A 56147-nucleotide genomic window follows, 5' to 3' on the forward strand; every position below is an offset into this window, starting at 1 on the left:
CGTCGAGATATCGACCTTGGTAAAGTAGCCGAGCGCATCAAGACGACGCTTGGCGCGCGTGATCATTTCCTGGTTGAAAGCATCGCCTTCGTTCAGGTCGAACTCGCGGCGGATGACGTAATCGCGCGTGCGGGTGTTGCCGCGGATTTCGATACGCTCGACATAGGCGCGCTCACCCTGGTCGACGAGATATTCGATGCCGATGGTATGACCAGACAGATCACGGTTGCCGCGCGGCGTGATACGGGCGAACGGATAGCCGGCAGCCGCGACGCGCTTGGAAATGTTCTCGATCGAAGTCTGAATATCCTTGGCGCTGTAGACATCGCCCTTGTGGGTGATGACAAGGCCCTTCAGCTCGTCGGCATTGATACCCTCGACGGTCGAGATGACGTTGATGTCGCCGTAGGTGTAACGTGGGCCTTCATCGACGTTGAAATTCAGCGTGTACTCGTTGCTCTGCTCATTCAGCGTCGCATCGGCACTGACGACGCGGAAGTCGGCATAACCGTGATTGTAGTAGAACTGACGCAGCTGATCCTGATCGCCCTGCAGGCGCTCGGGGCTGTAGACGTCCTTACGCGTCAGGAACGAGAGGAAGTTACTCTTCTTCGTGCCGATGACCGAAGCAAGGCGACCGCTGCCATAAGCCTGGTTGCCAGAGAAATTGATCTTGTCGATCTTGGTACGCTCGCCTTCGTTGATGACGAAGGCCACGTTCAGACGGCCCGGCGCGACCTCGGCGGTCTGCGTCGTCACCTGCACATCATTACGACCGATGGATGCATAGGCATCCTTGATGGTCTTGACGTCAGCCTGAACGGTCGCCTCGTTATACGGGCCTGCAGCGTGCGTCTGCACGACGCCCTGAAGCTTGTCGTCCTTGATCTTGCGGTTGCCGTTGAAGACAACAGCGTTGATGAGCTTGTTTTCGCTGACCGATACGACCAGCGTGCTACCCGAAACGGTAATGTGGACATCGGAGAAATATCCGGTGGCATAGAGCTGCTTCACCGAAGCATCAATGTCACTGGCGGAGAAGCTCTTGCCGGGCTTGATCGTGATATTATCCCGGACGGCCGTCTCGCCGACGCGCCCAGCACCGCGAACGTCAACCCGCTGAATAACAGCTGCCTCAGCGACAGAAGCAGAGGCAAGGGTGATCACACCAGCGCCCGACGCAACAACACCTGCAGACAGCGCTACCGCCGACACTGCGTTCAAAAATTTTGAACCAGCCTTCATTTCACTTCTTACCTTTTTTCAATCGTCCCCAGCCTCGAGCGAACCCGATTCCGGCCACGTGTGTCGTTTTACCCGCTTTTGACATACAAGCAAGGGAGCACGTTAATTTCTGTTTACTTCATTTCAAAGCGTGGCCCATTCGCCACTACGGCTTTGAAACATCGTAAATAAATCGTAATTTTCCTCTCGTCGCCCCACTAGCCTATTCGGGAACTAATATCGTTCCAGGTCGCAAACACCATGAGCGAGAGCACCATCGCAAATCCAATCCGGAAAGCGATATCCTGCGCCCGTGCACCCAGAGGTTTTCCCCTTACGGCTTCAATCGCATAGAACATCAGATGGCCGCCATCAAGTACCGGGACCGGCATCAAATTTAATAACCCTATTGAAACAGAAAGTATGGCGGCGAATTGGAGCACCGCGGCAAAACCCAGGGTTGCCATCTGCCCCGACAGTTGCGCAACCCGAATAGGTCCTCCGAGCTGATCGGCCTTCATGTACCCGCCGATGACGTTGCCGAGATATTCAAAGGTGCCGGAAACGATACTGCCGGTCTGTTTCACCCCTTCGGAAAGCGCCCGCAGCGGCCCATAAGCCTCGTAACGCAGCTTGATCGGCTTCTGTCCGTCGCCGATCCCGATCGTGGCAATCTCCGTCCGAGCGCCGAAGACATCGGTCTCTTCCGACTTTTTCGGCGTCACGGTCACGTCGCGTGTCTGACCGTTGCGTTTCACCGAGAGCGAGATGGGCTTGTCGGCATGAGCTGCAGCATAACGCTGCACTTCGCCGACGGAGCCGATCGCTTTTCCATCCACAGAAAGAATGCGGTCACTGAGTTCCAAGCCTGCCGCCTGGGCCGGGCTGTCAGCACCGATCGACGCAATCAACGGATCAATCGGCGCGATGCCGATGCTGCCGACATCCTTCTTATTGCCGGATGCATCCGTATCCGGCAAAGCTTCGGGCGTCATCGTGAAATCGCGGATCATCCCATTACGCTGAACTGTCAGCACGATGCTCTTGCCAGGGTGCTCGGCGATGTAGCGGCCGATATCGTAATAGGTGGCAACATTATTGCCATCAACGGCAATCAAGCGGTCTCCCGCCTGCACGCCGGCCTTTGCCGCCGGTCCGGCCGACTCCACCGCAGTGACGACCGGATCGACCAGCGCAATTCCGATGCGACCCATTTCCATCTTGTTGCCGAACTGATCCGTGTCCTCCACCAGCTTTGGCACGATTCGGAAATCGCGATTCTGACCGTCGCGGTCGACAGTCAGTACGATAGTACGGCCCGGGCGCAGGCCGACATAGCGCTGCACTTCATCGAAAGTCGTCACTTTGTTGCCATCGACAGCGACCAGGCGGTCGCCTGATTCAATGCCAGCCTCCGCGGCCGCGCCGTCACGCGTCACCATGGCAACGACAGGATCAGCGACCGTGCGGCCGTAGACGCTGAAAAGAACGGCAAAGATCGCAATTGCGAGCAGGAAATTGGCAATCGGGCCTGCTGCCACGGTTGCAGCCCGCTTCCAGAGCTTGGCGCCGGCGAAGGATTGAGCGCGCTCCTCCTCCGTCATCGCCGAGAGCTGATCCACATCGGTCTTGCTGGAGGCATCCTCATCACCGAAGAATCGCACATAACCGCCGAGCGGAATGAGGGAAAGCTTCCAACGGGTGCCGTGCCTGTCGGTAAATCCGGCAATCTCCGGCCCGAAGCCGATCGAAAAAGCCATAATACGGATGCCCGACCAACGGCCCACCAGGTAATGGCCCATTTCGTGCACAAAAACGAGCAGCGACAGCACAAAAACAAACGTAATGACGTTGTTCGTCAAGAAACCGATGAAGCCAGCCGCGCTACCCATGCAACGATCCTGTTCGTGTTAGAGTGGTTCAAGCTTTCACGGAAGCTCCGAACTACTCCATCTTTCTGTTTTCTCGCAATTCCGGACGGAAAACCGCTGAGCGATTTTCCTGGAATTGCTCTGGTATCAGACCCCGAGCAGAACGCCGCCCAATGAAAAGGTCTCGCCGCCCATTGTCAGCGATATTACGATAGCCAACAAAAACGCCGCAAAACAAGCAAAAATTAGTCCATCGACCCGATCCATGACACCGCCATGTCCGGGAATCAGATGGCTGGAGTCTTTCACGCCAAACTTGCGCTTGATAAATGACTCGAATAGGTCACCGATCTGGCTGCAGACCGAAAGTACCAGGGCAAGGACGGGAATCCACAGATCTTCAGCTGAAAAGAAGCTCCAGACGACAGCGGCTCCCGCAACGACGGCTGCGACGGCGCCGCCGATTGCGCCCGACCATGTTTTACCCGGCGATATGCGTGGCGCAAGCTTCGGCCCGCCGATAGCGCGGCCAACGAAATAGGCAAAGATATCGGTCGCCCATACTACGGCAAAGATAAACAGCATCAGCACGAAGCCGCGAAAATCGTCATCGCGAATCTCGGCAAGGGCAATCGCCGTCAGTCCGGAATAGAATATACCGCCCGGCAGCCACCAGCTCTTGCCGCGCGCGGCGACCATGATCGCCGTGACAGCGACGAAGGCAGCAAGAACCTCTATGGAATAGACGGATTCGCTCAACGCGGTCGCGCCGGCGATCAATACGAGCCCAAGCCAGCCGAGCGCGTTTCCCTGAGGATCGCGGCCATGCAGATCTGATATCGTCGACCATTCATAATAGACGAGCAGCCCGATCACGGCAGACAGCAGGCGAAAGCCTGTGCCGCCATACCAGGTAGCAGCAAGAACGACGACAGCGAGAATAATGCCAGAGATAATGCGCAGCTTGAGTTCGCGGCTCATCAGGACCCCACGGCCGCCGCCTGCTTGGCGGAAAGGCCGCCAAAACGCCGGTCGCGAGCAGCATATTTCTCCAGCGCCGAGAAGAAGAGCTCGCGGCTGAAATCAGGCCAATAATCCGGCACGAACATGAATTCCGAATAAGCGGCCTGCCAGAGCAGGAAATTCGAGAGCCGCTCCTCGCCGCTCGTGCGGATGATGAGATCCGGATCGGGAATACCTGCCGTGTCGAGACGGGCATCGACCAAGTCCGCAGTGATGTCCTGCGGGCGCAGCCTTCCGGCTTCGACATCCTTGGCAAGACTTACGAAGGCACGCGTGATTTCGTCGCGCGAGCCGTAGTTGAAGGCAATGACCAGCGTCAGGGCCGTATTGTTCCTGGTGGTCTCCTCCGCCTCGAGCAGCAGGGGCAGGATATCGCCACGCAGACCGGTACGATCGCCGATGACACGGATACGTACGTTCTGGCGATGAAGTTCGGCAAGGTCCCGACGGATGAAGGCCTTGAGAAGGCCAAGGAGATCGCTCACCTCCGCCTCGGGCCTGCGCCAATTCTCCGAAGAGAAGGCAAACAGCGTGAGATATTTTATGCCGATGTCGCCCGCCGCCCGCACCGTCTCCCGAACCGCCTCCACGCCCTTGCGATGACCCATGGTGCGCGGCAGGCCGCGCGCATTGGCCCAGCGACCGTTGCCATCCATAATAATGGCAACGTGTTCAGGTACGGCAGACAACGTAGGAGCTGACATATGGGTCCGGTTTCGTTCAGCGGAAAGATGCTATGGTCTGGTAATCTAGGGCGCGGTCGCGGCTTTCAATATTGCGAAAAGCTCGACACTCCCCAGCGTACGATCAGACGTGCATGATTTCCTTTTCCTTGTCGGCTAGCAAGCGGTCGATTTCCGAAATCGTCTCATCCGTCATTTTCTGCACACGTTCGGACAACGAGCGGCTCTCGTCCTGACCGATTACGCCGTCTTTTTCGGCCTTTTTGAGGCCATCCATGCCATCGCGACGCACGTGGCGAATCGCTACCTTCGCCTTTTCGGCATATTCATGGGCGACCTTCACCAGCGAACGGCGCCGCTCTTCGTTGAGTTCCGGCAGCGGGATGCGCAGGTTCTGGCCATCGACGATCGGATTGAGGCCGAGATTGGATTCGCGGATGGCTCGCTCGGCGGCGCTGACCATCGACTTGTCCCATACCGACACGGTCAGCATGCGCGGCTCCGGCACGGTGATGTTGGCCACCTGATTCAGCGGCATGCGCGAGCCATAAGCTTCGATCGTCACAGGATCGAGAATGTTGGCGGATGCACGCCCGGTGCGCAGTGAGGCGATATCGCTCTTGAATGCCGCAATGGCGCCATCCATACGGCGCTTCAGTTCCTTGAGATCGCTGGCTTCACTCATGTCTATGCTCCCCTGTAATGAGGCGACACCGGGGCTGACCCGGCGTCACAGGAATATCAATTGTCTGATACGATGGTCTTGCGGCCGCCGCCGGTCAAGATTTCCGCGAAACCGCCCTTCTCGTGAATGGAGAAGACGACGATCGGAATGGAATTTTCGCGTGCAAGCGCAACGGCTGCGACATCCATGACCGCCAGCCCCTTCTCGAGCACTTGACTATGGGTCAGATGCTCAAAGCGCTCGGCATCGGGGAACTTCTTCGGATCGGCGGAATAGATGCCATCGACCTGAGTTCCCTTGAAGATCGCTTGGGCGCCCATTTCGGCGGCACGCAGCGCTGCGGCAGAATCGGTTGTGAAAAAGGGATTGCCGGTACCGCCGGCGAAGATCACCACGCGGCCGAGCGAGAGGTGGTAAAGCGTGGCGCGCTGCGAGAAGCTCTCGCAGATTTCCGGCATGGAGATGGCCGAGAGCACGACGGTATCGATATCAAGCTTGCGCAGCGAGGTCGCCAGGGCCAATGCATTGATGACCGTGCCAAGCATGCCCATGTGGTCGCCGGTCACGCGGTCCCCACCCTTGGAAGCCACGGCTACCCCGCGGAAGATGTTGCCGCCGCCGACGACGACACCGACCTCGACACCCATTTCGCGCGCCTGCGCAATGTCGCCGGCAATCCGGTCCGCGACGGTGACATCAATACCGAAACCCTGACTGCCCATCAGAGCTTCACCGGAGGCCTTGAGCAACACGCGCTTGTAGATCGGCTGGGACATCGTAGCTCCTTGAAGTGATCACCGGGGAATGATTGTGAAAGCCGGATACACGAAGGGCACCGCGTTGTCACGCGATGCCCTGACGTTTTCCCTGATATGGTTTCACCAAACCGGGATATGTCTCTTTTCGATCGGGCTTTTCTGCACGTCTTCAAACTGCGGAAAAGCCGTATCGTTTTGTTTCCTTACGCATTCCGAACGGAAAACCGTTAGGCACTTTTCCTGGAAATGCTCCGATCAGCCCTTGGCGACAGCTGCAACTTCTGCGGCGAAGTCGCTTTCTTCCTTCTCGACGCCTTCGCCGAGCAGCAGACGGGCCATGCCGGTGATTTCGATCGAGGCGCCGGCAGTCTTTTCAGCTTCCTTGAGGGCAGCACCGACCGTCAGGTCCGGATTGATGACGAAAGCCTGCGAGAGAAGAGCGACTTCCTCGAAGAACTTACGCATGCGGCCCTCGACCATCTTTTCGATGATGGCTTCTGGCTTGCCGGATTCGCGGGACTGTTCAATGAAGACGTTGCGTTCGCGCTCGGCGACGGCGGCGTCGACTTCTTCGGCACGGATAGCCAGCGGGTTGGTAGCAGCAATGTGCATGGCAATCTGACGGCCGATCGACGTCAGAACGGCCTTGTCACCGACCGACTTCAGGGCGACGAGAACACCGAGCTTGCCGATACCGTCACCGGCAGCGTTATGGATGTAAGTCGCCACGACGCCGTGCTCGACTTCCAGCTTGGCGGCACGACGCAGCGTCATGTTCTCGCCGATGGTTGCGATCGCGTCCTTGATGGCGTCGGCGACCGGCTTGCCGGATGCGGGATAGGTCGCAGCCGAAATAGCTTCAACCGTGCCGTCGGTGGACAGCGCAACTTCGGCGATACCGCGAGCGAGATCCTGGAAGGCATCGTTGCGGGCAACGAAGTCGGTTTCGGAGTTGAGCTCGACAACAACGGCCTTGTGACCGGCGCCGGCAATGGCGATCAGGCCTTCAGCGGCGGTGCGGCCGGACTTCTTGTCGGCCTTGGAGATGCCCTTGGCGCGCAGCCAGTCGATCGCGGCTTCGATATCGCCGTTCGTCTCGGTCAGCGCCTTCTTGCAGTCCATCATGCCCGCGCCAGACTTTTCGCGCAGTTCTTTCACCAGTGCAGCCGTAATCTCGGTCATAAGCTTCCTCTTGTCGGTTCATACGGTGCGGCGAAGGGCGTCAAGCCGAAGCGGCACCGATTTGAGGGACGAAATGTACCCGTAAGTATGACAGCGTTATGAAGCAGCGTCATACTGTGGAATTCTGTTTGGAACATGCCTGGATTTTCCGTCCAGGCGAGCAGTTACCAAAAACGCGATAAGGCCGCTCGAACTTGTTAAGTCGCAAACGGCCTTATCCCGGATGTCATTGCGCTTAGGCGGACAGTTTATTGTCCGCCTCTTGGCGCGATCAGGCTTCGGTGCCGTCCGCCAGGGTCGGCTCGACCGGAGCTTCTTCGGAAGCGCCGAGGTCACGGCCCGATGCGCTCTGCTGGCGAGCGATACCGTCGATGGCAGCGCGCGAGATCAGGTCGCAGTAAAGAGCGATGGCGCGCGAGGCGTCGTCGTTGCCCGGGATCGGATAGTCGATCAGGTCCGGATCGCAGTTCGAGTCGATGATTGCGACGACCGGGATGCCGAGGCGCTTGGCTTCGTCGATCGCGATCTTTTCCTTGTTGGTGTCGATGATGAACATCAGGTCCGGCGTGCCGCCCATGTCCTTGATACCGCCGAGGGCCTTGTCGAGCTTTTCGCGCTCGCGCTCAAGGTTCAGACGCTCCTTCTTGGTGAAGCCCTGGGCTTCGCCGGAGAGGATTTCGTCGAGCTTGCGCAGACGCTGGATCGAGTTGGAGATCGTCTTCCAGTTGGTCATCATGCCGCCGAGCCAGCGGGCGTTGACGTAGTACTGAGCCGAACGCTTTGCGCTGTCGGCGATCAGTTCAGACGCCTGACGCTTGGTGCCGACGAACAGAACGCGGCCGCCACGGGCAACGGTGTCGCTGACAACCTGCAGAGCGCGGCTCAGCAACGGAACCGTCTGGGCGAGGTCGATGATGTGGATGTTGTTACGATCGCCAAAAATGTACGGCTTCATCTTCGGGTTCCAGCGGTGCGTCTGGTGGCCGAAGTGAACACCTGCTTCGAGAAGCTGGCGCATAGAAAAATCGGGCAATGCCATGCCTTTGTATCCTTTTCCGGTTGAACCTCCGCAAGGCGAACAGCATCCTCTTCGAGAATGCCACCGGGCGGAACAATCCGGATTTCTCCCGGACAATCCCATGCCTTACGTGTGGAATGCGGGTGCCCATACATTCGATTCGCGTGGAATGCAAGGCTTGAGGCTCAAAATAGCCGATTCTTATCTCAATTCGTCCCGCAGCGGGCTACTGGCAGGCCTTCGTACCGAGAACTTCAAGCTTGGTGAGCTTACCGGTCAGCACGAAGTCACCATAATCCATGGTGAGGTCGCGCGTAATGCCGTTCTCGTAGAGTTTAAAGGACATACGGTAAACGGGTACGGCGTCGCCCGTGGACTTTTCGTTGAAATAAGCCACGGTCACCGGCCAGAAAGGTGTCTTGGAGAAGGCGCCAGCCTTGTCAGCATCGGGATCATCGGTGGCCGGCGTCTGTTCCTTGCCGACGACGGTGGTGGCGATCAGCGGCTTGTCGCCGTCATCCGAACCATCGAAGACCTGCGCCTCGAAGAAATTCTTGCCGAGCTTCGCGTTATGGATGATGTCGAGCATATGCTCCGTCGGGAAACGGCTCTCGATGATCTGGACCTGCTTGTTGTGCGGCTGCGTGAGGTCGACCTTGATGCCCTTCTGGTCGTCGCTTGCGGCGCCGCGCACATCCTTGTCGAGCTGGCTGTCGGTATAGGACTTGGTCTCGAAGCGAAACAACCGCTTGCCGAGATCCTCGAAGGTCGTTGTCTGCTGGTCGCTGACGCGAGTGGAATCGCCGGTGTCGATCTTCGTCACGAAGCGGAAATTGGTGGTGAATCCGGTGCAATCGGAGCCTTCGAACTCATAGACCATACGGCCGACCATGCCGGAAATGCCGGAGCGATCGGAGGCATCCTTCAGTTCGAGATCATAGACGGCGCGATGCGCGATCAGCCCGCTCGGACCGGCCGCATGGGCTGCCGAAGCCCCTAGGGACAGAATGCTCAGGCCCGAAAAAACGGTAGCAGCAAGACTCGAGCGGAACATTCATTATCTCCTGTTGGACTCGCACGCGATGTTATAAGAACGCTTTCGGCTGAAACGAGGCTGCCGATCCTAAGTGACCGAATTTAGTCTTGATGCCGGATTTTTGAAGTTTTTACAACAAAACGGGAGATGAAAATGTCCGACGCTATCGAGGGCCGCCTGCAGGAACTCGGCATCGTTCTGCCGCAGGCTGCAGCACCGGCCGCCAATTACGTTCCCTATGTCATCAGCGGCAATCTTCTCTATCTGTCGGGCCAGCTGCCGATGGAAAACGGCAAGATCGGCGTGACGGGCCATCTCGGCAAGGATGTCGATGTAGCCGGCGGGCAGCGGGCGGCAGAGCTCTGCGCCATCAACATTCTCGCCCAGGCGAAAGCTGCCCTCGGCGGTGATCTCGGCCGGATCAAGCGGCTGATCAAGCTCAATGGCTTCGTTGCCTCAACGCCCGATTTCGTCGAACAACACCTTGTGATCAACGGCGCATCCAATCTTCTGGCAAACGTACTGGGCGAAGCCGGCAAGCATGCGCGCGCCGCCGTCGGCATGGCGGCCCTGCCGCTCAATGCCGCCGTTGAAATCGATGCCATTCTGGAAATTGCATAATGAGCAAGCTTGCCTGGCTGACCGAGCGCCCCGTCGCTCACCGCGGCTATCATGACATGAACAAAGAAGTCTGGGAGAACACGCTTTCCGCCTTCAGCCGCGCTATCGAAGCCGGCTTTGCCATTGAGTGCGATCTCCACTACGCCTCGGACGGCGTTCCCGTGGTCTTCCATGACGACGACCTCCAGCGCGTCTGCAATCTGCCGGGCGAAGTGCGCGAGCGCACCTCGGCGGAACTCGGCCTCCTTTCTATCGGCGGTACCAAGGACAAGATCCCGACGCTGAAGCAGCTTCTGCAGCTCTGCGGCGGCAAGGTGCCGCTGGTGCTTGAGTTGAAAGGACGCGAAGGCGATGACGAAGGCTTTGCGGAATCCGTTCTCGAAGTGCTCGAAGGCTATAAAGGCCATGTGGCCCTGATGAGTTTCGACCATTGGCTGCTCAAGGACCTCAAGGCGCTGGAAGCACCCTACCCTGTGGGACTGACGGCCGAAGGAAACAAGCCTGAGACGTTTTTTCAGCATGACGAAGCCATGCATCTTGGGCTAGACTTCATTTCGTATTTCTACGGCCACTTGCCGAACCCCTTTGTTACGGCGCAACGCCAGCGCGGTATTCCGGTCATCACCTGGACCGTGCGCGACGAAGCGGCCCGCAAACATACATTTGCCAACGCAGACCAGATGACCTTCGAAGGTTTTGATCCGCGCCTGGCCTCGTAAATCGGCATCGATTGAAGGAGAGGCTTTGCGCATACCCAAATTGCCGCTGCGCCGACAGCACGCCCATTGGGCGGATGGCGCAGCGGTGAGAGCCCCTCCCTTCCTTCCAAGCGCAAGAGTTTGATGACAGACGAATTATCCATTCGAGTCGAACGATCCTTCAGGAACATCGCCCCGGAAAGCTGGTCGAAGCTCGCCGGAGCGTCCAGAACCGGCAGCGTCCTGCCCTACAATCCCTTTGTCTCGCACGCCTTCCTGTCATCGCTGGAGGAGTCCGGTTCCGCGACCGACAAGACCGGCTGGCTCGGCAGTCATCTGCTGCTCGAAACCGACGGCGGCGAATTGCTTGGTGCCGTCGCGGGCTACCTGAAGAGCCATAGCCAGGGCGAATATGTCTTCGACCACGGCTGGGCCGATGCTTTTGAACGGGCCGGCGGCCGCTATTATCCGAAGCTGCAGTGCTCCATTCCCTTCACGCCCGCCACGGGACCGCGGCTGCTCGTCGCTGAGGGACAGGACCGAAGCGTGCTGCAGCCGGCGCTCGCCGAAAGCCTGAAAGAGGTCACCCGACAGCTCGGCGTTTCCTCGGCGCACATCACCTTCCTACCGGAAGACGAGGTTTCTGTTTTCGAAACCGACGGCTATCTGCATCGCACCGACCAGCAGTTTCACTTCATCAACGAGGGCTATGCCGATCACGACGCGTTCCTGGAGACGCTAGCATCGCGCAAGCGGAAGGCGTTGAAGAAGGAGCGGCGCGCGGCGGTCGAGCACGGCATCACCATCGACTGGCTGACCGGCAGCGATCTGACCGAAGGCATATGGGACCAGTTCTTCACCTTCTATATGGATACCGGCAGCCGCAAATGGGGCCGCCCCTACCTCACGCGGAAATTCTATTCGCTGATCGGCGAGCGTATGCCTGACGATATCCTGCTCGTCATGGCGAAGCGCGAAGGACGTTACATCGCCGGCGCCATCAACTTCATCGGCGGCGAGACGCTTTACGGCCGCCATTGGGGCTGCATCGAGGATCATCCCTTTCTGCATTTCGAAGTCTGCTATCATCAGGCGATCGATTTTGCGCTGAGTAAAGGCTTGAAGCGCGTGGAAGCCGGGGCACAGGGCGAACACAAGTTGGCGCGTGGCTATCTTCCCGTCATCACGCATTCCGCGCACTATATTGGTCATCAGGGCCTGCGACGCGCCGTTGCGGACTATCTGAAGCATGAGCGGGAACAAGTGGAGGAGATGAGCGAAATCCTCACCGAGCACAGCCCCTTCCGCAAAGGTGAGCGGCAGGATATCTAACCGTTCGGCATAAACACAAACGCAAGACGAGGAGACACCGGATGACCAGCCCCGCCTATGACGACAACAATATCTTCGCAAAGATCCTGAAAGGCGAGATCCCTTCCTACCGCGTCTACGAGGATGAGCACACAGTCGCCTTCATGGATGTGATGCCGCAGTCGCCGGGCCATACGCTTGTCGTGCCGAAGGCGCCCTCCCGCAATATTTTCGACGCCGATCCGGCCGCGTTGCAGCAGGCTATCACTGTGGTACAGAAGATCGCCGTCGCCGTTCGGGAAGCCTTCGACGCGGACGGCGTCTATATCGCGCAGTTCAACGAGCCCCCCGCGGGGCAAACCGTCTTCCATCTGCATTTCCACGTTATTCCGCGCATCGAGGGTGTCGCGCTGAAGCCGCATTCGGGCAAGATGGAGGATGGCGCCGTGCTGGCGGAAAACGCTAGAAAGATCATCGAAGCGCTGGCTTGATGCGCCGAGCTCCTCAAGTCTTCTCTGAGATTTTTCTTATAACCATATAAAAACGGCTGCATTATTTCTAACGCAGCCGTTTTATTTTTTTCAAATCACCGATCGGCGACTACTTACTTACGCGGAACCTTCGGAACCGTGCCACCGCCCTTGCGCGGTGACTTGCCTTCGGACTCGCCGCTTTCACCTGATGTCGCAGCTTTAGCCGAGCGGCGGCTATCGGCTGCCGTCGCAGCCTTACCGACGCGGCTTCTGGCCTTGACTGTCGTGTCGCCGTCATCCTCTTCCACCTCGGCCGGCACATCGCCCACTTCGGCTTCCGGCTTCGGCCGGATCGGAGCGGTGTCGGCGATCGCCTCGAGCAGGATGCCGGTCGAGCCGTCTTCCTTCTTGCCGACCGTGACGGTGACGACGCCGCCCTTCTTCAGCTTGCCGAAGAGGATTTCGTTCGCCAGCGGCTTCTTGATGTTTTCCTGGATGACGCGCGCCAGCGGACGGGCGCCCATCTTGTCGTCGTAACCCTTCTCGGACAGCCATGCGATTGCGTCCTCATGCAGGTCGAAGGTAACGTTCCGTTCGGAAAGCTGCGCTTCCAGCTGCATGATGAACTTCTGCACGACCTTGTGGATAACGGTCGTCGGCAGCGGCGCGAAGGGAATGACCGCATCCAGACGATTGCGGAATTCCGGAGTGAATAGGCGGTTGAGAGCCTCTTCATCCTCGCCGGTCCGCTTGGACGAACCGAAGCCGATCGCAGCCTTGGCCATTTCCGAAGCGCCCGCATTGGTCGTCATGATCAGGATGACGTTGCGGAAGTCGATCTTCTTGCCGTTGTGGTCCGTCAGCGCGCCGTGGTCCATGACCTGTAGCAGGATATTGAAGATATCCGGATGCGCCTTCTCGATTTCGTCGAGCAGAACCACGCTGTGCGGATGCTGATCGACGCCATCGGTCAGGAGGCCACCCTGGTCGAAGCCGACGTAGCCGGGAGGTGCACCAAGCAGACGGGAAACCGTATGACGCTCCATATATTCCGACATGTCGAAACGCAGCAGTTCGACGCCGAGCGAGGAAGCAAGCTGCTTGGCGACTTCCGTCTTGCCGACGCCGGTGGGGCCGGAGAAGACATAGCAGCCGATCGGCTTGTTCGGTTCGCGCAGGCCGGCACGTGCCAGCTTGATCGAAGTCGAAAGTGCTTCGATCGCCGTATCCTGGCCGTAGACGACCGAACGCAGTTCCTGCTCGAGGTTGGCGAGAACCATCTCGTCATCCTTGGAAACCGTCTTCGGCGGAATGCGGGCCATGGTGGCGATCGTCACCTCGATCTCGCGCTCGGTGATCAGCTTGCGACGCTTCGAGGGCGGCAACAGCATTTGCGCGGCGCCGGTTTCATCGATGACGTCGATCGCCTTGTCCGGCAGCTTGCGGTCGGAGATATAGCGGGCCGACAACTCGACCGCCGACTTGATGGCGTCGTTCGAGTAGCGCAGGTGGTGATACTCTTCGAAATAGGGCTTCAGGCCCTTCATGATTTCGATGGCATCCTCGATGCTCGGCTCGTTGACGTCGATCTTCTGGAAGCGGCGGACGAGAGCCCGGTCCTTCTCGAAGAACTGACGGTATTCCTTATAGGTGGTCGAGCCGATACAACGGATCGCGCCGGAGGAAAGGGCCGGCTTCAGCAGGTTCGACGCATCCATCGCGCCACCGGAGGTGGCGCCCGCACCGATAACGGTGTGGATTTCGTCGATGAACAGCACGGCACCCGGATACTCTTCGAGTTCCTTGACGACCTGCTTCAGGCGTTCTTCGAAATCGCCGCGATAACGGGTGCCGGCAAGCAGCGTGCCCATATCCAGCGAAAAGATCGTGGCATCGGCCAGAGCTTCAGGCACCTTGCCTTCTACGATCCGCTTGGCAAGACCTTCGGCAATGGCCGTCTTGCCGACGCCGGGATCGCCGACATAGAGCGGGTTGTTCTTCGAGCGGCGGCACAGCACCTGGATGGTGCGGTTGACCTCAGAGTGGCGGCCGATCAGCGGATCGATCTTGCCGCTCTTGGCCTTCTCATTGAGGTTGACACAATAGGCCTTCAGCGCATCCTGCTGCTTCTTGCCATTCCCTTCCTCCTGCTCGCCGCGGGAGGTCGGCTTGCTCTCGGATTCGCTTTCCTCGGCGCCGCGCGGCGTGCGGGTCTGGGAGGAACCCGGGCGCTTGCCGATGCCGTGAGAGATGTAGTTGACCGCGTCGTAGCGGGTCATTTCCTGCTCCTGCAGGAAAAAGGCAGCATGGCTTTCCCGCTCCGCGAAAATCGCGACGAGAACATTGGCGCCCGTCACTTCCTCGCGGCCGGAAGATTGCACATGGATCACGGCGCGCTGGATGACGCGCTGGAAGCCGGAGGTCGGCTTCGAGTCCTCATCATAGCCCGTGACCAGGTTGGAGAGTTCATTATCGACGTATTCAGTCAGAGTCTTACGGAGCGCGTCGAGATCAACATTGCACGCGCCCATGACAGCTGCGGCATCGGCGTCGTCTACCAGCGCCAAAAGCAGATGTTCCAGCGTGGCATACTCGTGATGCCGCTCGTTCGCGTAGGTCAGTGCCTGATGCAGCGCCTTCTCAAGACTAGGCGAAAATGTTGGCACGTTCAGATCCTCACTTCTTTTCCATAACACATTGCAGCGGATGCTGGTGCTGCCGGGCAAAATCCATCACCTGGCTCACCTTCGTTTCGGCTACTTCATATGTATATATCCCGCACTCACCCACGCCATGGTTGTGGACATGAAGCATGATACGGGTGGCGCCTTCGAGATCCTTTTGGAAGAAACGCTCCAGGATATGGATCACAAAGTCCATGGGCGTATAGTCGTCATTCAGAAGCAGCACGCGGTACAGGTTCGGTTTTTTGGTTTTGGGCTTGGTGCGTGTAATCACCGAGGTCCCACGGTTTCCGTTGTCCCCGTTCCTTTCGCTGTTGTTTTGCATCCGGATCGGCTCAGCGATCATTTCATTCATTCCTCAAATCATCCGGCAGAAGCTATCGCATTCCGACTTGGCACTGGGGGTTGGGTTCTTCACTTGGTCGGGCCGGATATCCGAACCTCTAACTTAGTTCATATTGGCGGGATTTTAAGCCCCTTGCGGGACACTGCAATCATAATTCGCTGACAAAGCGGGCTGCGGTCAAAAAAGTCGCTGCATATCTTCGCCTTTGGTTCGATGCACCAAAACGCAAAAGACCGGCCACGCATCGCGCAGCCGGCCTTTTTGGAAATTTTGCCTTTCGGCGAAAGCTTAAGCGGCGGTCGCCGTAGCTGCTGCCTTGCTGGCAGCCTTCGTTGCAGCCGCGACGGGCGCCTCGTAGGGCTTGTAGGCGTTCTTGGCGAGATCGGCATACATTTCACCGAGCTTGGTGGCTTCGGCAACGAAATTTTCGTAGGAGGACTTCACATAGCTGCTCTGCAGTTCGAAGGCAGCTTCGAAGCTCTTGACGCCGGCGAGCGTTTCGAAGTGCGCAACACCATCCTGGAAAGACTTCTTGGAGTATTCAGCAGCTTCGGCGGCGATCGCCTGAAAACCCTTGGTGACATCGGAATAGCTCTTCAGCGCCGTGTCCATGGCTTCCTTGCCCTTCTTGTTTGCTTCATCGAAATTGAACATGCTTCTCCGTCCCTTGTTGGCCGACCGGTGGCCGGTTTACAGGGGTAAAACTTAAATGCAATGCACAAATAGTCAAGTAGTCTTGTGCGTCGCAATAACCCCTTTTAGTTGTATTTTAGATAACACCCTAATGCCGCTAGTGATGAGTGCAGCGCATCATTTTGTTTTTTCTAAAATATATCATCGGGTCTGCAACCACAGGCTTTGATTAAAATATTGGCATTTGGTCAGAAAGAAGCCGCAAGAGATCAAAACGGTGGCGGAATGATCAAATTGACAACTGCAAAAGAAAAAGGCCGCATTTCAATGAAATACGGCCCGAATACTCGATTACTATACGAGATCGATGGAATCAGAGATCGACGTCCAAAATGGCCATCGAGAAGTTATAGGAGCGGTCGCCATCTTCATCGTCGATATAGACGACACCCAGAAACTCTTCCCCGAGATAGACTTCCGCAGAATCGTTCTTGCGCGGGCGGGCCTTCACCACGACCTGAGGGTTGAACGTGCGCTTGAAATAGGCGTCGAGCTTCTTAATTTCTTCAGGCTTCACAATGCTTCTCCGTGAGGATCTCGGTTGGCCGCTTCTTGCATAGGAAAAGCGGCGGTGTAAAGACCGGAACCGCGCATACCCCATCAGCGGCAGCACAAGCCTCCGAAAGTCACACGGGATTTTTCTAGATTCCCGCGCCCATGATCTGATCCACGACCAATTGCTCGGCCAACAGCTGGTCCATCGAGCGAGAAGGTTCCGAACACCCTGCTTCTCCGACCACCTTGGCCGGAACGCCGGCAACGGTGGTCTTGGCGGGCACTTCCTTGAGCACCACCGAGCCTGCGGCGATACGTGAGCAATGGCCGATCTGGATATTGCCGAGAATCTTGGCGCCCGCGCCGATGAGGACGCCATGGGCGATCTTCGGATGGCGGTCGCTGCCCTCCTTGCCGGTGCCGCCGAGCGTGACCCCGTGCAGGATGGAGACGTTGTCGCCGATCACGGCCGTCTCGCCGACGACAAGACCGGTCGCGTGATCGAGGAAGATGCCCTTGCCGATGCGCGCGGCGGGATTGATATCTGTCTGGAAGACGCTGGAGGAACGGCTCTGCAGATAGAGCGCGAAATCGCGGCGGCCGCGATTATAGAGCCAATGCGCAAGGCGATGTGTCTGCAGCGCATGGAAACCCTTGAAATAGAGCACCGGCTCCAGGAACCGCAGGCAGGCAGGGTCGCGATCATAGACGGCCTGGATATCGACGCGCAGAATCGATCCCCACTCCGGCCAGTCTGCCAGCATTTCCTCGAAGGTTTGCCGCAGAAGGATGGCCTGCAGGTCCGGATGGTCGAGCCGCTCGCAAATGCGATAGATAACGCATTCTTCCAGCGAACGATGGTTGATGATCGTCGAATAGAGGAAGGCAGCAAGGAGCGGGTCCTTTTCGGCAGCGGCGCGTGCTTCCTCGCGCATGCTGTCCCAGATCGGGTCCATGACCTTCACTGCGCCCAAGCCCTCTACCTGGCGAATATCCATTGCTGCGACCATTGGCGGTCTCCCGATTTTCTGTCAGGGGTGCATTATATAGAATAAAAGCCACACAAGACAAATGGGTTGGTCGCATATGATTTTCGAGCATGACTTTGCCGGCGGTCTCATTCGCGCGACATGCAGCGATGGCATAGGCATGATCGCGATCAGCAACCCCGACAGAAAGAATGCGGTGACGGCCGCCATGTGGCGTGCGATCCCGCAAGCAGCGCGCATTCTAACCGATGAAGCCCATGCACATGTGATTGTTCTGCGCGGCACGGGCGCGGATTTTTCAGCCGGCGCCGATATCAGCGAATTCGACAGCGTTCGCAAGAATTCCGAGACCGCAGTCGCCTACGAGGCTCTGAACAGCCGTGCTTTCGAGGCGATTCGCCACTGCCGCGTGCCGACGATCGCCGCAATCCGCGGCATCTGCTATGGCGGCGGCTTCGGGCTCGCGGCCGCCTGCGATCTGCGCATCGCCGAAAAAGGCGCACGGTTTTCCGTTCCCGCCGCTCGCCTCGGCATCGCCTATCCCGCCGACGCCGTGCAGGATATCGTCAACGCGCTCGGGCAGCAGATGGCGAAGGTTGCCTTGTTTACCGGGGCCTCCATGTCGAGCGAGAAGATGGCTGCCGTCGGCTTTCTTCTGGAGGAAGTCGAGGCAAGCGTATTCGATCAGGAAGTATCCGCCCTCGCCCATGCCATCGCCGCCAATGCGCCGATCGCGCTGCACGCTTCGAAACTCGCGATCCGGGCCGTCATCGAGCAGGATGGCGACCTGTTGCGCGAGGCGGAAGTAATCGGCGCCGAGACTTTCGACAGCGCCGATTACGCCGAGGGCCGTGCCGCCTTTGCCGAGCGGCGGAAGCCGCATTTCACCGGCAAGTGACCTGAAACCTAGCGCTTGTCCAGGCGCTGGTAGAATTCCAGAACCGCCGCTTTGAAAACCTTGTCGCCGACGGCGAGCATGTGATCGCGGTTCGGTATGTCGATGGCCTGCGCATTCGGCATCAATGCGGCCAGCTCCTGGCCCGAGCCGGCAATATCGTCCTTGGTGCCGACGGCGATCAATGTCGGTGCCTCGATCTTCGCCACATCGTCCCGTGAAACCAGATCGCGCGAGCCCTGGATGCAGGCGGCCAGCGCCTGACGGTCGCTTTTCGTCTGTTCGGCAAAAGCACGGAACATGCGCCCGCGCGCATGGGTGACATCATCGAGCGACGACGCCACCAGCGCATCCGCAATCGGATCCCAATCGCCGACGCCCTCAACCATGCCAATGCCGAGACCGCCGAGAACCAATGAGCGGACACGATCCGGATGAGCGATCGCCACGAAGGCCGAAACGCGCGCGCCCATGGAATAACCCATGACATGCGCCTCTGAAATGCCCAGATGATCAAGGAGTGCCACGGCATCCTCTGCCATGATCCAAGGGTGATAGACATCGACATCGTAAGGTTTGTCGCTCGAGCCGTGACCGCGATTGTCGATGGCGATGACGCGACAATCCGCCTCGCCGAGCGTCTTCAGCCAGCCGGGATTGACCCAATTGGTAATCGCCGTGGAGGCGAAGCCGTGGATCAGCAACACCGGCGGGCCGTTCGGATCTCCTTCGTCGAAAAAGGCGAGCTTCAATCCATCTCGGACAAAGTGGAGCATCTTGGGAGCATTCAAATTCATGGCTTCGTCTTTATAAATTAGGTCCTCTTGGCGGCGGACCATATTTTATCGGCGATATCAAATGAACCCTGCGCCTGCGAAAATCTCTGCATCAAGCCGGACTTTCGCACTACACAATCGGGAAGAAGGATTATAAAGAGGGGCTACCAAGTCTGGCGCAACATTCATGCCGCTCACGGCAAGACGCATTCGGAGATCATCATGGCCGGCCACAATATTCCCCATTTCCAGAACGACGGCGGACATCGCGTCATCGAAATCGGCGTGAAGGAATTCATGTGCACTGGCGCTTCGGTTCCCTATGATCATCCCCACATCTTCATCGATCTTGGCGACGAGAGCGAGAAGGTATGCTCCTACTGCTCGACGCTCTATCGCTACAATCCGTCGCTGAAGGCGGATCAGACCAATCCGGCCGGCTGCGTCTTCCATTTCAAGGCTGCCTGACGCCATAGCGTCCGATCGGACACAAGAAAATGCCGATCAAAGCAGCCGCAATCATCGGCGCCGGAATAGCTGGATTGACGGCGGCGCTGGCGCTGGCGCGACATGGCATTGCCTCCGACATTTTCGAACAGGCAGAGGCGCTGACCGAGGTTGGCGCCGGCCTGCAGATTTCGCCAAATGCCTCCCGCGTTCTCGATACGCTCGGCGTTCTCGACAAACTTCGATCCTTCTGGCTGGAGCCGGAGGAAGTCCGGCTCGTGTCCGGCTCATCCCTGCGTCCCGTTGCGTTGGTTCCCTGTGGAAAATTTGCAAGAGAGCGATGGGGTGCGCCCTACGGGACCGCGCATCGGGCGACCGTGCAAAAGGCGCTTCTGGATGCGGTGACGGGCAATACCCTATGCAGGCTGCATCTCGGCCGGCTCATCGACATCAAAAACAAGCTGGCGCTGGAAGAGATCGCTGGAAAGAAGTTCGATCTCGTCATCGGTGCCGACGGCGTCTGGTCGAAAGCGCACGCGATGGTGCCAGGCGCGCCCTCGCCGCTCTTTTCGGGCAATATTGCCTGGCGTTTCTCCATTCCTGAGGCGGTCGCCCCTTCCGTCCTGAGCAAGACAAGCGTTACGGCCTTCCTCGGGCCATCGAGCCATCTCGTCTGCTATCCCATTCGGGAAACTGCCGCCTTCAATATCGTCGCGATCGTCTCCGGCAGCGGCACCAGCCGCGATTGGGGCATAGCCGGCAACAGAACGCAACGTGAGCAGATGCTGCGCGGCTTTTCCGGCTGGAACAGAACGATCCTGCAAATGCTCGAAGCCCAGGAGCAGGCCAGCTTCTGGCCGCTCTACGAGATGAAGGCGGGCCGATGGCATAATGGCAGCGATACGATTCTGATCGGGGACGCCGCGCATGCGATGATGCCGTTTGCGGCCCAGGGTGCGGCCATGGCAATAGAGGACGCCTTCGAGCTTGCCGGCATGCTTTCGGGACGCGAGCCCGCGGAAGCTTTCGAGCTCTACGAGAGGCATCGAGCCCCGCGGATATCCCGCCTGCGCCAGCGCGCCGCCTTCAACCAGTTTGCCTATCACGCACGCGGCCCCATCCGCTTGGCGCGCGATCTCGTCCTCTCGCTGCGCCCGCCGCAAAGCCTCGCGGCGGACATGGATTGGATCTACGGCTATCGCGCCATCGGCTGATCAGACCTGCCGGACGGCAGCAAAGCCGTTTTCGATATCCGCCTTGATGTCGGCGACGTCTTCCAGGCCGATTTGCAGCCTGATAACAGGCCCCTCCGTCGGAGCCTTGGTCACGCGCCGGTCACTGAGGTTGACGTGCAGTGCAAGGCTCTCGAAGCCGCCCCAGGAATAGCCGAGACCGAAAATGCGCAGAGCATCCAGGAAGGCATGCGCCTTCACCTTGAATTTTTGCGGATCGCCGACGGCCAGAACGAAAGAGAAAATTCCGCTCGCTCCCTTGAAATCGCGCTTCCACAAGTCGTGGCCCGGGAAGCTCGGCAGGGCCGGATGCAGCACGCGCGCAACTTCTTCCCTGCCCTCGAGCCATTGTGCGATCGCAAGCGCGCTTTCCTGATGACGCTCCAAACGCAGGCCCATGGTACGCAAGCCGCGCAGGACCTGATAGGCATCGTCAGGCGCGCCGCAGAGACCGAGCTGCCCATGCGCGGCGATCAATTGCTTCCAATGCGCTTCATTGGCCGAAACGGTTCCCATCAAGATATCAGAGTGGCCGGCCGGATATTTCGTCACGGCATGAATGGAAACGTCGACGCCATGGTCGAGCGGCTTGAAATAGAGCGGCGTCGCCCAGGTATTGTCCATGGTGACGACGCAGCCATGACGATGAGCCGCCGCCGAAATAGCCGGAATATCCTGCATTTCGAAGGTGTTGGAGCCCGGCGCTTCAGTATGGACCAGCCTAGTGTTCGGCTTGATCAGCTGTTCGATGCCGGCACCCACCATAGGATCGTAATATTCGACCTCGATACCGAGGCGCTTCAGCATCGTATCGCAGAAGAATCGCGTGGGGCCGTAGACCGAATCGACGATCAAGGCATGATCGCCAGCAGACAGATAAGCGAGAAACGTCACCGTCACCGCTGCAAGCCCCGAGGGAACGATTACCGTTCCAGCGGAGCTTTCTAGCGCATTCATCGCCTCGCAAAGCGCATCCGTAGTCGGCGTTCCACGCGTACCGTAGGTGTATTTCTGGTCATGCGTCTCCATCACCCGCGCATTGGGAAACAGCACCGTCGAAGCATGCACCACGGGCGGATTGACGAATCCATGGAAATCGAACGGCGAATTGCCGATGTGAGACAAACGCGTGTTGATGCCGGCGTTCTGCAGGAAGTTGTCTTTGTCTTTCATGTCCGGATATGCCTTTGGCGCTGCGAGAAAGTGGATTTGTGGCGACCAAGCTCCGCCTGGTCAACCCCGGTGCTTCCAATGCGCTCACATTATTCGAAGGCTAAAATAACAAAAATGAGAGAAGAAACCGCATTTTCGCGCAGTTTTTTGGCAAAACGTCGCTCATTTTGACGCCAAATGCCCAGTTTTCGGCCGGGGCGAGCGAAAATGCCGAATAAATCCGCAATAATTGGGGCGATCTCTTGACCGCTACACCTTTTACGACTGTGATAGCGCCACTCGCTCCGGGAAGGAAGGAACGTGGTTCCCAAGGGACCTGCTTCGGAGGCGATACTCTTTTAATTATAAAACAAATAGACAAAGGTAGGGAAAATGAAAAAGTTTGCTCTCTCCGTATTCCTCGGAGCCGCAGCATTGGCTTACACCGTGTCCGGTGCGTCGGCTTCGACGCTCAGCGACGTGAAAGCCAAGGGCTTCGTGCAATGCGGCGTGAATCCTGCTCTTCTCGGCTTTGCGCAGCCTGATGCGGCCGGCAACTGGGCCGGCTTCGACATCGACTTCTGCAAGGCTGTAGCGTCTGCCGTATTTGGCGATCCGAGCAAGGTGAAATACACGCCTCTCAGCGCCAAGGACCGCTTCACCGCGCTGCAGTCGGGCGAAATCGACGTACTTTCCCGTAACACCACCTGGACTATCAACCGCGATACGGCGCTCGGCCTCAAGTTCCGCCCCGTCACCTATTATGACGGCCAGGGCTTCATGGTCCGCAAGGAACTGAACGTGAAGTCCGCGCTCGAGCTGTCGGGTGCTGCCATCTGCGTCCAGTCCGGTACGACGACCGAGCTGAACCTCGCCGACTATTTCAAGACCAACAACCTGCAGTACAATCCCGTTGTCTTCGACAAGCTGGAAGAAATCACGACGGCCTATGATTCTGGCCGTTGCGACGTCTTCACGACGGACCAGTCGCAGCTTTATGCCGTTCGCCTGACGTTGAAAAATCCGGACGATAACGTCATTCTGCCTGAGATCATCTCGAAGGAACCGCTTGGCCCGGCCGTTCGTCAGGGTGACGACCAGTGGTTCAACATCGTCAGCTGGACGGCCTATGCGCTTGTGAGCGCCGAAGAGTTCGGCATCACCCAGAAGAACGTCGACGAAATGAAGAATTCGGCCAATCCGGACATCAAGCGCTTCCTCGGCGCGGAGCAAGGTTCCACGATCGGCACCGACCTGGGCCTGACCAACGATTGGTCCTACAACATTATCAAGGGCGTCGGCAATTACGGCGAAATCTTCGAGCGTAATATCGGTGCAAGCAGCCCACTGAAGATTGCCCGCGGCATCAACGCTCTGTGGAACAAGGGCGGCATTCAGTACGCCCCTCCGGTGCGCTGAGGCTTAAGAGTCCAAGCCTAACTTAAAGAGAGAGGCGGCTTCGCCTCTCTTCCCTCAAGAAAACAAGCCTGAAACGGGCACATTGGGGAAAATTTATACATGGCAATTACTGCAAACTCGCCCGAAGGCGAGCGTTCAGCTTTATCGGCAGCGTTGTACGACCCTAAAGTTCGGGGCGTGTTCTACCAGGCCGTCACGATCATTATCCTTGTGGCCTTCTGCTGGTTCATCGTTACGAACACGATGGATAATCTGCGCGCCTTGAACAGATCTTTCGGCTTCGACTTTCTCGAAGGTCGCGCCGGCTTCAACCTGGGGCAAGCGCTGATCCCCTATTCCAGCGATTCGACCAATACCACGGCACTCATCGTTGGCCTGCTCAACACGCTTCTCATTTCGCTAGTGGGCATCGTTGCGGCAACAATCGTCGGCTTTTTAGTCGGCATGGGTAGACTTTCGCATAATTGGCTGATTGCGAAGCTGTCGCAGGCCTATGTCGAAATCTTCCGCAACATCCCGCCGCTGCTCGTCATCTTCTTCTGGTACAGCGGCGTTCTGGTACTGCTACCGCAGGCGCGCGATGCCGTGCACCTGCCGTTTTCCAGCTATCTCAGCAACCGCGGGCTTGCCTTCCCGAGCCCGATCTTCGGTGCAGGCATGTGGGCCGTCGGCGTGGCCTTCCTCGTCGCCGTCGCCGCGGTGTTCTTCGTGGCACGCTGGGCGCACAGGCGTCAAACGGCAACGGGTCAGCAATTCCACACAATCTGGGTGTCGATCGGCATCTTGATCGGCCTGCCGTTGCTTGTCTTCCTGGTGACGGGCATGCCGCTTTCCTTCGACTACCCGGTTGCCGGCAAATTCAATCTGACGGGCGGCACGGTGATTGGTCCGGAGTTCCTTGCGCTTCTCCTCGCCCTTTCCCTTTACACCGCATCCTACATTGCCGAGATCGTTCGCGCCGGCATTCGCGGCGTGGCAAAGGGGCAGTCGGAGGCAGCGGGCGCACTCGGTCTGCGAGACTCAGCCATCAACCGGCTGATCGTCTTACCACAGGCAATGCGCATCATCATTCCGCCGCTGACGAGCCAATATCTCAATCTCATCAAGAACTCATCTCTCGCCATCGCCATCGGCTACGCAGATATTGTCGCCGTCGGCGGCGTGATCCTCAACCAGTCCGGCCGAGCCGTCGAAATCGTCATCCTATGGATGGTCGTCTATCTCATCTTGAGCATCGCAACCTCGCTGTTCATGAACTGGTTCAACGCCAAGATGGCTCTGGTGGAGAGATAAGATGTCGAGCGTAGATCAACACTTCGTCAGCAAGACATTGCTGGTGGCGCAGCCGGCGCCCGCCAGCGAAAGAGGTCCGTGGCACTGGTTGAAAAAGAACCTGTTTGCCACGCCGAAAGACATCGTCCTGACCTTGATTGCTGTCGCCTTCCTGGCCTGGACGATACCGCACCTGGTCGACTGGCTATTCATAAACGCAGTCTGGAGCGGCACGGACCGCACATTCTGCGCCACTACGGTTCAGGGCGGAACGCAGCCAGATGGCTGGAACGCCGCCTGCTGGGCCTTCGTCCGCGCAAAATTCGTCATCTTCATGTTCGGCCTATATCCGCCGGACGAGCGTTGGCGGCCGCTGCTCGTCTGCATCTTGATGGTCGCGAGCTTCGCGCCGCTGCTGATACCGTCGGTTCCCAGGAAGGGATTGAACGCAGTCCTGGCATTCTTCGTGCTGCCGATCGTCTCTTTCTTCCTGCTTCATGGCGGTTTCGGTCTTGAGATCGTCGAAACGGAAAGATGGGGCGGGCTGTTGGTGACGCTGGTCATTGCCTTCGTCGCGATCGCGGTCTCCTTTCCGTTCGGCATCGCGCTTGCGCTGGGGCGCCGCTCGAAAATGCCTGTCGTGCGCATGCTGTGCGTGATCTTCATCGAAGTGATCCGCGGCGTGCCGTTGATCACGGTGCTGTTCATGGCGAGCTACATGCTGCCGCTGTTCATGCCGCAGGGCTGGACTGTCGATAAGCTGCTGCGTGCCGTCGTCGGTGTCGCGATCTTCACCTCGGCCTATATGGCCGAAGTCATTCGCGGCGGTCTGCAGGCGATACCGAAGGGCCAGTTCGAGGGTGCCGATTCACTCGGCCTCGGCTACTGGCAGAAGATGCGGCTGATCATTCTGCCGCAGGCGATCAAGCTGGTTATTCCCGGCATCGTCAATACCTATATCGGCATGTTCAAGGACACATCGCTGGTTGCGATCATCGGCATGTTCGACCTGCTCGGCATCGTCCGTCAGAACTTCGCGGATGCCAACTGGGCGACTGCGGTGACCCCCGTAACGGGTCTCGTTTTCGCAGGATTCGTTTTTTGGCTGTTCTGCTTTGGCATGTCGCGCTATTCAGGTTTCGTGGAACGCCATCTCGACACCGGCCACAAGCGATAAAATTGAGGGAAACACAAAATGGCTGAAGCCCAATCGAAGAAAATGACTGTCTCCGAGACCGAGGTCGCGGTCGACATGATCAACATGAACAAGTGGTACGGCGATTTCCACGTGCTGCGCGATATCAATCTGAAGGTCATGCGCGGTGAGCGCATTGTCATTGCCGGCCCGTCCGGTTCGGGCAAATCGACGATGATCCGCTGCATCAACCGCCTGGAAGAACACCAGAAAGGCCAGATCATCGTCGATGGCGTCGAGCTCACCAACGATCTGAAGAAGATCGACGAAGTGCGCCGCGAAGTCGGTATGGTGTTCCAGCACTTCAATCTCTTCCCGCACCTGACCATTCTGGAAAACTGCACGCTGGCACCGATCTGGGTGCGCAAGATGCCGAAGAAGCAGGCGGAAGAGATCGCCATGCACTTCCTCACCCGCGTAAAGATCCCGGAACAGGCCAAGAAATATCCCGGCCAGCTTTCCGGCGGCCAGCAGCAGCGCGTGGCGATCGCCCGCTCGCTCTGCATGAACCCGAAGATCATGCTGTTCGACGAGCCGACGTCTGCGCTCGACCCCGAAATGATCAAGGAAGTGCTCGACACCATGGTTGGCCTTGCCGAAGAAGGCATGACCATGCTGTGCGTCACCCACGAAATGGGCTTTGCCCGCCAGGTCGCCAACCGCGTCATCTTCATGGACCAGGGCCAGATCGTCGAGCAGAATTCGCCGAAGGAATTCTTCGACAACCCGCAGCATGAGCGCACAAAGCTGTTCCTCAGCCAGATCCTGCACTGATTTGGAATAGATCGAATGAACAAAACCCGCCGCTGCGTCGCAGCCGGCGGGTTTTTTCATAGGCCGCCGGTTCAGTGACTGTTATCGGCGTTAGGCGAGGATATCGCGGACTGTCTTCTCCTGATTGCCGCCTGGCAATTTGTAGCGTGCGCAAGCCCTGTAGCGCTTCGCAAAAAACGCGATATATTCTTTATAGCCGCGAATAATGCGGAATTCACGAGACGTCGAGGGAAGCGGGCCGTGAAAAAAAGCGACAGGATCATCGGCGGGCTCGCACTCTTAAGCGCCGCCATCATCGTCATAAAACTGGCCGGAGCAATGTATGGCCACGATCTCATTCAGATGGCGGTCGATGCTACAAGGCCCGTACGCGCCGGCGGCTGGTCAACGACGGCGAACTGAGCATAAAGCGGGCTGATCGCGCGTGATCAGCAGCACGCTATCTGATCGGAAAATGGCGACCCCTGCAGGATTCGAACCTGCGACCACATGCTTAGAAGGCAAGTGCTCTATCCAGCTGAGCTAAGGGGCCGTAAGGCCTGGCCGCGCCTTAGGTGCGGCGGGCAACACATGCCTGAAACCGCCGCCAAACTCAATGGGCGGCGTTCAATAAGTGCCTGGCTTCAGTGAGTCCAGGGCTGGATACGGTTGAAGCGGAAGTTGTCGGAATAAGACAACGTCTGCCGGATAGGATCCTTCGGCGGGACGACGCGGTAATCGATGCCGTTGCGCTTGGCGTAGTCCTCCGCCTGCTCCTGCGTCTCGAAGGTCAGCTTGAGCTGCTGACGCATATCGCCCGAGGACGTATAGCCCATGATCGGATCGATCTTGCGCGGCGTTTCCTGATCGAACTCCAGAACCCAGATATTGGTTTTGGCCTTGCCGGATTGCATGGCGGTTTTTGCAGGACGATAAATCTTGGCAGGCATTGCTGCAGCGCCTCCGAATCAAGCGGGAATGATCCGCCTTCTTGCTTCTCTTGCCTTGGCGCGATCCGTTGCAGGTCACGCGAACACGACTTTTGCTTAGCCGCGAATCCCTTTGTTTTCAAGCGAAAAGGCAGCCCCTATCAGGACGAATTCAACGACTTCTATGAGGGATATTAAATGGTCGGAGTGGAGAGATTCGAACTCCCGACCCTCTGGTCCCAAACCAGATGCGCTACCAGACTGCGCTACACTCCGTACCGTCAGCATGACCCAAACAGGATCATGAGTTGATTTCCGCCGAACGCTTGATCCTGCGGAACGAGTGGGGAGATACACGGTTCATCTCCCCGCTGCAACAGGTAAAATCTCGGCCGGCACATCTTCCCCGACGAAAATTTACTTGCCGAGCTTTCCTGAAATGGTGGCACTCGTCACCGTATCGCCAACAGCAAGGCCGAGTTTGCGAACAATGCCGGCGTTCAGCTCGATGACATAGGCAACCGGCCCACCGGAGCTGATGATCGCTTCGGAATAGGGGACGGCGTTTTCCTGGATATGGGTGACGACACCCTTTTGATCCAGAAACAGCATATCGAGCGGCAACTTGGTGTTCTTCATCCACATCATGACAGGCCGTGGCGTGCCGAAATCGAACAGCATGCCATGATCCGCCGGCATGCTGTCGCGATACATCAGGCCGAGTTCGAGCTGCGGCGGCGTTAGGGCCAGTTCCACGGTGAATTTATGCGTCTGGCCGCTGGGCGATGCGATTGAAAGCGGTTCCGAATCGAAAGCCATCGACTGCCGGCCCACAGTTTGTCCCGCAAAGGACACCGGGATTACGGCCCCAACGAGAAAAAGCGCCAAAATGGCGCTTTTCAAAATTCCGGAAAAACCAGCTTTGTTCATATCAGTGCGGCCGTGTCACCGGGCTCGGCGCATCCGGGTGGATTTCGGCCGCCATCAGGCCTTTCTCGCCCGGTCCAAAGCGGACGAGCACCACCTGCCCCGGCCGAAGCTCAGCGAGACCGAAGCGGCGTAGCGTTTCCATGTGCACGAAGATATCCTCCGTGCCCTCGCCGCGCGTCAGGAAGCCGAAGCCCTTGGTGCGGTTGAACCACTTGACCAGCGCGCGCTCAAGGCCGCTCGTCGCCGTCACCTGCACATGTGTGCGGACAGGCGGCATCTGCGAGGGATGTACCGCCGTCGATTGGTCCATGGAGAGGATCTTGAAGGCCTGGTAGCCGCGCTCGCGGCGCTGGATCAGCGCGACGATGCGAGTTCCTTCGAGAATCGTCTGATAACCGTCACGGCGCAGACACGTCACATGCAGCAATACGTCCTGCATGCCATTGTCAGGCACGATAAAACCGAAGCCCTTGGCGACATCGAACCACTTGACGACGCCTGAGATTTCGATGAGCTCGACGGTATCGCCGGACATCTCCTCGAAGTCGACAACTCCCTTCGATGAAATTCTGTCACCCATCCTAGTCAGCCCTCGATTACGCGTCACACTGTTACGGTTAACTGATTCCCTGATATCAAGATTAACATCTTGGTAACGGAAAAGCGCAAGTCCTAGTTTTCGTTTATTCCCACCCTAAGATTATTGCTCCAAGACTTGCGCGAAGCTGGTGCCGCGATCGAAGATCCGTCCAGCTCAACATTAAGAGAGGAAATAGAATGCGTTATCTCCATACGATGGTCCGCGTCACCGATCTCGACGCCTCGTTGCATTTTTATAGCACCCTATTCGGGCTTATCGAAACCCGCCGCTACGAAAACGAGAAAGGCCGCTATACGCTCGTTTTCCTTGCGGCCGACGAGGATGCCGAATCATCCCGCAGCAACGGCGCCCCCAGCCTCGAGCTGACCTATAACTGGGACCCGGAAGAATATAGCGGAGGACGCAATTTCGGCCACCTCGCCTACGAGGTCGACGATATCTATGCGACCTGCCAGAAGCTGATGGACGACGGCATCACGATCAACCGCCCGCCCCGCGATGGTCACATGGCTTTCGTGCGCTCTCCGGACGGCATTTCGATCGAGATCCTGCAGAAGGGCGCCAATCTTCCCTCCGCCGAGCCCTGGGCTTCCATGGCCAATACCGGCTCCTGGTAAGGCCCAAGCTTTCGCGAGGCTTACGGCACGCGCGGAGCCATCCGTTTCGCGCTTGCCGCCCTTGCCCATCCTCCGGCATGCTTGGACGACTCGAAGCATCATGCATCGGATATCGCGGTTATCGTTCCTAATCGGCACGCGCGATATCATCGTCCCTCGCAGGAGGCCGTTCCGATGCAAACCTTTTTGCAGGGAACGTCCTATGTGCGATCATCAGATTTTATACGGCAGGAAGAAGCTAGCAAGCACAATTGCCGTTCTAGCCTCATTTGTGATGATTGCGGGCTGCGCGACCAAGGGTCAAAAGCCGACCGAGACATCAGACATTACGCCCGCTGTTCAGCCGACGGCAGCCGAACAACTCGCGACCGATATGAACAATAAGGCCGACGCCCGGCGACGCAACGCCGACCTCGCCTATCGCGACCCGCTGGTGCATAGCGTCAACGGCACGCGCCAGCAGATGGTCGCGCAGCAGAATCAGGCGCTCTATCCGGCGCCTGTGGAAACTCCCCCCGAGGGGCAAACCGGTATTGCCGGGCTGGTCACGCAGCCGACCGGCGTCAATGCGAGCAGAAGCAGCATCTTTTCCGCACCGCCGCCCATTGCCGTCAATCCGGATGGGACGCTTGCCAAGGCCGGAGCCGACGGAGCCCAGCCCATTACGCCGATGATGCGCAGTGTCTACAGCACACCGCCAACTGCGATGCAGGCAACGGCGCCGCAGGCGATGGATACCGCCGCGCCGAACGGCCGCACCTCGGCAGACATGCTGCCACCGCCGGTCATCCGCAATGCAACCTCGCCGGCTGCGGGTTCGCCACAGCCGATTGCCCAGGTAACGGCGTCCGGAGCGGCAGCAACGCCGAGCCCGAATGTCCATGAGTTGAACGGCAGACAAGCGGCCGCCCTCGCCCAATTCATCGCCTCGAAGAACCAGCCTCAGAACGGCAAGCTGCTAGTGCAGCCGGTGCAAAGCGCGACCGGGCAATAAAGAGCCTGCGTTTCAAAGGATTCTTCACTGTCACTGGCAAGAGCCTGTTAAGGCTTGCTTATTCAGCGTCGGCGGCAGTTTCACTCATCTGTCATTTTTTCCACAAAAAAGCAAAATTGCCGCTTGCGGGAATGAAATCACCCCGCTATAAGCGCGCCACACAACAGCTGAACGCGCCCTTCGTCTATCGGTTAGGACGACAGATTTTCATTCTGTAAAGAGGGGTTCGACTCCCCTAGGGCGTGCCACTGTTGTTCTTCCCCCACAGCCAATCATTTTAGCTACCGCTTGCGGACGCAATAGGCTATTCCTATTTACACCGCGCAGCATGCGCCCTTCGTCTATCGGTTAGGACGACAGATTCTCATTCTGTAAAGAGGGGTTCGACTCCCCTAGGGCGTACCAATCGCGCGGCTCGACGTTTTCCACGGTTCCCCGAAAAATTCTTCGCCTAGTCATGGATTTTTCTGCGATTTTTCTCGTTTTTCCGCTTGCGGGAATGAAAGGTGCTGACTATAAGGGCGCCACAGCACGCGCCCTTCGTCTATCGGTTAGGACGACAGATTTTCATTCTGTAAAGAGGGGTTCGACTCCCCTAGGGCGTGCCACTACCTCTTCCCCTTAATTTGATGTTTTTGCTCGCTAAGCGCTGTTATGCAGATGCGTATCTGGCGTGATCTGCGTTACGGAGCTTTCGCCGCATCCGTGACCCGCAGCTGCACGCGGCGGCTGCCCTGCCAGTGATCGGCGCCGAGCGTGCCGGCGACGTGGATCTGCGCGCCGCGCGACGACATCAGCAGCTCACCCAAGGGGGTCTCGGCCGCACGGAAGGCGATGCCATCCACTCGGCCGCCGTCCTGCGCCTCGAGCGTGATCTTGATGTGCGACTGGCCGACGAGGCGAGAATCGCGCAGACGGTGGCTCGGAAGGGCGAAGACGGGCTGTGGATGGCCCGAGCCATAGGGACCAGCTGTCTCCAGCCTATCGATCAGCTCCACGGTTGCGCCGCTTGCGCCGAGCGCACCGTCGATCTTCAACGTTTCGTTGGCAACAAGCCCTGCTACCTGTTTCTCCGCCTTCTCCGTGAAGAAGGCCCGCAGCTTTCCGAGATTGCTTCGCTCCACCGTCAGGCCGGCAGCCATCGCATGGCCGCCGCCTTTGACCAGCAGACCGGCATCAACGGCTGCGCGCACCATGCGACCCATGTCGAAGCCGTTGATGGAGCGACCGGAGCCTGTGCCCTTGCCCATCGGATCAAAGGCGATAGCAAAGGCCGGCCGGCGGAACTTGTCCTTCAATCGTGAGGCAATCAGACCGACGATACCCGGATGCCAGTTCTCGCGCGCCGTGATGATGACGGAGGCGCCATCGCCATTGCCATATTCCGCCAGCGCCTCGGCCTCCGCCTCCTGCAGCATGGCGGCTTCCATGGCCTGTCTCTCGCGATTGAGCTCGTCGAGCTTCGCAGCGATCGTGTCGGCTTCGCCCCCATCGGCCAGCGTCAGCAGGCGTGCGCCAAGAGCGGCATCGCCGATACGGCCGCCGGCATTAATGCGCGGACCAATCAGGAAGCCGAAATGATAGGGCGTGACGGGACCATTGAGGCCCGCCTTGCGAAAGAGCGCTGCGAGCCCGAGATTGCCCTGATGGCGGGCAGCGATCAGCCCTTTGACGACATAGGCGCGGTTCAAGCCCTTCAGCGGCACAACATCGCAAACGGTCGCGAGCGCGACGATATCGAGCCAGGCAAGCAGGTCGATGGATCGCACGCGGGAATCACCCGCCTCGCGCAGCAGCCGCAGCGCCGCGACAAGAACCATGAAAACCACCCCGGCGGCGCAGAGATGCCCCTGCCCCGAAAGATCGTCTTCACGGTTCGGATTGACCAGCGCGTGGCATGGAGGCAGCTCATGCGCCACCTGGTGGTGATCGATGACGACGACATCGATACCGCGTGCCTTCGCCACTTCAAGCGATTCGAAGCTGGTGGAGCCGCAATCGACCGTCACGATCAGCGTCGCGCCATTATCGATGAGCTGGCCGATAGCTGTCGGATTAGGCCCGTAGCCTTCGAAGATGCGATCGGGAATATAGATGCTGGCCGGCGCGCCGAAATGGGTCAGGAAGCGATAGAGCAGCGCCGAGGAGGCAGCGCCGTCGACATCATAGTCGCCGAAGATCGCAACGGTCTCGCCCTTCCTGATCGCGTGCAGAAGGCGCTGTGCCGCCTTCTCGCAATCGGTCAGCAGATGCGGGTCCGGCATCAGGCCGCGGATGGTCGGATCGAGGAAGGCCATGGCTTCGTCCTGCCCGACGCCGCGGCCGGCAAGCACGCGGGCAATCAGTTCCGGCAGGCCGTGCGTCTGCGCGATGGCGAGCGCCCTGTTCTGGCCGGCCTGGTCGAGTCGGGACACCCAGCGATTGCCTGATACCGAGCGCTCGACACCTAGAAATGCCCGTTGAACTGGATCGACCGGTTGCTCCACCATCTCTCCCGGAATTTGAGTGCGGCGTCCCTTTGAGGCACGCCGCCGCTGATCAGACTATTCTTTCGGCCGCTCGATGCGGATGACCTGCGGCTCGCCGACGAGATAACCCTCGTTCTTGATCGAGGCAACCGCCTTACGCACCGAATCCTCCGTCGTCGCATGGGTGACGAGGATGATTGTCTGGTGATCGGAAGGTGCCAGATGCTGCTTCGAGCGCTGGACGATCGATTCGAGCGAAATATGGTTTTCCGCCATGCGGGTCGCCACGCTAGCGAAGACGCCGGTACGGTCGAGAACGGTGAGGCGGATGAAATAGCCGCCTTCATGGCTCTGCATCTGCGCCTTGCGGTAGGGCTCCAGCGCCTTGGCCGGATGACCAAGCACAGGTACGCGCTGCTCGCCCGGGCGGCTCTTGGCGATATCGGCGATGTCACCGAGGACGGACGAGGCCGTCGCATTGCCGCCGGCACCGGGGCCGACCATCAGCAATTCGCCAAGGATATCGGATTCGATCGCCACGGCATTGGTGACGCCATCGACTTGGGCGATGACCGAATCGAGCGGCACCATGGTCGGATGCACACGCTGCTCGATGCCGCTTTCGGTGCGCTGGGCGACGCCGAGCAGCTTGATGCGGTAGCCGAGATCGGCGGCGGCACGAATATCCTCGATGGAGACGTTGGTTATGCCCTCGAGATAGATGTCGTCGGCCGCGATGCGATTGCCGAAGGCGAGCGTCGTCAGGATGGCAAGCTTATGAGCCGTGTCATTGCCCTCGATGTCGAAAGCCGGATCGGCCTCGGCATAGCCGAGACGCTGCGCTTCCCTGAGGCAATCGGCGAAGGACAGGCCTTCTTTCTCCATCCGGGTGAGGATGTAGTTGCAGGTGCCGTTCATGATGCCATAGACGCGCGAAATCGTATTGCCGGTCAGGGATTCGCGCAGCGCCTTGATGACCGGAATGCCCCCGGCAACGGCCGCTTCGAAATTCAGCAAAGCGCCCTTCTCTTCGGCGATCTGCGCGAGTTCGACGCCATGATAGGCAAGCAGCGCCTTGTTGGCGGTGACGACATGCAGGCCGCGTGCAAGCGCCGCGCGCACAGCTGCATTGGCAGCGCCCTCGGAACCGCCGATCAGCTCGACGAAGACGTCGATATCGGCCTTCTGCGCCAGATCGACCGGACCGCCGAACCATTCAATGCCCGTTAGATCGATGCCGCGATCCCGCGTGCGATCGCGCGCTGTGACGGCGACGATCTTGACGGGACGACCGCAGGTAACGGCAAGCTCGTTAGCGCGGCTCTGGATGATGCGGACGAGCGAGGCACCAACGGTACCCAAGCCCGCAATGCCGATTTTGAGGGCATCTGCCATGGAAAATTCCTGATCAGTATTGGGACGGCAGCCGCGGAAACGGCTGCCGCACGATATTATGAACGATGAGCGTTCAGCGAAATGACATTGTGCATCGTCTCGTCCGCGGTGGAGAGGAAGCGCTTTAGATTGCGCGCCGCCTGGCGGATGCGATGCTCGTTTTCAACAAGCGCTATGCGCACGTAATCGTCGCCCTGCTCGCCGAAGCCGATGCCCGGAGCGACCGCGATGTCGGCTTTCTCAACCAGAAGCTTGGAGAATTCCAGCGAGCCGAGGTGGCGGAACTTTTCGGGAATCTTCGCCCAGGCGAACATAGTCGCCGCCGGCGGTGGCACATCGAAGCCGGCCTTGCCGAAGCTGTCGACCAGAACGTCGCGGCGCCGCTTGTAGATGTTGCGCACTTCGGCGATGTCGGAGCCATCACCGTTCAGCGCATGCGTCGCCGCCACCTGGATCGGTGTGAAAGCGCCGTAATCGAGGTAAGACTTCACACGCGTCAGCGCCGCAATCAGCCGCTCGTTGCCGACGGCAAAGCCCATGCGCCAGCCGGGCATGGAGAAGGTCTTCGACATCGAGGTGAATTCGACCGTTACGTCGATGGCGCCCGGAACCTCCAGCACCGACGGCGGCGGCGCGTCATCGAAGTAGATTTCCGAATAGGCGAGATCCGAAAGCACGATGATGTCGTGCTTCTTCGCGAAGGCGACGACTTCCTTGTAGAAATCCAGGGTCGCGACATAGGCCGTCGGGTTTGACGGATAGTTCAGGATGAGCGCGAGCGGCTTGGGGATCGAGTGGCGCACGGCCCGTTCCAGCGGCGGGAAGAAGCTATCGTCCGGCTCGACCGGGATCGAGCGGATGACGCCGCCGGCCATCAGGAAACCGAAGGCGTGGATCGGATAGGTCGGGTTCGGGCAGAGAATGACGTCACCGGGCGCCGTGATCGCCTGCGCCATATTGGCGAAGCCTTCCTTCGAGCCGAGGGTGGCGACCACCTGCGTATCCGGATTGAGCTTCACGCCGAAGCGGCGGGCATAATAGGCGGCCTGCGCGCGGCGAAGGCCCGGAATGCCCTTGGAGGAAGAATAGCGATGCGTGCGCGGGTCCTGGACCACTTCGCACAGCTTGTCGACGATGGCCTTGGGGGTTGGAAGATCTGGATTGCCCATGCCGAGGTCGATAATGTCCGCCCCGCCCGCTCGCGCGCTCGCTTTCAAACGATTGACCTGTTCGAAAACGTAGGGCGGCAAACGCCGGACTTTATGAAACTCTTCCATTTCTTTCCCCATGGGACAGCGGCCCTCAAAACCGCGCTGAAGTTCGTTGATCTCCCGGCCAGCCGCGATACGAACTTGGGACTCGCGGCGCCGTATTCATGCTATCTCGAAAGATAAGGTGAATCTTGGGCGCTTATGCACGCAAAGTGCAATCCGCCGGTCAGATACATCCAAATTCGGCCTATCCGAACGCTTTGCGGCCAAATCGCCTGAAACGCAAGGCTAATTCTGCGTCTGTGCCGGCGGCGTGCCGCCCTCTTTTTGAATTTCCTGCAGCGTATCCTGGCCATGTTCGGCAGCGAGCTTGCGCATTTCGGCAACACGCCTCTGGTACTCGGCCTCGGAGATCGTGCCAGCCTTGCGCTGCGATCCAAGTGCCGTCAGCTGCTTGACCAGATCGCCAGCCTGCTGATCGTTGATCTGGACGTTTGCAGCGGTCGGCGGCGCGTTGAAGGAAGGATAGCCGTCCTTGTAATATTGCTGCGTGCTGGTTTCCACCACCGGCGTGCCCCTGGCGGGCTTTACTATGACAGCCTGAGGCGGCTGCTTGCGCTTGGCGAAGGCCGCCTTTTCCTCGGGCGTCGAGCAGCCCGCAAGCGTCAATGCGAGAATTCCGCACATTGCACCGCAGAGTACGGAATACCGGTTCAGTCTTGCCACCATGCCGCCGCCCATAATTGTCTTCCTGCGCTATTCCTTGCTGTGGGTTGCGACTGTTAAATTTGTCGCAGCAGCAAAGCAAGAGCAGGGTTGCGTTTCATTCGACTTGTATTCCTTTTCCCGCAAGATGTACAAATGGAAAACAAGACACGAGCTGCCGCCGGGAGGATGATGCGTGACCGACAGCAAGCGGGACAAGAATGAAGGTAATGGCGGCTTTCCAGGCTTTGATCCAAAGTCAGTCGAGCCTTACATCGTCAGGGATCCCGAAGCGATGGCCGTCAACTTTGCCCGTGCGCTGGAAAATCTCGGCAAGGCGGCCTCAGCCTGGCTTGCGCCACGCGAGCGCGGCGAGAAGGTCGATACGGTTGCCGATCCCTTCACCGACATGGTCAAGACACTCTCCAAGGTCGGAGAGTACTGGCTTTCCGATCCCCGCCGCACACTGGAGGCGCAGACTCATCTGCTTTCCGGCTATTTTGGTCTGTGGACGAAGACCATGCAGCGCCTCAGCGGCGATTCGTCAGCCGAAGCCGAACCCGTGAAGGACAGGCGCTTTGCCGATGAGGACTGGCAGACGAATCCTTTCTTCGACTTCCTGAAGCAGACCTATCTTCTGACATCGAACTGGGCGGAAAAGCTGGTCGGAGATGCGGAAGGACTGGACGAACACACGCGTCACAAGGCGGCGTTCTACACGAAGCAGATCACAGCCGCCTTCTCGCCGACCAATTTCATCGCGACGAATCCGCAGGTCTACCGCGAAACCATCGCCTCCAATGCCGAGAATCTCGTGCGCGGCATGAAGATGCTGGCGGAAGATATCAGCCTCGGCCACGGCGAGCTGCGTCTGCGGCAAACGGACATGACGAAATTCGCGGTCGGCCGCGACATGGCACTCACTCCGGGCAAGGTCATTGCGCAGAGCGATGTCTGCCAGGTGATCCAATATGAGCCGGCGACAGAGAAGGTGCTGAAGCGACCGCTGCTGATCTGCCCGCCCTGGATCAACAAATTCTACATTCTCGATCTCAACCCACAGAAATCCCTCATCAAATGGTGTGTGGAGCAGGGTCACACCGTCTTCGTCATCTCCTGGGTGAACCCCGATCAGCGGCATGCCGCAAAGGACTGGACCTCCTATGCCCGCGAAGGCATCGATTTCGCTTTGGAAACGATCGAGAAGGCGACGGGCGAGCAGGAGGTCAACGCCGTGGGCTATTGCGTCGGCGGCACGCTGCTCGCGGCGACGCTTGCCCTCCATGCCAAGGAAAAGAACAAGCGCATCCGAACGGTTACCTTCCTGACGACGCAGGTCGATTTCACCTTTGCTGGCGATCTGAAGGTTTTCGTCGACGAGGAGCAGATCGCAGCGCTCGAAGAGCAGATGAATGTGCTCGGTTATCTCGAAGGCTCGAAGATGGCGACGGCTTTCAACATGCTGCGCGCCTCCGAACTGATCTGGCCCTATTTCGTCAACAACTATCTGAAGGGGCAGGAACCCATGCCCTTCGATCTTCTATTCTGGAACGCTGATTCGACGCGTATGGCCGCGGCCAACCATTCATTTTACCTGCGCAACTGCTACCTCAACAATGCATTGAGCCAGGGCAAAATGGTGCTCGACGGCAAGACGCTGTCACTGAAGGACGTTCGCATCCCCGTCTACAATCTGGCGACGCGCGAAGACCATATCGCGCCGGCCAAATCGGTCTTCGTCGGCAGCCAATGTTTCGGCGGTCCGGTGGAATTCGTGGTGACCGGCTCCGGTCACATTGCCGGTGTCGTCAACCCGCCCGACAAGCACAAATACCAGTTCTGGACAGGTGGCCCATTGGGCGGCGACTATGAGGATTGGCTCGCCGAGGCAAAGGAGACGCCTGGTTCCTGGTGGCCGCATTGGCATGCCTGGATCCTCGAGCAAGACCATCGCATGACGGCTGCGCGCAAACCCGGCGGCAAGGCCCTCAATGCGCTGGAAGAAGCACCCGGCAGCTACGTCCTGGAACGGGCGTAAACAGTCGCGAATTATGCAATTTCCTTCGCCTCTCGTCCCCGCCCGCCTGATTTCCCGCTACAAGCGCTTCCTCTTCGATGCCGAGCTGGAGGACGGCACCTTCATCACCGGTTCCTGCCCGAATACCGGCTCGATGCTCGGCCTTACGACACCCGGCTCGCGCATATGGCTCTCCGAACATGAGGGCGCAAAACGAAAATACCGTCATGTCTTCGAATTGATCGAAGCCGACGACACCACGGTCGGCGTCAATACCGCCATGCCAAATCGCATCGCGGCGGAAGCGATCGCGCTTGGGCAAGTCTCCGATCTCGGGGAGTACACGATGGTCAAACGCGAGCAGAATTACGGCCGCAACTCTCGCATCGACCTGCTCTTGACCGACCCTTTGCGGACAACCACCTATGTCGAGGTGAAAAACGTCCATTTCATGCGGCAGCCGGGTCTTGCAGAGTTCCCCGATACGGCGACGGCACGCGGCGCCAAGCATCTGGAAGAACTCGGCGATATGGCCGAGGCCGGCTACCGCGCCGTCATGTTGTTCGTGATCCAGCGCAATGATTGCCATCGCTTCCGCATCTGCGGTGATCTCGATCCGGTCTATGCCAAGGCCTACCATCGCGCTTTGGCGCGTGGGGTTGAAGTCTATGCGCTGAAATGCAGGGTTTCACCGACGGAAATCGCGCCTGCCGGGTTGATCCCGATAGACGAACCCGGCATAGCTGCATTAGAACAGTTTAAGATCTCTATCGAAGGCTAGTCATGGTGAATTACATCGAAGCGGCAACGGCGCCGGCGAAGAATACGGGGGCCATCCGCATCTATGGAGAGGACGCATTTGCCGGAATGCGCAAAGCGTGCCAACTGACCGCCCGCTGCCTCGATGAACTCGCCGCGATCGTCAGGCCCGGCGTGCCCACCGATGTCATCGATCGTTTCGTCTTCGAATTCGGCATGGATCACGGCGCTTATCCCGCGACGCTGAACTACCGCGGCTACATGAAATCCTCCTGCACGTCGATCAACCACGTCGTCTGCCATGGCATTCCCAATGACAAGCCGCTGCGCGAAGGCGATATCGTCAATATCGACGTGACCTATGTGCTCGATGGCTGGCACGGCGATTCCAGCCGCATGTACCCCGTCGGCGAAATCAAGCGCTCGGCCGAACGGCTTCTCGAAGTCACCTATGAATCTCTGATGCGCGGCATTGCCGCCGTGCGTCCGGGTGCCCGCACGGGCGCGATCGGCGAAGCGATCCAGACCTATGCAGAGGGCGAACGCTGCTCGGTCGTGCGCGACTTCTGCGGCCATGGCGTCGGCAGCCTGTTCCATGACTCGCCGAACATCCTGCACTACGGCCGCGTCAATGACGGCCCGGAACTGCGTGAAGGCATGATCTTCACCATCGAGCCGATGATCAATCTCGGCAAGCCGCATGTGAAAGTACTCGGTGACGGCTGGACGGCCGTCACCCGCGACCGCTCGCTTTCGGCACAATACGAACATACGGTCGGCGTCACGGCCACGGGCTGCGAAATCTTCACCCTGTCGCCCGGCGGCCTCGACCGCCCCGGCCTGCCGCCGCTGCAGGGATAATTCATGGCGAAACGCCCCGCTTCTTCCAATGGACATGGTGACATGCCCCTCGAAAGAGGCGGGAAGCCGGAGACTTTGGAAGAGGCGCCGCTGCTCGACGAGCGGCTGTTCTTCCCCCAACAGACTGTCAAGCCGGCCTCGCAGACCACCAAATCCTCCTCGATAGCCAAATCCGCGCCACCCAACGTCGAAGCCCATTATCATGGTCACCGCGAACGGTTGCGCAATCGCTATCGCGACGGTGGCGACGCGGCGTTGGCGGACTATGAAATCCTCGAGCTGTTGCTCTTTCGGCTGATCCCGCGTCGCGACACGAAACCCATCGCCAAGGCCTTGCTCGCCCGCTTTGGCTCGCTCGGCGGCGTATTCGGCGCGCCGGTCGGCCTGTTGACCGAGGTCAGCGGCATCGGCGATGCGGTCGCGCTCGACCTGAAGCTGGTCGCGAGCGTCGCACAGCGCATGCTGAAGAGCGAATTGACGGGCAAGCCGGTGCTCTCCTCCTGGAAGGCGCTCATCGATTATTGCCATGCCGCCATGGCGCACGAAGCCCGCGAGCAATTCCGCCTATTGTTTCTCGACAAGCGCAATGCCCTGATCGCCGACGAGGTGCAGGGCTTCGGCACCATCGATCATACGCCGGTCTACCTGCGCGAGGTCGTCAAACGCGCACTCGAACTCTCCGCCTCGGCAGTGATTCTGGTCCACAACCATCCCACTTACCCTGCTTTGATCACGCTGGATCACGCTCAAACACGTTGAGATATCACGGTTTTTTCGGCTTGCGCACTCGGAGTGTCTTTTGCAAACTGGGGGCTGTTTAAGGGGTAGCGGATGGCCTCCAGATCCCGAGCGCCGATCCCTGTTTCCTCGACCGATCCCAGCTGCCGAGAAGGGAAACGCCGTGCCGAGCCTGACCGATCCCGCCATCCGACAAGCGCTGAAGCGAGTGGAGAGCAACCAGAAGCAGGAAAACCTGGCCGATGGTGAAGGTCGCGGCACTGACCGCCTAGTCCTGGTTCTTAAACCAATGCCGAAGCGAGTGACTGCCGACTGGATGGCCCAGCAGTGGCGTGATGGAAAGCGGACCAAGAAAAAGCTCGGGGCCTAAGTGCGCCCGCTGAAGCTTTACGCCTACTAAACCACTATCAAAGCAATTCCGCCGATTGCCTCGATCATCGATCGAGCAAGGGCATGGGAGCGATCGACATCGCCCTCCTCCCACTCCGCGACGGAATAGTGGATGTTGAACCATGGAAGCAGCGTCAACGCTCCACGTTGCGCCTTTGACAACGGTGTTGGCGCCCGTGGGTTTTCTAAAAGGATGGTTGCCTCCTTGAGACAAAGGATCGCTGCAGCGTAACGGCTGGTCTTTGCCGCCTGAGCAGAAAAACGCCCCTCATGGGCCATCGGCGTGATCGTATGTCCGCCCCCCGCATGGTCATCGAAAACGGGTGCGCCCTTCCAGCCATAAAAGGCATACCAGATTGCGCCCGAACATAGGGCTCCATGATGCCCGCTGATCAGCGGCGAACTTTGCTCCTCTTTGAAGACCCCCGGCCACTTTCCTAGATCGCGAAATCGATCCAGAGCAGGCTCGGCTTTCCTTGCTCTGTTCGCGCCCGTATTGTGCAGCCGGACGGTATTGCTTCCGAAGAGCCGCGCCAAAATCGTCACGTCCGTCAGTCCGCTCGCCCGCGCATCGTCTGCCGTCGCAGCGTGCCTCGCCTGCTCCAAAGCCCCACGTCCAACCTTGCTCAGGCGGATGCCGAACGACGTCAGGGAGTGATGGATGACGTTTTCCAGATCGAGGAATTTGACTTTCAAATTGCGCCGGTGCGTCAGCAAAAGCAGCGTTCGGTAGCAGCCCGCAGACTTGACGTGCGCTACCCGGAACTAGCCGGTGCGCGTCAGATGAGCGATGTCAGGCGCATGTGACAAGCCTCGACCAGGGTCATCGAATAGCCCAGCCTTGACACTCGCCTTGACTGCATCGTGCTGTATCCTGATCGTCACATCGACAGCGCGTCGATCAGCACCACGGCCGAATGCTTTGCCTATCCGCTCGGCATATTCGGCCATGGCGTTCTCGATCTCCACCATTTGCCGCGTCGAATAGCGCGCCAACTCGATCCCGCCCGTCGCAGCAATCGTGCGCTTTAACTGCAATTCCATCGACGCGAGCAAGCTGTGCTATGGTGCCGATCTTGAATTTGTAAAACTGCTCGATGAGCCGGAGCCAGCACACGCATGACCACATCCCTTGTCCCGAACAAAGGTCCCGAGCTGAGACAAGCCGTCGAGAACACCGAACGCGAGCTTGCCCAAAGGATAGGAATATCGGTCGAACAATTGCGGACCGCGCTCAACAGCGACGATCCTTTGTCAGCCTTTACCGAGCTCAGCAGAATGCGGAAGCCGCATTGATGCACGACATCTGTGACATGTCTGGCGCGCGAGAAGGGCAGCGGTCGTCCTAATGTTTAGGCCCAGCCGACATGTTCCCGCTGTATCAGCTTGAGAAACAGGCCGAACCAAAACCGGTACTCTGGGTCACCACGATCGCCCCATGTCTCAAGCGCACAATAGGCAACCGACGTGGTTTCATCTTCGCCATGCCGGTCGACCGCAACCTCGATCGCCTCGGCTTCGGTCAGGATGTGCCAGTCCTCAATCACGATGTAGTTCGTGCTCATGATTTGCTTCCTCACTGTCAATCAAGTGTTTCCGCGTCGCCAAAGTCTCGCTGGCCTGCCGTCTCTTCGTCATCGCCAGGCGCAAGCTTGATCAGGGCACCTATGCAAACTTTTGCCGTTCGATCATGCATCGCTAGATGTTCTCACTTTGAAGAGCGGTATGAGGATTTCGCGTCGTCAGCAAGATAACGATTTTCGTATAGAATAGCCAGTTATTTTATCTGCAACACGATGGTCATGTAAGGCGATGACGCCACGTGACCTCCTCGCTTGGAATGTACGTAAGCTTCGTGTTCAGCGAGGCCTCTCCCAAGAGCGCCTTGCGCTTGAAGCTGGGTTGGAACGCGTGTCGATTTCCCAACTCGAACGTAAACGGGTAAACTTGGGGATAGATTCTTTAGGAAAGATCGCCAACGTGCTCGACTGTAAAGTCTGTGAGCTATTGGTTGAGCCTGCCGAAGGCGAGCAGGCACCCACAAACCTGCGCCGGGGGCGGCGTCCGTAGAACCGCTACATCTGAGCCGCAGTGTGGGCACGGCGGCTGAGATTCCTTCTCATTCCACCTAACAATTTCGCATCGAGGCCAACCTGATACTCGCTCGCCTTGAGCGGATTCAAACCTTTGACCCGCGATTACAATTAGCCTGGCCGCTCAAATTATCGACCCAAAACAGAGCGTTCCAGAGATTGAGAATTGCGAAATAGTCATTATCAAACGGACGCCTGTTAAGCCTCGCAGATTTTACGCGCAAATTATGGAGCGGCTTACGAAGAATTACGCGAATTTCTATCGCACTTTGCATCCAAAGCGAGTATACCGCTCGCCGCTCCGGGCGAGGTGTGAATTTGAAGCGAAATACGATCCTGTCGATCTTGTGGCATATACGACGTTCGCGAAAGCAATATAGCTAGATCCTGCGCTATCTCATGAAGGTGAAGGAAGCCTACTCGGACGACGCTCTTAACGCGCTGAAAAACCTTGCCGATGATGCAAGGAGCAAACGCGCGGCGGCAACCGTTGCGGCGGAAACCGCGTTCAAGGACGCCACGTTCCCCGGCGTTGGCGCCGAGATGTGGCGGGCGCTGGGATCAGAAGAATATCGTGAAGTGCTGTGCGGCAAAATAACTCACGATGAGAGAGGGGGATCAACGGTGATAAACGCTGGGATCAGTGAAACCTCCGATCCCAAAAAACTACCCCAACGATTTCCTTCCAGTAAATTTATCTTTTAATTTCAACAACATATTTAATTGACGAGTGTGGTCCACAACCACCCGTCGGGAGACCCAACCCATCCCGCGCCGATATCGAGATGACCAAGACCATCATCGATACCGCCAAGCCCTTGGGCATCACTGTTCACGACCATGTTATCATTGGAAAAAACGGCCACGTCAGCTTCCGGGCATTGCGATTGATCTGAAATCGCCGAACGCTTCATAAGATTTTTAGTTAAAAATACCCCTCAAACTTTTGATATATTTATATTTTTTAAGGCATCCGACACTTCCGATTTTTCGAAGCGGCTGTGAATCGCCGATCCCGTCAGTTACCATTTTTCAGTTCAGCGTCAGGATCATCTGGCAGAAGGATCGCGCCTATCGCAACGGCAGGCCTGCTGGCGGAAGCTGCTGTTTTGATTTGACCAATCCGCCTCGGTGGTCGACCCGGTCCGGAGATCGCATGCAGAAGACATCGCCGACACTTGCCTCTCGCCTTCGCCGTTTTGGCCGTGGCGCGTTCGTTGCCTCGATCGGTTTCGCGGCAATCGCCGGCGGCTTCTATGCTCACATGCTCTGGACGACGAATTTCCATCCGGTCATCGCCGGCGAGCTCTACCGCTCCTCGCAGCCCTCGGCCAGCAACATCGCCGAGTTTCAGAAGCAATACGGCATCAGAACCATTATCAACCTGCGCGGCGACAATAGCGGGCACCATTGGTATGATACCGAAGTCGCTCAGGCGAAAGCGCTCAACATCGACCATATCGATTTCCACATGTCTTCGGGCCGCGAACTGACGCAGGAGCAGGCGGCCCAACTCGTCGATATCATGCGAAATGCGCCGAAGCCGATCCTCATTCATTGCCAGGCCGGAGCCGACAGAACCGGCCTAGCCTCGGCACTTTACCTTGCCGCCATTGCCAAGACGAATGAGGCTACCGCGGAGGGCCAGATGTCGATCATCTATGGTCACCTGCCGTTCTCCTTCACCCGTGCCTATGCCATGGACCGTACCTTCGAGAAGCTGGAACCCTGGCTCGGCCTTTCGGCGTCCTGAGCGCCAAACTTCCCGTTAGATAATCTGTAACATTGAGCCGCTACCGGTTGACGGAGTGCATGTTGCATTGCGACATTGATTCCCTATTTCAGTCATCCGAGGCTTCCCGATGGACCAATTCGATCTCCTAGTCGTGGGTAGCGGCCCTGCCGGCCGCAGAGGCGCTATCCAGGCCGCCAAACTCGGCAAGAAGGTGCTCGTCGTCGAGCAAGGCAAACGGGTCGGCGGCGTCTCGGTCCACACCGGCACCATCCCTTCGAAGACACTGCGCGAAACGGCGCTGAACCTTTCAGGTTGGCGCGAACGCGGCTTCTACGGCCGCGCCTATCGCGTCAAACAAGAAATCAGCGCCGAAGATTTGCGCCGCCGCCTGCTGATCACTCTCGATCACGAAGTCGAGGTGCTTGAGCATCAGTTCGCCCGCAATCGCGTCCAGCACATCAGAGGCAAGGCAAGCTTCGTCGATCCGCAGACGATGCAGATCGTCAAGGATGATGGCGAGGTCGTTACCGTTTCCGCCGCCAGCATTCTGCTTGCCGTCGGCACCAAGCCTTTCCGTCCGGATTACATGCCGTTCGACGGCAAGACGGTTCTCGACAGCGACGAACTCCTCGATATCCAGGATCTGCCGCGATCGATGGTCGTCATCGGCGCCGGCGTCATCGGCATCGAATACGCCACAATCTTCAGCGCGCTCGACACGCAGGTGACGCTGATCGATCCGAAATCGACCATGCTCGACTTCATCGACAAGGAGATCATCGAGGATTTCACCTATCAGCTTCGTGACCGCAACATGAAGCTGCTGCTTGGACAGAAGGCCGAGAAGGTGGAGCGCCTGCCGAACGGAAAGGTGGAACTGACGCTCGACAACGGTCGCCGTCTGACCACCGACATGGTGCTGTTTGCCGCCGGCCGTATGGGCGCGACGGATACGCTCAACCTCCCCGCGGCCGGCCTTGAGGCCGATGCCCGTGGCCGCCTGAACGTCAATCCCGAAACCTTCGCAACCAAGGTCCCGCATATCTTTGCCGCGGGCGACGTCGTCGGCTTCCCGAGCCTTGCCTCCACGTCGATGGAACAGGGCCGCATTGCCGCGCGCGTCGCCGTCGGCGCGATCGCCAAGGAGCCGCCGAAATACTTTCCCTACGGCATTTATGCCGTGCCGGAGATTTCCACCTGTGGCCTCTCGGAGGAAGAGGTCAAGGACCGGCACATTCCCTATGAATGCGGTATCGCCCGCTTCCGCGAGACGTCGCGCGGCCATATCATGGGCCTCGATACCGGCCTCTTGAAGATGATCTTCTCGTTGAAGACACGCCGCCTGCTCGGCGTCCACATCGTCGGCGAAGGCGCCACCGAACTCGTGCACATCGGCCAGGCCGTGCTGAATCTCAAAGGCACCGTCGAATATTTCGTCGAAAACACCTTCAACTATCCGACGCTCGCGGAAGCCTACAAGATCGCCGGCCTCGACGCCTGGAACCGCATGGGCGACATCAAGTCGGAGATTTGAGCGCGTCCGTGAAACCTCACGCAAGGGCTTCGATCAGGGGCAGGACTTCGGCGAAGGAATAGATGCTGTATTTCGGGGATGGCAGCGTGTCCGGCCAAGAAGTGCCAGCAGCGTAGAATACACCTCGTATTCCCGCCGCCTCCGCGCCCCTGACATCGGCCTCTGGATTGTCACCGACAAAAATGCAGCTTGCCGGGGCCACGCCCAGCCGTTCAGCGGCAAGCTGAAAAATTCTCGCGTCCGGCTTCCGCAGGCCGACATCCTCTGAAATGACCACGAGATCCACGGCATCTCTCAGTCCGGTGATCTCAATTTTTGCGGATTGAACGTCGCCGTGGCCGTTGCTGATGATGGCCGTCTTCAGGCCGTGCTCGCGCAGCGCGGCAAGCATTTCAAGGGCGCCTATCGAGGGCCGTGCGAAATGTGGGTAGCGCCTTTGAAAATCGGAAAGCAAGAGAACTCCGCAATCATCGCTCACACCGAGAGCAGTCACCAACCGCGGATAAAGCTTTTGTTTGTCGACGAGACCTTCCTTCTCCAAGGCAAAGAACGTTTCTTGAAAATTCTGAAAAGTAACGCCCCTCAGTTGATCTTCAAGCCGTTTGAAATGATCCGGTAGGAATGCCAGCAGGGCGGCGCGGCGATCGATAAGGGTTTCGTCCAGATCAAACATTGCCGCTTTAATCAAGTTCGGTCTCCTTCGCCATTCACCGTACTAGGCTTCTGGTAGAGCCTAGGGCTCTAATGAGAAGTATCCATTGCAAACGATCGAGTTAGGCTGCAAGCGCTGCCTGAACCGCAAAGGCGATATGCAGCCGGACCAGGCAATATTGACTAAGCCGATGGTGTCAGAAAGCTTCCTGATATCGGCACAAAAAAAGCCCTGCCGCGAACGGCAGGGCTTCAATTTCAGTCGGAAAGAGAACCGATTACTCGGCGCTGTCTTCAGCAGCCTTCTTCTTCGGAGCGGCTTTCTTCTTCGGAGCGGCAGCTTCTTCGCCTTCGGCGGCAGCTTCAGTCGCTTCAGCCTTGGCAGCAGCCTTCTTCTTCGGCGCTGCCTTCTTGGCAGCCGGCTTGTCTTCTTCTTCGTCGTCAGCCAGCAGCGCTTCCTTGGAAACTGTCTTGTCGGTGACGTTAACCTCGGTCAGCAGATGGTCGATGACCTTTTCTTCGAAGATCGGGGCGCGCAGGTTAGCGGAAGCGCCCGGCGTCTTGCGGAAGAATTCCAGGATTTCCTTTTCCTGGCCCGGGAACTGCTGAAGCTGCGCGTAAAGAGCACGCTGCAGTTCGTCTTCGCTGACTTCGACACCGGCCTTCTCGCCGATTTCGGAGAGAACGAGGCCAAGGCGAACGCGACGCTCAGCGAGCTTGCGGTATTCTTCGCGAGCCTTTTCTTCCGTGGTGTCTTCGTCTTCGAAGGTCTTGCCGGATTCGCTGAGGTCGGTTTCGATCTGGCGCCAGATGCTGGCGAATTCAGCGTCGACGAGCTTCTGCGGCGTGTCAAACTGGTACATCTCGTCGAGCTGGTCGAGGATCTGACGCTTGACCTTCTGGCGGGTGACCGAACCGTACTGGCTTTCGATCTGGCCGCGAACGATTTCCTTCAGGCGGTCAGCCGATTCAAGGCCGAGCTTGGAAGCGAGTTCGTCGTTGATTTCGACTTCGCCAGGAGCTGCAACTTCCTTGACATTGATGTCGAAGGTGGCTTCCTTGCCGGCGAGGTTTTTGGCCGGATAGTCGGCCGGGAAGGTTACGGTGATGACCTTCTCATCGCCAGCCTTGAGGCCGACGAGCTGCTCTTCGAAGCCCGGAATGAAGCGGTTGGAGCCGAGAACGAGCTGTGCGTCTTCGTCCTTGCCGCCGTCGAAGGCAACGCCGTCGACCTTGCCGAGGTAATCGATGGTGACGCGGTCGCCGTTGGCGGCCTTGCCCTTCTTGGTTTCGTAGCTGCGGGCACTCTCAGCGATCTTGAGGATCTGCTCGGTCACTTCGTCTTCGCCGATCTCGGCGACTTCGCGGGTGACCTTGATGCCGCTGACCGGCTTCAATTCGATCGCCGGGATGACTTCGTAAGACAGCGTGAATTCGAAATCGGCCTCAGCGGAGAGGATCTTTTCTGCCTCGTCCTGGTCTTCCGTCATCGCGATTTCCGGCTGGGTGGCCGACTTTTCGCCGCGCTCGGTCAGGATCGCCGGCGGCTGATCGCGAACGATTTCGTTGACGAGATCGGCCATGATCGACTTGCCGTAGACCTTCTTCAGGTGCGAGACCGGAACCTTGCCCGGACGAAAGCCGTTGATGCGGACCTTGTCCTTGACCTCGGCCAGGCGCTCGTTCATGCGCACTTCCATGTCCTTGGCCGGGATGACCACCTTGATTTCGCGCTTCAGCCCTTCAGCGAGCGTTTCGATAACCTGCATTGTCCTACCTTCATTCATGGCGGCCGTGCCCAGCCTGCCGTTCGTTTCGATGAGCACGACGCCGGAAAATCCCGAGCGTGGCTTGGATGCAATTCTCTTTCACCTTGCAAGAGCGCCGCGCATTCAAACAAACGCGCAAAAGGCAGCTCTATCCCGTCACGAGCCAAAACATCTTGTCCACTTTCCTCATCGAAAGCGGGATGCTTCGGGCAAGATGGCGCGTCCTGCGGCATTTGGAAGACAGGCTTGGTTAGCCTCCCCCCTGTCCACAAGACAGTGTTGGTGCGGGTAGAGAGACTTGAACTCCCACGCCTTGCGGCACCAGAACCTAAATCTGGCGTGTCTACCAATTTCACCATACCCGCGTTCCCAAAACCGCATGGCGATGCCTGCCCATGGGGCCTTCCGGAGCGCGGCGTCTCTATATCACCCGTTTCAAACCACGCAAAGGAAAAATGACGGTTCCGCGACGACGCTTAAAGCTTATCGGAGCTCTTCGCGCAGATATCGTCAGTAAAGCGGCTCCTCATAGACGGATTTGCCGTCTAGAAGCAGGCTTCTGATATGGGCAACACCGTCGGAGGACACGCGCGCCGCAATGGCGACGCGATTGTCGTTGCGGGCGCTCTCGATATCGCGGCCCTGCCCCTCGGGCACGTAATAGCGTTCGATGCCATAGGTGACCCCGACAATCGCCTGCTGGGGATCGGTGACATCGCCATAGAAAACATATTCGACAGGCAGGCTTTTGAGCACGACCGTATCGGGTTTCTGATCGAGCTTTCCAAAGGATGATTCGACGATGCCCCAGTAACCGTCACCCTGCCTCTTCAGGCGAACGGACAATATCGCGGCACTTCGGCTCATTTTCGGCGGTCCCTCGACCATCGTCGAGAACGGAACCCGTGAGATGTCGTAGTTCAAGGTCACGTAGTCGCCGCGCAGAAGATCGCGCGGATCGACCGGTGCGGTCCTCAAGAGAATTTCGACGCCGCTCCGCAGCCCCCAGGCGCGCTCGCCAACCATGTAGCCGAGAACTGCCGTCTGCAAAGCGGCAACGACGATGGCAGCAATCCATAGTCGGCGGGAACCGATGGTCGGGCTCTTTTCAGCGATATCGGTCATGCCTGTGTCCCCTGCCCGCTATTGCTGGAAAAGCGCCGTTCCAGCTGGATGACCAGCCAGGCTGCAATGGCCACAAGCAAGCCCGCAACGAGGAAGAACCCCGCCGTGCCGATCATCGAGCCTATCGTCTCGCTGGCGAGATAAAGAATCTCGCAGGAAAAGACGAAATAGGCGAGATAGCGCACCGCGCCATTGTCGCGGCCGCTGAGGGCGATTGCGATCACCGCGCTGGCAAGTGTCGCCGCGGCTACGATGACAAGCGGCAATTTATCCTCGATCCAGACATTATTTTCAAAGGAACCGTTGCTGATTTCGGCATGGACAAGAAAGAAGCCGATCGATGCAACCAGAAAAGTGTAGAAAGCGGGCGCCGCGCCGGCCGTGCGGGCAAAGGGCACCAGCGGCGAAGCGGGAACACTGACGACGAGAAACGTCGCCATGCCGAGAGCGGCAAACAGGATCGCGGTATTCAATCCCTCATGGCGGCCGAACAGCCATGCCAGCCAGCCGACGAGCATGAGATAAGCCAAATGTCGAGCCATGGGCGCGTCGACATAGCGGACAAGCCCAATCAGGACCGCAGCCATCAAAGGCGGCATCCAGGGCATGATCCCATACCATTCGTCGAAATGCCCCCAGAGATAGACGCCGCAAAATGCCCAGGCCAGAAAACCCGCGAGCCCGACCTGAGCCGAGGAACGGAACAAGGCCGCCACGATGCAGGCCGCAGCGAACCAGACGAGCATCATTCTCAGTTCATCGCCGGACAAATTGTACATCTGGCCGACCAGTGCCATGGCGCCACCGAAACTCAAGGTGCCGAGAATCAGCAATGCAGCGGCGATGATGGAGCGACCCTGGCCTAACAAATATGCAGCCGCGAGATAGAAGGCCCATATCATCGTGACCAGCCCCAGCAGACGGGCAATTCTCGGAATGCTCTCCCAGTTTGCAGATATGAACAGCAAGATGGCAAGGCCGAGAAGCACGGCGGCGATGATGGTCAGTACCCGTCCGGCGCTGAAACTTGTCTGGCGGCCGTCATACTCGCCGAGAATGGCTTTGGCCGTCCCCGCGTCGACAAGGCCCTTGTCGGTCCAGATCTTCAGATCCCGCTCCAGCCTGCCCCTGTACATGCCCGGCTCCCCCTCGCTGCGATTCTGCTTGCGACAGAGTTAGCACAAATCGCCGCACAATCGATGCGAGCCGAGCGGTTCTGGCAGAAGCTTCGGCTCACAGGAATATGTGCCATATTAATACGGAATTAAGGGATCGTGTGGTATCTTTGGGACCGGTAAGGAGATACCGACTGCAGATATGCGCGCAGCTCATGCCTCCCATGAAATTATTGCGCTGCACAAATTCGAAAAGTCATACTATTTATCAGGCAACAAAACGGCGGTGGCGCGCCGGGCCGATTCAGATCGGATCAAGCCTGGGGATGGATATCCCGACACCATATTCGGAGCCGCATACTCCTCCTCCCAATGCGCTCCGATCGATTGACGACACTCCTCCTCCCAGTCGTTAATCACCACAAATGACGCCCATCGCATCCTCCTCCCGCGGTGGGCGTTATTTTTTACCTCCCTAAATCGGTTTATGCTGCGCGGATGCGCATGTTGCCCAGCGGGCTGCAATCGAAAGGCCGCATGGCGGCTGGCAGCAGAATTCGAGCCCTCCAAAATGGCAAGGCCGGCGAAAAGATGGCTAAAAGCGGGCCGCCGCCGGCAAACGCTTCGGAATGCCCGACACTTGCTCGAAATTGACTTCCAGCGGCGAACCCGGTTGGTCGTGATATGCACACAAAGAAGCCATCATCTTAGGCAAAGCACCATAAGGCTTGCATGTGGCGCATAGGTGGCATGAAGCTTTCGCGCTTTTAGTTTTCGCGACGCAGCATATATTTAAATCCATTAGATCGACGACGGAACCAATCACGGAACTGCTCGATCCCTTGATCCTCGAAAGGGACTACAATGAACCTGACCCGCTCTTTCAACAACTGGCGCAAGTATCGTCAGACCGTTAACGAACTCGGCCGCATGAGCTCGCGTGAACTGCACGACCTCGGCATCGACCGCGCCGACATCCATCGCGTCGCCCGCGAAGCCACCGGCCGTTAACAGCCGGATAGGCTTCGCCCAACAGCGAAAGCCTTCTCAACGCCCGTTGCGGACCTCCGCGGCGGGCGTTCTTTTTTTGCCTATCGACTGAGCAGACGCAGCATAATCGATTCCGCTGCGAGCTATTCCCCATTTGCAAAGCACACAAATTTTGAGCATCGACTGCTTTTTGGGCGTCATATTGCACAAATGCATGGCAGACGCCTCTTCTTTGCACTGCACAATCACTCTCTTCGCGCCTATATAGAGTGCAAGCGCTGAGGCGGTAATTGTACCGCCCGCAAACAAGATACTGAGGAAAAGATCATGAACCCGATTCGCATTGCAAAGAACTGGATCAGCTACCGCCGCACTCTGAACGAACTTGGCAACCTCTCCAGCCAGACCCTTTCGGACATCGGCGTCAGCCGTTACGAAATCCGCAACATCGCTGCTCGTTCTTTCCGTTAATAGGAACGGACTAAGCAGACTGCCTCAAGACGGCGCCCTTCGGCGCCGTTTTTGATTCCGGCTGTCAGCAAATCAATTGGATCGCCGGCCTGCCCGTGATAATGACGCGCGCATGACACAGATCACTTCCCACTCTCCCATTCACGTCATCGGCGGCGGCCTCGCGGGCTCGGAAGCCGCATGGCAGATCGCCAATGCCGGCGTTCCGGTCATCCTGCATGAAATGCGCGGGGTGCGCGGCACTGAAGCGCACAAGACGGACGATCTTGCCGAGCTGGTGTGCTCCAACTCGTTCCGCTCCGACGATGCCACCAGCAATGCCGTCGGCGTCATCCATGCAGAAATGCGCATGGCGGGTTCGCTCATCATGGCATGTGCGGACAGGCATCAGGTGCCGGCCGGCGGCGCGCTTGCTGTGGATCGCGACGGCTTTTCGGCTGCGGTGACGCGGGCGGTACAGAGCCACCCGCTAATCACAGTTCTCCGCGAGGAAATCCAGGGCCTGCCGCCGAGGGAATGGGACCAGGCGATCATCGCCACCGGTCCGCTGACTGCGCCTGATCTTGCGAGCGCCATCCAGGCTGAAACCGGCGCGGATGCGCTCGCCTTCTTCGATGCCATTGCGCCAATCGTCTATCGCGATAGCATCAACATGGACATTTGCTGGTATCAGTCGCGTTACGACAAGGTCGGTCCCGGCGGCACGGGCAAGGACTATATCAACTGCCCGATGGACGAAGCTCAGTACAATGCCTTCGTCGATGCGCTGATCGCCGGCGACGCCGTTGGCTTCAAGGAATGGGAAGGTACGCCCTATTTCGACGGCTGCCTGCCGATCGAGGTCATGGCGGAGCGCGGGCGTGAGACGCTGCGCCATGGGCCGATGAAGCCGATGGGGCTCACCAATGCCCATAATCCCACGGTCAAGGCCTATGCCGTCGTGCAGCTCCGTCAGGACAATGCGCTGGGCACCCTCTACAATATGGTCGGTTTCCAGACGAAGCTGAAATATGGCGCGCAGGCGGAGATCTTTCGCCTGATCCCCGGTCTTGAAAATGCGGAATTCGCCCGCCTCGGCGGGCTGCACCGCAATACCTACATCAACTCGCCGACCCTGCTCGACCGCTCGCTGGTATTGAAGTCGCGCCCGGGCCTGCGTTTTGCCGGCCAGATCACCGGCTGCGAAGGCTATGTCGAAAGCGCCAGCATCGGCCTGCTCGCCGGCCGCTTCGCCGCCGCTGAGCGCAGGGGCGAAGCACCGTCGCTGCCACCGGATACGACGGCGCTCGGCTCGCTGCTGAATCACATTACCGGCGGCCATATCGTTTCGGACGAGGAGCCGGGCAAACGCTCATTTCAGCCGATGAACATCAATTTCGGGCTATTCCCGGAGCTAGAACCTGGCTCGATCGTCAAGCCGGAGGGCGTCAAGCGCTTCCGCGGCAAGGACAAGACCATCATGAAACGTCAGCTCATCGCCAAGCGCGCACTTGCCGATTGCGCCAGCTGGCTCGGTGTGCAGGCGCCCGTTTTCGCGGAAAGCGCCTGACCTAGAGCATTTTCGCTTTTCTTCGAATAGCGAAAATGCTCTATCTTCTTGTTTCCTGACGCATTCCGGACGGAAAACCCCTGCGCACTTTTCCTGGAAATGCTCCAGCGGCTTTCTTGATCTTCAGCTTGTTGCCGGCGGCGCGTGGTGCTCGAGCTTCGCGTCTTCGCCGGCGACATAATTGCCGAGCAGCCAGAGCGAGACCTCCGCAGCTTCCGCCGGCGTCTTGAACTCGAACGTGCCGTTGTGATGCGGAACATCGAGGAAATCGACGATCAAGCCGCGTCCGGTTGCTGAAATCTTGGCACGCGCCTTGCCAGGCTCGATCAGATGGACGCTGAAATGATTGCGCACGTTGCGCATAAAGCCGGCTTTGTCATCGTGGAGCCGCACGAAGACCGCCTGCCCGTCTGCGGTTGCCTGCAATTGCCGGATCGCTTCGGCCGGAAAGGCTCGGCCGAATTCCAGAATGGCAAGGCCGGTATCGTGCAGGCCGTCTTCCTTGTTCTGCGATGCCATGCGCGTCGCGTAATAGGCAATGAAGATGACGATCGCGAACAATATGCACCAGACGACAATACCCACGGCAGATCCCCCTGAAATGCAAATCAAGTGCCGGCCATCTCCATAGACGCCGAGACTTGCGCGAGCTTGGTGTATTTTAGATTTTCTTTGTGATCGACGCTATCGCCATGCGCAGCTGCCGGCGCCATTGCGGCAGCACAAGGGATCGATCGAAGATGCCGGCACCAAGCTTCTGTGCCTTCTGCAGGACAGGCTCGGCCAAGGTAACAGGCAGAAAGGCGGGGAATACGGCCTGCGGTATGGCGTCTGCCGCCCTCGCCTTGACGAGATGCTCGCGACCAAGACCGGCGAAGGCTTCGACCGCTGCCGAAATGCGCGGCTTGTCTTCACCAGCGAGAAAACTGTCGCGATCTAGCCCTGTCGCCGAGAGGATCTCCAGCGGAAGGTACACCTGCCCGCGATGGCGATTAAGCGGCATCAGAAGCAGCAAGCCGGCGATTGCCTGAGCAACGCCCGCATGGCCGGCGGCATCGGCGGAGCGTTTCGCCTCATCGGCCGACAAGACCAGGCTTGCAAGCTGGATGAGAGCAGACGCCGTCTCGCCGGCATAGCCTTCCAGGCTGCTGCGGCTTTCCATGGGATCGTCGTAGAGATCGAAGATGCGCGCATCGATCATGTTAATCAGCGTCCGGCGCGGCAAGCGATATTCTTCGATCGCGGTCAGAAGCTCGGAGGCCAGCGGATTGGCTTCGCTCGATCCGTGAGATTGCCCCTCCAGGAGATCGCGCCAGTACTGCATGCGCACCTCGCCGGGCAACGGCTCGTGCACGAGATCCCGCACGCGCGCCAGCTCTGCATTGAAGGCATAGAGCGCGGCAAGTGCCGGGCGCTTCTCTTCCGGCGCCAGCAGGCAGGCAAGATAGCGATCGCGATCGGTGTCGCGAAGCGTTGCGAGGCAGATGTCCCGGTTGCTACGGGGCGCAGCTGTTATCGTCATACCTGGATCCGAAAATCAGACGGCGATCAGCGCCGCAGCCACGGCGC

General features: G+C 58.6%; 56 protein-coding genes, 6 tRNA genes and 4 pseudogenes (2 of these 66 only partly in view). 30 read left to right on the plus strand and 36 right to left on the minus strand.

What is annotated here, in order from left to right:
• The 9 genes and pseudogenes from bamA to FHT85_RS23700 all read right to left on the minus strand — a co-directional run.
• A protein-coding gene (gene bamA, locus FHT85_RS23660; RefSeq protein ID WP_112338321.1) for an outer membrane protein assembly factor BamA crosses the window boundary here: on the minus strand, positions 1-1245 show its 5' portion. Its footprint begins 1089 nt before the window's first position; only the first 1245 of its 2334 coding nucleotides appear in the window; the start codon lies at positions 1243-1245; the stop codon falls past the left edge of the window.
• Between the two features lie 197 nt (positions 1246-1442).
• Complete coding sequence (rseP, locus tag FHT85_RS31015; RefSeq protein ID WP_112400663.1) at positions 1443-3116, minus strand: RIP metalloprotease RseP; 1674 nt, start codon at positions 3114-3116, stop codon at positions 1443-1445.
• A gap of 126 nt (positions 3117-3242) precedes the next feature.
• On the minus strand, positions 3243-4076 hold the full coding sequence (locus FHT85_RS23670) for a phosphatidate cytidylyltransferase (protein ID WP_112338319.1): 834 nt from the start codon (positions 4074-4076) through the stop codon (positions 3243-3245).
• Positions 4076-4825, minus strand: a pseudogene (locus FHT85_RS23675) (isoprenyl transferase); the annotation flags it as partial. The gene FHT85_RS23670 and the pseudogene FHT85_RS23675, both read right to left, overlap by 1 nt.
• 100 nt (positions 4826-4925) lie before the next feature.
• Positions 4926-5486 (minus strand): ribosome recycling factor, encoded by a 561-nt coding sequence (gene frr, locus FHT85_RS23680; RefSeq protein WP_015339796.1) that lies wholly within the window; start codon positions 5484-5486, stop codon positions 4926-4928.
• A 56-nt stretch (positions 5487-5542) separates the two neighbouring features.
• Positions 5543-6262, minus strand: coding sequence for a UMP kinase (pyrH, locus tag FHT85_RS23685; protein WP_112338317.1), 720 nt, complete (start codon positions 6260-6262; stop codon positions 5543-5545).
• Positions 6263-6499: 237 nt separating this feature from the next.
• Positions 6500-7426 carry a translation elongation factor Ts gene (gene tsf / locus FHT85_RS23690; RefSeq protein ID WP_112338316.1) on the minus strand — a complete coding sequence of 309 codons (927 nt, stop codon included), beginning with the start codon at positions 7424-7426 and terminating at the stop codon, positions 6500-6502.
• 271 nt (positions 7427-7697) lie between these two features.
• Positions 7698-8465: a 30S ribosomal protein S2 gene (gene rpsB, locus FHT85_RS23695; RefSeq protein ID WP_069612086.1), complete on the minus strand. Its 768-nt coding sequence runs from the start codon at positions 8463-8465 to the stop codon at positions 7698-7700.
• A gap of 205 nt (positions 8466-8670) precedes the next feature.
• Entirely contained in the window at positions 8671-9498 is an 828-nt protein-coding gene (locus FHT85_RS23700) for a cell envelope integrity EipB family protein (RefSeq protein ID WP_112338314.1), read from the minus strand.
• A gap of 135 nt (positions 9499-9633) precedes the next feature.
• On the opposite strand from FHT85_RS23700, the gene FHT85_RS23705 reads away from it, so the two are divergent.
• From FHT85_RS23705 to FHT85_RS23720, 4 genes are all read left to right on the plus strand, one after another.
• On the plus strand, positions 9634-10101 hold the full coding sequence (locus FHT85_RS23705; RefSeq protein WP_112338313.1) for a RidA family protein: 468 nt from the start codon (positions 9634-9636) through the stop codon (positions 10099-10101).
• Positions 10101-10820, plus strand: coding sequence for a glycerophosphodiester phosphodiesterase (locus FHT85_RS23710; RefSeq protein WP_112338312.1), 720 nt, complete (start codon positions 10101-10103; stop codon positions 10818-10820). The genes FHT85_RS23705 and FHT85_RS23710 overlap by 1 nt, the downstream gene beginning before the upstream one ends.
• Before the next feature lie 123 nt (positions 10821-10943).
• Positions 10944-12131, plus strand: coding sequence for a GNAT family N-acetyltransferase (locus tag FHT85_RS23715; RefSeq protein WP_112400665.1), 1188 nt, complete (start codon positions 10944-10946; stop codon positions 12129-12131).
• A 41-nt stretch (positions 12132-12172) separates the two neighbouring features.
• Positions 12173-12601 (plus strand): HIT family protein, encoded by a 429-nt coding sequence (locus tag FHT85_RS23720; RefSeq protein WP_095434798.1) that lies wholly within the window; start codon positions 12173-12175, stop codon positions 12599-12601.
• Positions 12602-12714: 113 nt separating this feature from the next.
• Here the strand turns inward: FHT85_RS23720 and clpA are convergent, their stop codons facing one another.
• The 5 genes from clpA to cysE all read right to left on the minus strand — a co-directional run bounded on the left by clpA (position 12715) and on the right by cysE (position 17811).
• Positions 12715-15249, minus strand: a complete 2535-nt coding sequence (clpA, locus tag FHT85_RS23725) for an ATP-dependent Clp protease ATP-binding subunit ClpA (RefSeq protein WP_112338310.1) — start codon at positions 15247-15249, stop codon at positions 12715-12717.
• A gap of 10 nt (positions 15250-15259) precedes the next feature.
• Positions 15260-15613, minus strand: coding sequence for an ATP-dependent Clp protease adapter ClpS (clpS, locus tag FHT85_RS23730; protein WP_041677877.1), 354 nt, complete (start codon positions 15611-15613; stop codon positions 15260-15262).
• A gap of 288 nt (positions 15614-15901) precedes the next feature.
• Positions 15902-16267: a phasin family protein gene (locus FHT85_RS23735; RefSeq protein WP_075852495.1), complete on the minus strand. Its 366-nt coding sequence runs from the start codon at positions 16265-16267 to the stop codon at positions 15902-15904.
• Between the two features lie 352 nt (positions 16268-16619).
• Positions 16620-16823: a DUF3126 family protein gene (locus tag FHT85_RS23740; RefSeq protein WP_015339784.1), complete on the minus strand. Its 204-nt coding sequence runs from the start codon at positions 16821-16823 to the stop codon at positions 16620-16622.
• Between the two features lie 124 nt (positions 16824-16947).
• The gene (gene cysE / locus FHT85_RS23745) at positions 16948-17811 is read right to left on the minus strand and encodes a serine O-acetyltransferase (protein ID WP_112400491.1); all 864 of its coding nucleotides are present in this window, start codon (positions 17809-17811) and stop codon (positions 16948-16950) included.
• Between the two features lie 76 nt (positions 17812-17887).
• Here cysE and FHT85_RS23750 point away from each other — a divergent pair, with 76 nt between their 5' ends.
• Positions 17888-18688, plus strand: a complete 801-nt coding sequence (locus FHT85_RS23750) for an enoyl-CoA hydratase-related protein (protein WP_112400493.1) — start codon at positions 17888-17890, stop codon at positions 18686-18688.
• Positions 18689-18696: 8 nt separating this feature from the next.
• Here the strand turns inward: FHT85_RS23750 and FHT85_RS23755 are convergent, their stop codons facing one another.
• Positions 18697-19482, minus strand: a complete 786-nt coding sequence (locus tag FHT85_RS23755) for an alpha/beta fold hydrolase (protein ID WP_112400492.1) — start codon at positions 19480-19482, stop codon at positions 18697-18699.
• A 201-nt stretch (positions 19483-19683) separates the two neighbouring features.
• Between FHT85_RS23755 and FHT85_RS23760 the strand changes: the two genes are divergently transcribed.
• Positions 19684-19929: a zinc-finger domain-containing protein gene (locus tag FHT85_RS23760; RefSeq protein ID WP_047454665.1), complete on the plus strand. Its 246-nt coding sequence runs from the start codon at positions 19684-19686 to the stop codon at positions 19927-19929.
• 29 nt (positions 19930-19958) lie between these two features.
• The gene (locus FHT85_RS23765; RefSeq protein ID WP_112412114.1) at positions 19959-21122 is read left to right on the plus strand and encodes an FAD-dependent monooxygenase; all 1164 of its coding nucleotides are present in this window, start codon (positions 19959-19961) and stop codon (positions 21120-21122) included.
• Here FHT85_RS23765 and FHT85_RS23770 read toward each other — a convergent pair whose 3' ends face one another.
• Positions 21123-22313, minus strand: a complete 1191-nt coding sequence (locus tag FHT85_RS23770) for a cystathionine beta-lyase (protein ID WP_112338307.1) — start codon at positions 22311-22313, stop codon at positions 21123-21125.
• 372 nt (positions 22314-22685) lie between these two features.
• On the opposite strand from FHT85_RS23770, the gene FHT85_RS23775 reads away from it, so the two are divergent.
• The 5 genes from FHT85_RS23775 (at position 22686) to FHT85_RS23795 (ending at position 27354) form a co-directional block, all read left to right on the plus strand.
• Positions 22686-23711: an amino acid ABC transporter substrate-binding protein gene (locus FHT85_RS23775; protein WP_112338306.1), complete on the plus strand. Its 1026-nt coding sequence runs from the start codon at positions 22686-22688 to the stop codon at positions 23709-23711.
• 99 nt (positions 23712-23810) lie between these two features.
• Positions 23811-25004: an amino acid ABC transporter permease gene (locus FHT85_RS23780; protein WP_112412113.1), complete on the plus strand. Its 1194-nt coding sequence runs from the start codon at positions 23811-23813 to the stop codon at positions 25002-25004.
• Position 25005: 1 nt separating this feature from the next.
• Positions 25006-26160: an amino acid ABC transporter permease gene (locus FHT85_RS23785; RefSeq protein ID WP_112338304.1), complete on the plus strand. Its 1155-nt coding sequence runs from the start codon at positions 25006-25008 to the stop codon at positions 26158-26160.
• A gap of 18 nt (positions 26161-26178) precedes the next feature.
• Positions 26179-26952: an amino acid ABC transporter ATP-binding protein gene (locus FHT85_RS23790; RefSeq protein WP_015339774.1), complete on the plus strand. Its 774-nt coding sequence runs from the start codon at positions 26179-26181 to the stop codon at positions 26950-26952.
• 240 nt (positions 26953-27192) lie between these two features.
• Positions 27193-27354, plus strand: coding sequence for a hypothetical protein (locus FHT85_RS23795; RefSeq protein ID WP_183774353.1), 162 nt, complete (start codon positions 27193-27195; stop codon positions 27352-27354).
• A gap of 53 nt (positions 27355-27407) precedes the next feature.
• Here the strand turns inward: FHT85_RS23795 and FHT85_RS23800 are convergent.
• The 5 genes from FHT85_RS23800 to FHT85_RS23820 form a co-directional block, all read right to left on the minus strand.
• A tRNA-Arg gene (locus FHT85_RS23800) sits at positions 27408-27484 on the minus strand.
• A 91-nt stretch (positions 27485-27575) separates the two neighbouring features.
• Positions 27576-27881 carry an ETC complex I subunit gene (locus tag FHT85_RS23805; RefSeq protein ID WP_112338303.1) on the minus strand — a complete coding sequence of 102 codons (306 nt, stop codon included), beginning with the start codon at positions 27879-27881 and terminating at the stop codon, positions 27576-27578.
• A gap of 178 nt (positions 27882-28059) precedes the next feature.
• A tRNA-Pro gene (locus FHT85_RS23810) sits at positions 28060-28136 on the minus strand.
• A gap of 141 nt (positions 28137-28277) precedes the next feature.
• A complete protein-coding gene (locus tag FHT85_RS23815) occupies positions 28278-28790 on the minus strand; it encodes a DUF192 domain-containing protein (RefSeq protein WP_112338302.1) in 513 nt (170 codons plus the stop codon).
• A 1-nt stretch (position 28791) separates the two neighbouring features.
• Complete coding sequence (locus tag FHT85_RS23820) at positions 28792-29370, minus strand: cold-shock protein (RefSeq protein WP_015339721.1); 579 nt, start codon at positions 29368-29370, stop codon at positions 28792-28794.
• A 197-nt stretch (positions 29371-29567) separates the two neighbouring features.
• Between FHT85_RS23820 and FHT85_RS23825 the strand changes: the two genes are divergently transcribed.
• The 5 genes from FHT85_RS23825 to FHT85_RS23845 all read left to right on the plus strand — a co-directional run bounded on the left by FHT85_RS23825 (position 29568) and on the right by FHT85_RS23845 (position 31610).
• A complete protein-coding gene (locus FHT85_RS23825; RefSeq protein ID WP_112338301.1) occupies positions 29568-30008 on the plus strand; it encodes a VOC family protein in 441 nt (146 codons plus the stop codon).
• Between the two features lie 202 nt (positions 30009-30210).
• Complete coding sequence (locus FHT85_RS23830) at positions 30211-31002, plus strand: hypothetical protein (RefSeq protein WP_112338300.1); 792 nt, start codon at positions 30211-30213, stop codon at positions 31000-31002.
• Positions 31003-31175: 173 nt separating this feature from the next.
• A tRNA-Glu gene (locus FHT85_RS23835) sits at positions 31176-31250 on the plus strand.
• An 82-nt stretch (positions 31251-31332) separates the two neighbouring features.
• Positions 31333-31407, plus strand: a tRNA-Glu gene (locus tag FHT85_RS23840).
• 128 nt (positions 31408-31535) lie between these two features.
• Positions 31536-31610, plus strand: a tRNA-Glu gene (locus FHT85_RS23845).
• 75 nt (positions 31611-31685) lie between these two features.
• Here the strand turns inward: FHT85_RS23845 and recJ are convergent.
• From recJ to FHT85_RS23865, 4 genes are all read right to left on the minus strand, one after another.
• A complete protein-coding gene (gene recJ / locus FHT85_RS23850; RefSeq protein WP_210293829.1) occupies positions 31686-33491 on the minus strand; it encodes a single-stranded-DNA-specific exonuclease RecJ in 1806 nt (601 codons plus the stop codon).
• A 54-nt stretch (positions 33492-33545) separates the two neighbouring features.
• Complete coding sequence (locus FHT85_RS23855; protein WP_112338299.1) at positions 33546-34865, minus strand: homoserine dehydrogenase; 1320 nt, start codon at positions 34863-34865, stop codon at positions 33546-33548.
• A 56-nt stretch (positions 34866-34921) separates the two neighbouring features.
• Positions 34922-36142 (minus strand): LL-diaminopimelate aminotransferase, encoded by a 1221-nt coding sequence (locus FHT85_RS23860; RefSeq protein WP_095434780.1) that lies wholly within the window; start codon positions 36140-36142, stop codon positions 34922-34924.
• A 222-nt stretch (positions 36143-36364) separates the two neighbouring features.
• Positions 36365-36817, minus strand: a complete 453-nt coding sequence (locus tag FHT85_RS23865; protein ID WP_112338298.1) for a hypothetical protein — start codon at positions 36815-36817, stop codon at positions 36365-36367.
• A gap of 160 nt (positions 36818-36977) precedes the next feature.
• On the opposite strand from FHT85_RS23865, the gene FHT85_RS23870 reads away from it, so the two are divergent.
• The 5 genes and pseudogenes from FHT85_RS23870 to FHT85_RS23890 form a co-directional block, all read left to right on the plus strand.
• Positions 36978-38819, plus strand: coding sequence for a PHA/PHB synthase family protein (locus FHT85_RS23870; protein ID WP_112338297.1), 1842 nt, complete (start codon positions 36978-36980; stop codon positions 38817-38819).
• A 13-nt stretch (positions 38820-38832) separates the two neighbouring features.
• Positions 38833-39579, plus strand: coding sequence for a DNA/RNA nuclease SfsA (gene sfsA, locus FHT85_RS23875; RefSeq protein WP_112338296.1), 747 nt, complete (start codon positions 38833-38835; stop codon positions 39577-39579).
• 2 nt (positions 39580-39581) lie between these two features.
• The gene (map, locus tag FHT85_RS23880) at positions 39582-40418 is read left to right on the plus strand and encodes a type I methionyl aminopeptidase (RefSeq protein WP_112338295.1); all 837 of its coding nucleotides are present in this window, start codon (positions 39582-39584) and stop codon (positions 40416-40418) included.
• Between the two features lie 3 nt (positions 40419-40421).
• Positions 40422-41135: pseudogene (locus tag FHT85_RS23885) on the plus strand (RadC family protein); the annotation flags it as partial.
• Between the two features lie 184 nt (positions 41136-41319).
• A pseudogene (locus FHT85_RS23890) lies at positions 41320-41523 on the plus strand (site-specific integrase); the annotation flags it as partial.
• 29 nt (positions 41524-41552) lie between these two features.
• Here the strand turns inward: FHT85_RS23890 and FHT85_RS23895 are convergent.
• From FHT85_RS23895 to FHT85_RS23910, 3 genes are all read right to left on the minus strand, one after another.
• Entirely contained in the window at positions 41553-42092 is a 540-nt protein-coding gene (locus FHT85_RS23895; protein WP_162701000.1) for a hypothetical protein, read from the minus strand.
• 219 nt (positions 42093-42311) lie between these two features.
• Positions 42312-42590, minus strand: a complete 279-nt coding sequence (locus tag FHT85_RS23905; RefSeq protein ID WP_181476379.1) for a hypothetical protein — start codon at positions 42588-42590, stop codon at positions 42312-42314.
• 308 nt (positions 42591-42898) lie between these two features.
• Positions 42899-43111 (minus strand): hypothetical protein, encoded by a 213-nt coding sequence (locus tag FHT85_RS23910; RefSeq protein ID WP_210293831.1) that lies wholly within the window; start codon positions 43109-43111, stop codon positions 42899-42901.
• Between the two features lie 247 nt (positions 43112-43358).
• Here FHT85_RS23910 and FHT85_RS23915 point away from each other — a divergent pair, with 247 nt between their 5' ends.
• The 5 genes and pseudogenes from FHT85_RS23915 to sthA all read left to right on the plus strand — a co-directional run bounded on the left by FHT85_RS23915 (position 43359) and on the right by sthA (position 46908).
• A complete protein-coding gene (locus FHT85_RS23915; protein WP_112338294.1) occupies positions 43359-43616 on the plus strand; it encodes a helix-turn-helix domain-containing protein in 258 nt (85 codons plus the stop codon).
• Positions 43617-44038: 422 nt separating this feature from the next.
• Positions 44039-44344, plus strand: a complete 306-nt coding sequence (locus tag FHT85_RS23920; protein WP_112338293.1) for a hypothetical protein — start codon at positions 44039-44041, stop codon at positions 44342-44344.
• A gap of 27 nt (positions 44345-44371) precedes the next feature.
• Positions 44372-44535: pseudogene (locus FHT85_RS23925) on the plus strand (JAB domain-containing protein); the annotation flags it as partial.
• Positions 44536-44795: 260 nt separating this feature from the next.
• Positions 44796-45392: a dual specificity protein phosphatase family protein gene (locus tag FHT85_RS23930; protein WP_112401101.1), complete on the plus strand. Its 597-nt coding sequence runs from the start codon at positions 44796-44798 to the stop codon at positions 45390-45392.
• A gap of 109 nt (positions 45393-45501) precedes the next feature.
• The gene (gene sthA, locus FHT85_RS23935) at positions 45502-46908 is read left to right on the plus strand and encodes a Si-specific NAD(P)(+) transhydrogenase (protein WP_112338291.1); all 1407 of its coding nucleotides are present in this window, start codon (positions 45502-45504) and stop codon (positions 46906-46908) included.
• A 16-nt stretch (positions 46909-46924) separates the two neighbouring features.
• On the opposite strand, the gene FHT85_RS23940 is transcribed toward sthA, so the two are convergent.
• From FHT85_RS23940 to FHT85_RS23960, 5 genes are all read right to left on the minus strand, one after another.
• A complete protein-coding gene (locus FHT85_RS23940; RefSeq protein WP_146746708.1) occupies positions 46925-47596 on the minus strand; it encodes an HAD family hydrolase in 672 nt (223 codons plus the stop codon).
• Positions 47597-47837: 241 nt separating this feature from the next.
• Positions 47838-49328, minus strand: coding sequence for a trigger factor (gene tig, locus FHT85_RS23945; RefSeq protein ID WP_112338407.1), 1491 nt, complete (start codon positions 49326-49328; stop codon positions 47838-47840).
• 280 nt (positions 49329-49608) lie between these two features.
• Positions 49609-49693 (minus strand) — tRNA-Leu (locus FHT85_RS23950).
• Between the two features lie 145 nt (positions 49694-49838).
• Complete coding sequence (locus FHT85_RS23955) at positions 49839-50453, minus strand: GDYXXLXY domain-containing protein (protein WP_112412112.1); 615 nt, start codon at positions 50451-50453, stop codon at positions 49839-49841.
• A complete protein-coding gene (locus FHT85_RS23960) occupies positions 50450-51589 on the minus strand; it encodes a DUF2157 domain-containing protein (protein WP_112412111.1) in 1140 nt (379 codons plus the stop codon). Before FHT85_RS23960 ends, FHT85_RS23955 begins: the two co-directional genes overlap by 4 nt.
• Positions 51590-52432: 843 nt before the next feature.
• Here FHT85_RS23960 and FHT85_RS23965 point away from each other — a divergent pair.
• From FHT85_RS23965 to trmFO, 3 genes are all read left to right on the plus strand, one after another.
• Positions 52433-52579, plus strand: a complete 147-nt coding sequence (locus tag FHT85_RS23965) for a DUF1127 domain-containing protein (protein WP_015339702.1) — start codon at positions 52433-52435, stop codon at positions 52577-52579.
• 306 nt (positions 52580-52885) lie between these two features.
• Entirely contained in the window at positions 52886-53029 is a 144-nt protein-coding gene (locus tag FHT85_RS23970; protein ID WP_069611985.1) for a DUF1127 domain-containing protein, read from the plus strand.
• Between the two features lie 112 nt (positions 53030-53141).
• Positions 53142-54578 carry a methylenetetrahydrofolate--tRNA-(uracil(54)-C(5))-methyltransferase (FADH(2)-oxidizing) TrmFO gene (trmFO, locus tag FHT85_RS23975; RefSeq protein ID WP_112412109.1) on the plus strand — a complete coding sequence of 479 codons (1437 nt, stop codon included), beginning with the start codon at positions 53142-53144 and terminating at the stop codon, positions 54576-54578.
• Between the two features lie 123 nt (positions 54579-54701).
• Here trmFO and FHT85_RS23980 read toward each other — a convergent pair whose 3' ends face one another.
• The 3 genes from FHT85_RS23980 to FHT85_RS23990 form a co-directional block, all read right to left on the minus strand.
• A complete protein-coding gene (locus FHT85_RS23980; protein ID WP_112412108.1) occupies positions 54702-55163 on the minus strand; it encodes a hypothetical protein in 462 nt (153 codons plus the stop codon).
• A 76-nt stretch (positions 55164-55239) separates the two neighbouring features.
• The gene (locus tag FHT85_RS23985) at positions 55240-56100 is read right to left on the minus strand and encodes a phytoene/squalene synthase family protein (RefSeq protein ID WP_112412107.1); all 861 of its coding nucleotides are present in this window, start codon (positions 56098-56100) and stop codon (positions 55240-55242) included.
• Between the two features lie 15 nt (positions 56101-56115).
• Positions 56116-56147: the end of an Mth938-like domain-containing protein gene (locus FHT85_RS23990; protein ID WP_069611981.1), read on the minus strand. It continues 355 nt past the right edge of the window; only the last 32 of its 387 coding nucleotides appear in the window; the start codon falls outside the window, past its right edge; the stop codon is at positions 56116-56118.

The sequence above is a fragment of the Rhizobium sp. BK312 genome, from assembly GCF_014193605.1.
Taxonomy (GTDB): Bacteria; Pseudomonadota; Alphaproteobacteria; order Rhizobiales; family Rhizobiaceae; genus Rhizobium.

Coding starts and splice junctions, on each gene's coding strand:
- FHT85_RS23750 (WP_112400493.1), top strand. CDS start 17,888: ATGATTTTCGAGCATGACTTTGCCGGCGGTCTCATTCGCGCGACATGC.
- FHT85_RS23700 (WP_112338314.1), bottom strand. CDS start 9,498: ATGTTCCGCTCGAGTCTTGCTGCTACCGTTTTTTCGGGCCTGAGCATT.
- clpS (WP_041677877.1), bottom strand. CDS start 15,613: ATGATCGCTGAGCCGATCCGGATGCAAAACAACAGCGAAAGGAACGGG.
- FHT85_RS23790 (WP_015339774.1), top strand. CDS start 26,179: ATGGCTGAAGCCCAATCGAAGAAAATGACTGTCTCCGAGACCGAGGTC.
- FHT85_RS23910 (WP_210293831.1), bottom strand. CDS start 43,111: ATGAGCACGAACTACATCGTGATTGAGGACTGGCACATCCTGACCGAA.
- tsf (WP_112338316.1), bottom strand. CDS start 7,426: ATGACCGAGATTACGGCTGCACTGGTGAAAGAACTGCGCGAAAAGTCT.
- FHT85_RS23775 (WP_112338306.1), top strand. CDS start 22,686: ATGAAAAAGTTTGCTCTCTCCGTATTCCTCGGAGCCGCAGCATTGGCT.
- FHT85_RS23785 (WP_112338304.1), top strand. CDS start 25,006: ATGTCGAGCGTAGATCAACACTTCGTCAGCAAGACATTGCTGGTGGCG.
- FHT85_RS23770 (WP_112338307.1), bottom strand. CDS start 22,313: ATGAAAGACAAAGACAACTTCCTGCAGAACGCCGGCATCAACACGCGT.
- FHT85_RS23985 (WP_112412107.1), bottom strand. CDS start 56,100: ATGACGATAACAGCTGCGCCCCGTAGCAACCGGGACATCTGCCTCGCA.
- FHT85_RS23765 (WP_112412114.1), top strand. CDS start 19,959: ATGCCGATCAAAGCAGCCGCAATCATCGGCGCCGGAATAGCTGGATTG.
- FHT85_RS23930 (WP_112401101.1), top strand. CDS start 44,796: ATGCAGAAGACATCGCCGACACTTGCCTCTCGCCTTCGCCGTTTTGGC.
- FHT85_RS23830 (WP_112338300.1), top strand. CDS start 30,211: ATGTGCGATCATCAGATTTTATACGGCAGGAAGAAGCTAGCAAGCACA.
- FHT85_RS23705 (WP_112338313.1), top strand. CDS start 9,634: ATGTCCGACGCTATCGAGGGCCGCCTGCAGGAACTCGGCATCGTTCTG.
- FHT85_RS23860 (WP_095434780.1), bottom strand. CDS start 36,142: ATGGAAGAGTTTCATAAAGTCCGGCGTTTGCCGCCCTACGTTTTCGAA.
- cysE (WP_112400491.1), bottom strand. CDS start 17,811: ATGGTCGCAGCAATGGATATTCGCCAGGTAGAGGGCTTGGGCGCAGTG.
- FHT85_RS23905 (WP_181476379.1), bottom strand. CDS start 42,590: ATGGAATTGCAGTTAAAGCGCACGATTGCTGCGACGGGCGGGATCGAG.
- FHT85_RS23820 (WP_015339721.1), bottom strand. CDS start 29,370: ATGGGTGACAGAATTTCATCGAAGGGAGTTGTCGACTTCGAGGAGATG.
- sfsA (WP_112338296.1), top strand. CDS start 38,833: ATGCAATTTCCTTCGCCTCTCGTCCCCGCCCGCCTGATTTCCCGCTAC.
- FHT85_RS23815 (WP_112338302.1), bottom strand. CDS start 28,790: ATGAACAAAGCTGGTTTTTCCGGAATTTTGAAAAGCGCCATTTTGGCG.
- FHT85_RS23715 (WP_112400665.1), top strand. CDS start 10,944: ATGACAGACGAATTATCCATTCGAGTCGAACGATCCTTCAGGAACATC.
- tig (WP_112338407.1), bottom strand. CDS start 49,328: ATGCAGGTTATCGAAACGCTCGCTGAAGGGCTGAAGCGCGAAATCAAG.
- FHT85_RS23855 (WP_112338299.1), bottom strand. CDS start 34,865: ATGGCAGATGCCCTCAAAATCGGCATTGCGGGCTTGGGTACCGTTGGT.
- FHT85_RS23865 (WP_112338298.1), bottom strand. CDS start 36,817: ATGGGCGGCGGCATGGTGGCAAGACTGAACCGGTATTCCGTACTCTGC.
- pyrH (WP_112338317.1), bottom strand. CDS start 6,262: ATGTCCCAGCCGATCTACAAGCGCGTGTTGCTCAAGGCCTCCGGTGAA.
- FHT85_RS23760 (WP_047454665.1), top strand. CDS start 19,684: ATGGCCGGCCACAATATTCCCCATTTCCAGAACGACGGCGGACATCGC.
- FHT85_RS23710 (WP_112338312.1), top strand. CDS start 10,101: ATGAGCAAGCTTGCCTGGCTGACCGAGCGCCCCGTCGCTCACCGCGGC.
- FHT85_RS23670 (WP_112338319.1), bottom strand. CDS start 4,076: ATGAGCCGCGAACTCAAGCTGCGCATTATCTCTGGCATTATTCTCGCT.
- trmFO (WP_112412109.1), top strand. CDS start 53,142: ATGACACAGATCACTTCCCACTCTCCCATTCACGTCATCGGCGGCGGC.
- FHT85_RS23780 (WP_112412113.1), top strand. CDS start 23,811: ATGGCAATTACTGCAAACTCGCCCGAAGGCGAGCGTTCAGCTTTATCG.
- map (WP_112338295.1), top strand. CDS start 39,582: ATGGTGAATTACATCGAAGCGGCAACGGCGCCGGCGAAGAATACGGGG.
- FHT85_RS23735 (WP_075852495.1), bottom strand. CDS start 16,267: ATGTTCAATTTCGATGAAGCAAACAAGAAGGGCAAGGAAGCCATGGAC.
- FHT85_RS23965 (WP_015339702.1), top strand. CDS start 52,433: ATGAACCTGACCCGCTCTTTCAACAACTGGCGCAAGTATCGTCAGACC.
- FHT85_RS23920 (WP_112338293.1), top strand. CDS start 44,039: ATGAAGGTGAAGGAAGCCTACTCGGACGACGCTCTTAACGCGCTGAAA.
- FHT85_RS23805 (WP_112338303.1), bottom strand. CDS start 27,881: ATGCCTGCCAAGATTTATCGTCCTGCAAAAACCGCCATGCAATCCGGC.
- FHT85_RS23970 (WP_069611985.1), top strand. CDS start 52,886: ATGAACCCGATTCGCATTGCAAAGAACTGGATCAGCTACCGCCGCACT.
- FHT85_RS23955 (WP_112412112.1), bottom strand. CDS start 50,453: ATGACCGATATCGCTGAAAAGAGCCCGACCATCGGTTCCCGCCGACTA.
- recJ (WP_210293829.1), bottom strand. CDS start 33,491: ATGGTGGAGCAACCGGTCGATCCAGTTCAACGGGCATTTCTAGGTGTC.
- FHT85_RS23720 (WP_095434798.1), top strand. CDS start 12,173: ATGACCAGCCCCGCCTATGACGACAACAATATCTTCGCAAAGATCCTG.
- FHT85_RS23960 (WP_112412111.1), bottom strand. CDS start 51,589: ATGTACAGGGGCAGGCTGGAGCGGGATCTGAAGATCTGGACCGACAAG.
- rseP (WP_112400663.1), bottom strand. CDS start 3,116: ATGGGTAGCGCGGCTGGCTTCATCGGTTTCTTGACGAACAACGTCATT.
- sthA (WP_112338291.1), top strand. CDS start 45,502: ATGGACCAATTCGATCTCCTAGTCGTGGGTAGCGGCCCTGCCGGCCGC.
- FHT85_RS23825 (WP_112338301.1), top strand. CDS start 29,568: ATGCGTTATCTCCATACGATGGTCCGCGTCACCGATCTCGACGCCTCG.
- rpsB (WP_069612086.1), bottom strand. CDS start 8,465: ATGGCATTGCCCGATTTTTCTATGCGCCAGCTTCTCGAAGCAGGTGTT.
- frr (WP_015339796.1), bottom strand. CDS start 5,486: ATGAGTGAAGCCAGCGATCTCAAGGAACTGAAGCGCCGTATGGATGGC.
- FHT85_RS23915 (WP_112338294.1), top strand. CDS start 43,359: ATGACGCCACGTGACCTCCTCGCTTGGAATGTACGTAAGCTTCGTGTT.
- FHT85_RS23755 (WP_112400492.1), bottom strand. CDS start 19,482: ATGAATTTGAATGCTCCCAAGATGCTCCACTTTGTCCGAGATGGATTG.